At 62.2% G+C, this 57,671-nt stretch carries 51 protein-coding genes (1 of these 51 running past the window's edge); 17 read left to right on the top strand and 34 right to left on the bottom strand.

The features are described from left to right. The 3 genes from htpG to J4E58_RS00245 form a co-directional block, all read right to left on the bottom strand. Positions 1-1,446, bottom strand: the 5' portion of a protein-coding gene (gene htpG / locus J4E58_RS00255) for a molecular chaperone HtpG (protein WP_087089313.1). 459 nt of this gene lie to the left of the window's left edge; only the first 1,446 of its 1,905 coding nucleotides appear in the window; its start codon is at positions 1,444-1,446; its stop codon lies off the left edge, out of view. An 88-nt stretch (positions 1,447-1,534) separates the two neighbouring features. Continuing rightward, positions 1,535-1,987, bottom strand: coding sequence for a PaaI family thioesterase (locus J4E58_RS00250; RefSeq protein WP_053260158.1), 453 nt, complete (start codon positions 1,985-1,987; stop codon positions 1,535-1,537). Continuing rightward, positions 1,984-2,460 carry a PaaI family thioesterase gene (locus tag J4E58_RS00245; protein ID WP_037035982.1) on the bottom strand — a complete coding sequence of 159 codons (477 nt, stop codon included), beginning with the start codon at positions 2,458-2,460 and terminating at the stop codon, positions 1,984-1,986. Before J4E58_RS00245 ends, J4E58_RS00250 begins: the two co-directional genes overlap by 4 nt. A 158-nt stretch (positions 2,461-2,618) precedes the next feature. On the opposite strand from J4E58_RS00245, the gene J4E58_RS00240 reads away from it, so the two are divergent. Beyond that, positions 2,619-2,870 carry a hypothetical protein gene (locus tag J4E58_RS00240; RefSeq protein ID WP_007931529.1) on the top strand — a complete coding sequence of 84 codons (252 nt, stop codon included), beginning with the start codon at positions 2,619-2,621 and terminating at the stop codon, positions 2,868-2,870. Positions 2,871-2,934: 64 nt separating this feature from the next. Here the strand turns inward: J4E58_RS00240 and J4E58_RS00235 are convergent, their stop codons facing one another. From J4E58_RS00235 to sdhC, 12 genes are all read right to left on the bottom strand, one after another. Continuing rightward, positions 2,935-3,336: an MAPEG family protein gene (locus J4E58_RS00235; RefSeq protein WP_087088815.1), complete on the bottom strand. Its 402-nt coding sequence runs from the start codon at positions 3,334-3,336 to the stop codon at positions 2,935-2,937. After that, on the bottom strand, positions 3,336-4,073 hold the full coding sequence (locus J4E58_RS00230) for a DUF599 domain-containing protein (RefSeq protein ID WP_007931525.1): 738 nt from the start codon (positions 4,071-4,073) through the stop codon (positions 3,336-3,338). The genes J4E58_RS00235 and J4E58_RS00230 overlap by 1 nt, the downstream gene beginning before the upstream one ends. A 174-nt stretch (positions 4,074-4,247) precedes the next feature. Beyond that, complete coding sequence (gene brnQ, locus J4E58_RS00225; RefSeq protein WP_007931515.1) at positions 4,248-5,561, bottom strand: branched-chain amino acid transport system II carrier protein; 1,314 nt, start codon at positions 5,559-5,561, stop codon at positions 4,248-4,250. A gap of 358 nt (positions 5,562-5,919) precedes the next feature. Continuing rightward, positions 5,920-6,801 carry a succinate--CoA ligase subunit alpha gene (gene sucD, locus J4E58_RS00220; RefSeq protein WP_007931513.1) on the bottom strand — a complete coding sequence of 294 codons (882 nt, stop codon included), beginning with the start codon at positions 6,799-6,801 and terminating at the stop codon, positions 5,920-5,922. After that, positions 6,801-7,967, bottom strand: a complete 1,167-nt coding sequence (gene sucC / locus J4E58_RS00215) for an ADP-forming succinate--CoA ligase subunit beta (protein WP_007931510.1) — start codon at positions 7,965-7,967, stop codon at positions 6,801-6,803. The genes sucD and sucC overlap by 1 nt, the downstream gene beginning before the upstream one ends. 224 nt (positions 7,968-8,191) lie before the next feature. Continuing rightward, a complete protein-coding gene (gene lpdA, locus J4E58_RS00210) occupies positions 8,192-9,628 on the bottom strand; it encodes a dihydrolipoyl dehydrogenase (RefSeq protein WP_007931507.1) in 1,437 nt (478 codons plus the stop codon). Positions 9,629-9,740: 112 nt separating this feature from the next. Continuing rightward, positions 9,741-10,961, bottom strand: a complete 1,221-nt coding sequence (gene odhB, locus J4E58_RS00205; RefSeq protein ID WP_009042789.1) for a 2-oxoglutarate dehydrogenase complex dihydrolipoyllysine-residue succinyltransferase — start codon at positions 10,959-10,961, stop codon at positions 9,741-9,743. Between the two features lie 42 nt (positions 10,962-11,003). Beyond that, entirely contained in the window at positions 11,004-13,835 is a 2,832-nt protein-coding gene (locus J4E58_RS00200) for a 2-oxoglutarate dehydrogenase E1 component (RefSeq protein ID WP_007931503.1), read from the bottom strand. A gap of 276 nt (positions 13,836-14,111) precedes the next feature. Continuing rightward, positions 14,112-14,816 (bottom strand): succinate dehydrogenase iron-sulfur subunit, encoded by a 705-nt coding sequence (locus J4E58_RS00195; protein WP_007931501.1) that lies wholly within the window; start codon positions 14,814-14,816, stop codon positions 14,112-14,114. Positions 14,817-14,828: 12 nt separating this feature from the next. Then, on the bottom strand, positions 14,829-16,601 hold the full coding sequence (gene sdhA, locus J4E58_RS00190; RefSeq protein WP_009047766.1) for a succinate dehydrogenase flavoprotein subunit: 1,773 nt from the start codon (positions 16,599-16,601) through the stop codon (positions 14,829-14,831). Between the two features lie 3 nt (positions 16,602-16,604). Continuing rightward, positions 16,605-16,973, bottom strand: a complete 369-nt coding sequence (gene sdhD, locus J4E58_RS00185) for a succinate dehydrogenase, hydrophobic membrane anchor protein (protein WP_007931497.1) — start codon at positions 16,971-16,973, stop codon at positions 16,605-16,607. Next, entirely contained in the window at positions 16,967-17,353 is a 387-nt protein-coding gene (gene sdhC / locus J4E58_RS00180; protein ID WP_169915034.1) for a succinate dehydrogenase, cytochrome b556 subunit, read from the bottom strand. The genes sdhD and sdhC overlap by 7 nt, the downstream gene beginning before the upstream one ends. A gap of 351 nt (positions 17,354-17,704) precedes the next feature. Between sdhC and gltA the strand changes: the two genes are divergently transcribed. Next, positions 17,705-18,994 carry a citrate synthase gene (gltA, locus tag J4E58_RS00175; RefSeq protein WP_007931493.1) on the top strand — a complete coding sequence of 430 codons (1,290 nt, stop codon included), beginning with the start codon at positions 17,705-17,707 and terminating at the stop codon, positions 18,992-18,994. 301 nt (positions 18,995-19,295) lie between these two features. On the opposite strand, the gene J4E58_RS00170 is transcribed toward gltA, so the two are convergent. The 3 genes from J4E58_RS00170 to J4E58_RS00160 form a co-directional block, all read right to left on the bottom strand. After that, the gene (locus tag J4E58_RS00170) at positions 19,296-20,954 is read right to left on the bottom strand and encodes a cation acetate symporter (RefSeq protein WP_007931491.1); all 1,659 of its coding nucleotides are present in this window, start codon (positions 20,952-20,954) and stop codon (positions 19,296-19,298) included. Continuing rightward, entirely contained in the window at positions 20,951-21,262 is a 312-nt protein-coding gene (locus J4E58_RS00165; RefSeq protein WP_007931481.1) for a DUF485 domain-containing protein, read from the bottom strand. The genes J4E58_RS00170 and J4E58_RS00165 overlap by 4 nt, the downstream gene beginning before the upstream one ends. 191 nt (positions 21,263-21,453) lie before the next feature. Further along, positions 21,454-22,305, bottom strand: coding sequence for a glycine betaine ABC transporter substrate-binding protein (locus J4E58_RS00160; protein ID WP_007931479.1), 852 nt, complete (start codon positions 22,303-22,305; stop codon positions 21,454-21,456). Positions 22,306-22,646: 341 nt separating this feature from the next. Between J4E58_RS00160 and J4E58_RS00155 the strand changes: the two genes are divergently transcribed. Next, a complete protein-coding gene (locus tag J4E58_RS00155) occupies positions 22,647-24,200 on the top strand; it encodes a beta (1-6) glucans synthase (RefSeq protein ID WP_087089315.1) in 1,554 nt (517 codons plus the stop codon). 52 nt (positions 24,201-24,252) lie between these two features. On the opposite strand, the gene J4E58_RS00150 is transcribed toward J4E58_RS00155, so the two are convergent. After that, a complete protein-coding gene (locus tag J4E58_RS00150) occupies positions 24,253-24,624 on the bottom strand; it encodes a hypothetical protein (RefSeq protein WP_009042785.1) in 372 nt (123 codons plus the stop codon). 241 nt (positions 24,625-24,865) lie between these two features. On the opposite strand from J4E58_RS00150, the gene J4E58_RS00145 reads away from it, so the two are divergent. From J4E58_RS00145 to J4E58_RS00135, 3 genes are all read left to right on the top strand, one after another. Then, on the top strand, positions 24,866-26,164 hold the full coding sequence (locus J4E58_RS00145) for a serine/threonine protein kinase (RefSeq protein ID WP_087088817.1): 1,299 nt from the start codon (positions 24,866-24,868) through the stop codon (positions 26,162-26,164). Continuing rightward, positions 26,157-26,945, top strand: a complete 789-nt coding sequence (locus tag J4E58_RS00140; RefSeq protein WP_087088819.1) for a VacJ family lipoprotein — start codon at positions 26,157-26,159, stop codon at positions 26,943-26,945. Before J4E58_RS00145 ends, J4E58_RS00140 begins: the two co-directional genes overlap by 8 nt. 153 nt (positions 26,946-27,098) lie before the next feature. Further along, positions 27,099-29,129 carry an FUSC family protein gene (locus tag J4E58_RS00135; RefSeq protein ID WP_087088821.1) on the top strand — a complete coding sequence of 677 codons (2,031 nt, stop codon included), beginning with the start codon at positions 27,099-27,101 and terminating at the stop codon, positions 29,127-29,129. A 68-nt stretch (positions 29,130-29,197) separates the two neighbouring features. Here J4E58_RS00135 and J4E58_RS00130 read toward each other — a convergent pair whose 3' ends face one another. The 10 genes from J4E58_RS00130 to J4E58_RS00085 all read right to left on the bottom strand — a co-directional run bounded on the left by J4E58_RS00130 (position 29,198) and on the right by J4E58_RS00085 (position 39,769). Beyond that, the gene (locus tag J4E58_RS00130) at positions 29,198-29,803 is read right to left on the bottom strand and encodes a LysE family translocator (protein WP_007931467.1); all 606 of its coding nucleotides are present in this window, start codon (positions 29,801-29,803) and stop codon (positions 29,198-29,200) included. Positions 29,804-29,892: 89 nt separating this feature from the next. Beyond that, positions 29,893-30,522 carry a LysE family translocator gene (locus tag J4E58_RS00125; RefSeq protein ID WP_007931466.1) on the bottom strand — a complete coding sequence of 210 codons (630 nt, stop codon included), beginning with the start codon at positions 30,520-30,522 and terminating at the stop codon, positions 29,893-29,895. Positions 30,523-30,603: 81 nt separating this feature from the next. Next, positions 30,604-31,206, bottom strand: a complete 603-nt coding sequence (locus tag J4E58_RS00120) for a formyltransferase family protein (protein ID WP_007931465.1) — start codon at positions 31,204-31,206, stop codon at positions 30,604-30,606. 59 nt (positions 31,207-31,265) lie between these two features. Next, positions 31,266-32,588, bottom strand: coding sequence for an aspartate aminotransferase family protein (locus tag J4E58_RS00115; RefSeq protein WP_053260152.1), 1,323 nt, complete (start codon positions 32,586-32,588; stop codon positions 31,266-31,268). A 27-nt stretch (positions 32,589-32,615) separates the two neighbouring features. Then, on the bottom strand, positions 32,616-32,759 hold the full coding sequence (locus J4E58_RS00110; RefSeq protein ID WP_007931463.1) for a hypothetical protein: 144 nt from the start codon (positions 32,757-32,759) through the stop codon (positions 32,616-32,618). Between the two features lie 34 nt (positions 32,760-32,793). Beyond that, positions 32,794-34,635 (bottom strand): carbamoyltransferase, encoded by a 1,842-nt coding sequence (locus J4E58_RS00105; protein WP_087088823.1) that lies wholly within the window; start codon positions 34,633-34,635, stop codon positions 32,794-32,796. Positions 34,636-34,700: 65 nt separating this feature from the next. Beyond that, positions 34,701-35,327 carry a LysE family translocator gene (locus J4E58_RS00100; protein WP_007931461.1) on the bottom strand — a complete coding sequence of 209 codons (627 nt, stop codon included), beginning with the start codon at positions 35,325-35,327 and terminating at the stop codon, positions 34,701-34,703. 14 nt (positions 35,328-35,341) lie between these two features. Next, positions 35,342-36,385: an inosamine-phosphate amidinotransferase gene (locus J4E58_RS00095; RefSeq protein WP_007931460.1), complete on the bottom strand. Its 1,044-nt coding sequence runs from the start codon at positions 36,383-36,385 to the stop codon at positions 35,342-35,344. A 16-nt stretch (positions 36,386-36,401) separates the two neighbouring features. Continuing rightward, on the bottom strand, positions 36,402-38,579 hold the full coding sequence (locus J4E58_RS00090) for an iron-containing redox enzyme family protein (protein ID WP_087088825.1): 2,178 nt from the start codon (positions 38,577-38,579) through the stop codon (positions 36,402-36,404). A gap of 185 nt (positions 38,580-38,764) precedes the next feature. Next, positions 38,765-39,769: a hypothetical protein gene (locus J4E58_RS00085; RefSeq protein WP_007931458.1), complete on the bottom strand. Its 1,005-nt coding sequence runs from the start codon at positions 39,767-39,769 to the stop codon at positions 38,765-38,767. 275 nt (positions 39,770-40,044) lie between these two features. On the opposite strand from J4E58_RS00085, the gene J4E58_RS00080 reads away from it, so the two are divergent. Then, positions 40,045-41,460, top strand: a complete 1,416-nt coding sequence (locus tag J4E58_RS00080) for a PLP-dependent aminotransferase family protein (protein WP_009047750.1) — start codon at positions 40,045-40,047, stop codon at positions 41,458-41,460. A 48-nt stretch (positions 41,461-41,508) separates the two neighbouring features. Here the strand turns inward: J4E58_RS00080 and J4E58_RS00075 are convergent, their stop codons facing one another. Then, a complete protein-coding gene (locus tag J4E58_RS00075) occupies positions 41,509-42,435 on the bottom strand; it encodes a DUF808 domain-containing protein (protein ID WP_087088827.1) in 927 nt (308 codons plus the stop codon). 135 nt (positions 42,436-42,570) lie between these two features. On the opposite strand from J4E58_RS00075, the gene J4E58_RS00070 reads away from it, so the two are divergent. Further along, entirely contained in the window at positions 42,571-43,179 is a 609-nt protein-coding gene (locus J4E58_RS00070; protein WP_007931453.1) for a TetR/AcrR family transcriptional regulator, read from the top strand. Between the two features lie 128 nt (positions 43,180-43,307). Here the strand turns inward: J4E58_RS00070 and J4E58_RS00065 are convergent, their stop codons facing one another. Then, positions 43,308-43,748, bottom strand: coding sequence for a heme-binding protein (locus J4E58_RS00065; protein WP_007922100.1), 441 nt, complete (start codon positions 43,746-43,748; stop codon positions 43,308-43,310). A 264-nt stretch (positions 43,749-44,012) separates the two neighbouring features. Here J4E58_RS00065 and gcl point away from each other — a divergent pair, with 264 nt between their 5' ends. From gcl to J4E58_RS00025, 8 genes are all read left to right on the top strand, one after another. Beyond that, the gene (gene gcl / locus J4E58_RS00060) at positions 44,013-45,788 is read left to right on the top strand and encodes a glyoxylate carboligase (protein WP_087088829.1); all 1,776 of its coding nucleotides are present in this window, start codon (positions 44,013-44,015) and stop codon (positions 45,786-45,788) included. A 134-nt stretch (positions 45,789-45,922) separates the two neighbouring features. Then, a complete protein-coding gene (gene hyi / locus J4E58_RS00055) occupies positions 45,923-46,705 on the top strand; it encodes a hydroxypyruvate isomerase (protein ID WP_053260146.1) in 783 nt (260 codons plus the stop codon). Between the two features lie 162 nt (positions 46,706-46,867). Then, positions 46,868-47,758, top strand: a complete 891-nt coding sequence (locus J4E58_RS00050; RefSeq protein ID WP_087088831.1) for a 2-hydroxy-3-oxopropionate reductase — start codon at positions 46,868-46,870, stop codon at positions 47,756-47,758. A gap of 172 nt (positions 47,759-47,930) precedes the next feature. After that, positions 47,931-49,211 carry a glycerate kinase gene (locus J4E58_RS00045; RefSeq protein WP_087088833.1) on the top strand — a complete coding sequence of 427 codons (1,281 nt, stop codon included), beginning with the start codon at positions 47,931-47,933 and terminating at the stop codon, positions 49,209-49,211. Next, positions 49,201-50,616, top strand: a complete 1,416-nt coding sequence (gene pyk, locus J4E58_RS00040; protein WP_087088835.1) for a pyruvate kinase — start codon at positions 49,201-49,203, stop codon at positions 50,614-50,616. Before J4E58_RS00045 ends, pyk begins: the two co-directional genes overlap by 11 nt. A 109-nt stretch (positions 50,617-50,725) precedes the next feature. Beyond that, entirely contained in the window at positions 50,726-51,649 is a 924-nt protein-coding gene (locus tag J4E58_RS00035; protein WP_087088837.1) for an urea transporter, read from the top strand. 21 nt (positions 51,650-51,670) lie between these two features. Next, a complete protein-coding gene (locus J4E58_RS00030) occupies positions 51,671-52,516 on the top strand; it encodes an ion transporter (protein WP_007922076.1) in 846 nt (281 codons plus the stop codon). Between the two features lie 94 nt (positions 52,517-52,610). Then, entirely contained in the window at positions 52,611-53,609 is a 999-nt protein-coding gene (locus tag J4E58_RS00025; protein WP_007922075.1) for a sulfate ABC transporter substrate-binding protein, read from the top strand. Between the two features lie 54 nt (positions 53,610-53,663). On the opposite strand, the gene J4E58_RS00020 is transcribed toward J4E58_RS00025, so the two are convergent. After that, positions 53,664-54,113 (bottom strand): RidA family protein, encoded by a 450-nt coding sequence (locus J4E58_RS00020; RefSeq protein WP_007922073.1) that lies wholly within the window; start codon positions 54,111-54,113, stop codon positions 53,664-53,666. Positions 54,114-54,218: 105 nt separating this feature from the next. Beyond that, positions 54,219-54,848 carry a DUF5666 domain-containing protein gene (locus J4E58_RS00015; RefSeq protein WP_007922071.1) on the bottom strand — a complete coding sequence of 210 codons (630 nt, stop codon included), beginning with the start codon at positions 54,846-54,848 and terminating at the stop codon, positions 54,219-54,221. Between the two features lie 262 nt (positions 54,849-55,110). Between J4E58_RS00015 and J4E58_RS00010 the strand changes: the two genes are divergently transcribed. Next, a complete protein-coding gene (locus J4E58_RS00010) occupies positions 55,111-56,319 on the top strand; it encodes an MFS transporter (protein WP_087088839.1) in 1,209 nt (402 codons plus the stop codon). 8 nt (positions 56,320-56,327) lie between these two features. On the opposite strand, the gene J4E58_RS00005 is transcribed toward J4E58_RS00010, so the two are convergent. Continuing rightward, a partial coding sequence (locus tag J4E58_RS00005; protein WP_087088841.1) for an MFS transporter occupies positions 56,328-57,671 on the bottom strand: 1,344 nt, incomplete at its 5' end.

Raw genomic sequence — 57,671 nt, 5'->3', positions numbered from 1 at the left:
GTCGAAGTCGCTCAGGTAGCTCATCAGCCACTCGTCGATGCGGTCGGTCAGCAGCAGCACTTCGATGCCTTTCTTGCGGAAGACTTCCAGGTGCGGGCTGTTCTTGACCTGCGCGTAGGTTTCGCCGGTGAGGTAGTAGATCTTGTCCTGGCCTTCCTTGGCGCGTGCCAGGTACTCGGCCAGGGAAACACTCTGCTCGCCGTCGTCACCCTGGGTGGAGGCGAAGCGCAGCAGGCCGGCGATCTTTTCCTTGTTGGCGAAGTCTTCGGCCGGGCCTTCCTTCATCACCTGGCCGAAGTTTTTCCAGAAGCCCTTGTATTGCTCAGGCTCGTTCTTCGCCAGTTTTTCCAGCATGTCCAGCACGCGCTTGGTCAGCGCCGACTTCATGGAGTCGATGATCGGGTCTTTCTGCAGGATTTCCCGCGACACGTTCAGCGACAGGTCGTTGGAGTCGACCACGCCCTTGATGAAGCGCAGGTACAGCGGCAGGAAGGATTCCGCCTGGTCCATCACGAACACGCGCTGCACGTACAGCTTCAGGCCTTTCGGCGCTTCACGCTGGTACAGGTCGAATGGCGCACGGGCCGGCACGTACAGCAGCGAGCTGTATTCCAGCTTGCCTTCGACCTTGTTGTGGCTCCAGCTCAGCGGGTTCTCGAAGTCATGAGCGATGTGCTTGTAGAACTCCTGGTATTCCTCGTCCTTGATTTCGGTACGCGGACGGGTCCACAGGGCACTGGCGCGGTTGACGGTTTCCCATTCCTGCGCAGGCTTCTCCTCGCCCTCAGCGGCAGCGGCCTCTTTCGGCAGCTCGATCGGCAGGGCGATATGGTCGGAGTACTTCTTGATGATGTTGCGCAGGCGCCAGCCGTCGGCGAACTCGTCTTCGCCGGACTTCAGGTGCAGGACGATGCGGGTACCGCGATCGGCCTTGTCGATGGTCGCGACTTCGAACTCACCTTCGCCCTTGGAGGACCAGTGCACGCCTTCGCTGGCGTCAAGGCCGGCGCGGCGGCTGAAGACATCGACCTTGTCGGCGACGATGAAGGCGGAATAGAAGCCCACGCCGAACTGACCGATCAGGTGCGAATCCTTCTTCTGGTCGCCGGTGAGGTTTTTCATGAAATCGGCGGTGCCGGACTTGGCGATGGTCCCCAGGTGGGTGATCACATCGTCCCGGCTCATGCCGATGCCGTTGTCTTCGAGGGTGACGGTCTTGGCGTCCTTGTCGAAGCTCACACGGATTTTCAGCTCCGCGCCACCTTCCAGCAACTCAGGCTTGGACAGGGCTTCGAAGCGCAATTTGTCGACAGCGTCAGAGGCGTTCGAGATCAGTTCGCGAAGGAAGATTTCCTTGTTGGAATACAGCGAATGGATCATGAGGTGCAGCAGTTGCTTTACCTCGGTCTGGAAGCCCAGGGTTTCCTTTTGAGTTTCCACACTCATGGTCATCAAACTCCAATCAGATGGCATAAGCCGCGCCCGGAGGGCTTACGGCGGGATGTCCACAGAGTTGGGGGCTATACCTGAGATTTCAAGGCCCTGGACTTTCTTCGAGCTTGAAATGTGCGCGGGCGGTGGCAATCGGCTCCTCCGCGCTGCTCTGCCAGGCGGTGATGGCCACGTTTGCCACCCGCCGTCCCTGGCGGCAGACCTGGCATTTGGCATAGGTATCGCGAAATTGCCCGGCGCGCAGGTAATCGAGGGAAAAATCGATGATCTTCGGCACGCCCGGCGAGCCGGTGCCAATCAACAGATGCAGGGCCGCGGCCAGCTCCATGAATCCGGCGATCACCCCACCGTGCAGGGCCGGCAGCAACGGGTTGCCGATATTGTCGCGGTTGGCGGGCAGGCGAAACAGCAACTCATCGCCCTGCCGCGAACACTCGATGCCAATCAGTCTGGCGTAGGGAATCAATTGCAGCAGCGCGGCGTAATCGCCTTGCTGGTGGGCATGCAGCACTTGCTTCTGGAAATCGTCGCTCATGGCTGCTCACCCTTGATGGCGCCGGCAAAACCTTTGCTGCCCTTGATGCCCTTGCCCATCCGCATGAAGGTGCCCACCACATGGGCAACAGGGTGCTCGGGGTCGTCCTGATAGGCAAAACCACGGGTGAAAATCACATCGGTGGTCACCCGGTAGCACTGGGCAAAACCATACACGCTCTTGCCCGGCTGCGCCGGGTGCATGTAATCGATGCGCAGGTCCAGGGTCGGGCAGACCTCGAACTCCGGCAGGACGCACAAGGTCGCCATGCCACAGGCGGTGTCCATCAACGAGGTCAGCGCGCCACCGTGGATCACTCCGGTCTCGGGGTTGCCGACTATCTGCGAGCTGTAAGGCAACATCAGGGTGATGCCGTCTTTTGAGGCGCTGTGCACGCTCATGGCCAATACCTGGCAATGGCGCAGCGCCGACAAAAACCGCGTCGCACGCTCAAAAACAGGGTTTTGCTCCATAAGGAAATTCTCTAGTTGGTGTCAAAACCGCTCGGTTAACCCGGCAGGTAAAAGTTCCATATTGCTGGCACTTTATATATCTTTAACTTTCAAGGAACTTAACCTGTAGAGCCATGCTCGAAAGGCCAGAAGATATCTTCAATAAGGAGAAACACCCCATGCGTAAGACTTTAGCTATTGCCCTGATGCTGACCGCTTCCCTCGGTCTCGCTGCCTGCGATAAAAAATCCGAGGACAAAGCTCAAGATGCCAACCAACATGCTGAGCAAGCTCAACAGAAAATGAATGAAGCTCAGGATAAAGTGAACGAAGCTGCAAAAGAAAATGCCGAAGCAGCCAAAGATCAGGTTGAATCGAGCAAAGCAGCGGCTGAAGAAGCTGCCAAGGAAGCCGCTCCTAAAACCAACTAATCCGGTTTTAGTGCAGCAAAAAGAAAGCCCGCCTAGTGCGGGCTTTACTTTGTCTGCAATAACGCTAAGCCAACAGGCTGCGAAAAGTCGGACTAAGCATCAGCAGCAATGAGCAGAGCAGACCGATAAACCAGACCAGACTGCGCTGCCAGGCAAGATCCGCCCAATAGCAAAGCAGATAGATAACCCGCGTAATGACGAAGACAATCGCCAGGCCGTCGATCAGCCAGCCCTGAGTCTGGGTGGTATGGGCCATCAGGACCCCGACCGCGAATAACATGAAGGCTTCGAAACTGTTCTGGTGCGCCGCCACTGCCCGGGCGCCGAACCCTGTGAGTTGTGTCTGTTGCTGGCGTGGCAGGTGATTGTCGTAGCCGCCCTGCTCTTTCATCGCCCTGGCTACCGGTACGCGCGCCACGTAAATCAACAGCGCGCTGATAAACACACACCAAAACGCAATACTCATCAGGCTATCTCCTTGTTCGCCTCGGGCAATGGCGCCTCTGTAGGGGTATAGACCATCACATCCAACACGTCGGAATGAAACTCCCGGCGGTACAGCACCAGCACCACGCCCGCGCTCATCAGCATGAACAGCCAGGGGCTGACGAACCAGGCCAGCATGCTCATGCCGAAGTAATAGGAACGCAGGCCGAAGTTGAACTGGTTGGCGGCCATGGAAATCACCCGCGCGGCCCGCATTGCAAAGGCTTTTCGCTCCTGTTCGGAAACATGCCGCTCACCGATCATCGGTGCCGAGCCCACGAGAATGGCCGCGAAGTTGTACTGGCGCATGCACCAGCTGAAGGTGAAGAAGGCGTAGACGAACACCAGAGCCAGGCACAGCAGCTTGATCTCCGACATGCCCTGGGAGGCCTGCTGCACCATGGGAATGTCGGCCAGCAGCGACACCGCACGCTCGGAAGCGCCAAGCACGGTGAGGATACCAGCGAGGATAATCAGGGTGCTGGAGGCAAAGAACGAGGCATTGCGTTCCAGGTTGCCGATCACGCTGGCGTCGGCAATGCGGTTATCGCGCAGCAGCATGCGGCGCATCCAGTCTTCCCGGTACAAGTGCAGCACGCTGGCCAGGCACGCGGTGTCGCGGCCCTTCCACGTGGCGTAGCGGGTGTAGCCGCCCCAGCAGATGACAAACCAGAGGGCGGCGATGAGATGGATCAGGTTGGCTTCGACGAACGACATGCAGGTTCCCGGATAGGCGTTGGCAGAGTGCGGATACAACTGGCACTGCTTCGACGTTGATCGAGGAAAAAAGACACCATTGGCCGCCCATAAAAAATGCCCCGTATCGCGGGATACGGGGCATTTTCATGGCTACTCGGTGCCCGCTTGTGACAGGCCCCGACAGATAGCGGTTTAGGCCAGCGCTTCGCTGCGCTTGCCCAGCAGGCGGTCGCAGGCTACCGCGACCACCAGGGTCATGACCGAAGGCACCAACCACGCCAAGCCCTGCTCGCTCAGCGGCAGGTGCATCAACTGGGTTGGCATCCAGTCCGCCAGGCCGGCGCCCTTGAGGGCGTCGATCAGGCCGAACAGGAAGGACACCAGCATCACCGGACCGACGATGCGGCCTTGCTCATGCCAGAAGTCCTTGCAGAAGCTCAGGGCCACCAGGGCGATGCACGGTGGGTAGATCGCGGTCAGCACCGGGATGGAGAAGGCGATCAGCTTGGTCAGGCCCAGATTGGACACCAGCAGCGAGAACGCCGCCAGGATGATCACCAGGGTCTTGTACGACAGCGGCAGTACGCGGCTGAAGTACTCCGCGCAAGCGCAGGTCAAACCGACCGCGGTCACCAGGCAGGCCAGGGAAATCAGCACGGCGAGGAAGCCGCTGCCCAGGGAACCGAAGGTGTGTTGCACATAAGCGTGCAGCACCGCCGCGCCATTGGTGGCACCGGCCGCGACTTCATGGCTGCCCGAACCCAGGCGGAACAGGCTGACATACACCAGCGCCAGGCCGATACCGGCAATCAGCCCGGCGATGATCGCGTAACGGGTGATCAGGCGTGGCGACTCGACACCGCGGGAACGGATGGCGTTGACGATGACGATACCGAACACCAGCGCGCCCAGGGTATCCATGGTCAGGTAACCATTGATGAAGCCCTGGGAGAACGGCGCCGCGACGTATTCGGGCGTCGCAACACCGATATCACCGGCCGGCAAGGCGAACGCGGCGATGCCCAGTACGGCCAGGGCGATGATCTTCAGCGGCGCGAGGAAACGCCCAACGGTATCCAGCAGGCGTCCCGGGTAAAGGGAGATGAAAAACACCAGCAGGAAATACACCGAGCTATAGAGGAACAGCGCCAGCGGGCTTTCGCCGGTCAGGGGCGCCAGGCCTACTTCGAAGGACACGGTCGCGGTACGCGGCGTCGCGAACAACGGGCCGACCGCCAGGTAGCAGACCGCCGCCAGCAGGCCACCGGCGATCTTGCCGATCGGGCTGCTCAGCGCGTCCATCGCCCCACCGACCTTGGCCAGCGCAATGACAGTCACCACCGGAAGCCCCACAGCGGTGATCAGAAAGCCCAGCGCCGCGATCCAGACGTTAGGTCCGGACTGCAAGCCGACGATAGGCGGGAAGATGATATTGCCGGCCCCAACGAACAGGGCAAAGGTCATAAAACCCAGTGCCAGAATGTCCTGGCCTTTCAACACTTTCATTAAGGAAATACCACACTACTGAATCGGAATTTAGAGAGGGATTTCCCTTATGGGTGAGGGAAATGCTGTCGGTCCGTATAGGACTGACCCGTTTAGCGCGCGGCTTCCTTGTGGGACGCAGACGCAAAAGAGGCGGCTAGACTACCGAATTTGTAAGACAAACGCACTGTTAGAGGGCGAACTGTCCGATCAGCGACATTTGCGTGTCGCGTTTACGTATCAAAAGCAGCTGCAAGGTACAAGTTTCAAGCGACAAGCTTCTCTTGCAGCTTGTCGCTTGAGGCTTGCAACTGCTCTTAACGAACAAAGGCCACCCGAAGGTGGCCTTTGTTGGTGGAGCGTCAGCTAAGCGCGAGGCTTACTTGACAGCCCAGCCAGTCAGCTCGGCCAAGGCCTTGCCGATATCTGCCAGCGAACGCACGGTTTTCACGCCTGCGTCTTGCAGAGCAGCGAATTTCTCGTCTGCAGTGCCTTTGCCGCCAGAGATGATTGCGCCAGCATGGCCCATGCGCTTGCCCGGAGGAGCAGTCACACCCGCGATGTAGGAAACAACCGGCTTGGTCACGTTAGCCTTGATGTAGGCAGCCGCTTCTTCTTCAGCCGAACCGCCGATCTCACCGATCATCACGATCGCTTCGGTCTTCGGGTCTTCCTGGAACAGCTTCAGGATGTCGATGAAGTTGGAGCCTGGGATCGGGTCACCACCGATGCCGACGCAGGTGGACTGACCGAAACCGGCGTCAGTGGTCTGCTTCACGGCTTCGTAAGTCAGGGTGCCGGAACGGGAAACGATACCGACCTTGCCTGGCAAGTGAATGTGACCTGGCATGATGCCGATCTTGCATTCGCCTGGAGTGATCACGCCTGGGCAGTTAGGGCCGATCAGGGTAACACCCAGCTCGTCGCACTTAACTTTAGCGTCCAGCATGTCCAGGGTAGGAATGCCTTCGGTGATGCAGACGATCAGCTTGATGCCGCCGAAAGCCGCTTCCAGGATGGAGTCCTTGCAGAAAGGAGCTGGAACGTAGATCACGCTGGCGGTGGCGCCAGTGGCAGCTACAGCGTCTTTCACGGTGTTGAAGACAGGCAGGCCCAGGTGCTCGGTGCCGCCTTTGCCCGGAGTTACGCCGCCAACCATCTTGGTGCCGTATTCGATGGCTTGCTGGGTGTGGAAACTACCTTGCGAACCGGTAATACCCTGGCAGATAACTTTGGTGTCTTTATTGATCAGGACGCTCATTATTTGCCCTCCGCAGCTTTGACAACTTGTTGAGCAGCGTCGGTCAGGCTGGTAGCAGCGATGATGTTCAAGCCGCTTTCTGCCAGTACTTTAGCGCCCAGTTCAGCGTTGTTGCCTTCAAGGCGAACAACAACCGGGATTTTCACGCCGACTTCTTTCACTGCACCGATGATGCCTTCGGCAATCATGTCGCAACGAACGATGCCGCCGAAGATGTTGACCAGTACTGCAGCGACGTTGGTGTCGGACAGGATGATCTTGAAGGCTTCGGTCACGCGCTCTTTGGTAGCACCACCACCTACGTCGAGGAAGTTGGCTGGCTTGCCGCCGTGCAGGTTGACGATGTCCATGGTACCCATGGCCAGGCCGGCACCGTTGACCATGCAGCCGATGTTGCCTTCCAGCGCTACGTAGTTCAGTTCGAACTTGGCAGCGTGCGCTTCGCGCGGATCGTCCTGGGACGGATCGTGGAAAGTCTTCAGCTTAGGCTGACGGTACATGGCGTTGGCGTCGATGTTGATCTTCGCGTCCAGGCAGTGCAGATCGCCATCAGCCTTGATCACCAGCGGGTTCACTTCCAGCAGTGCCAGATCGTGGTCCTGGAACAGTTTGGCCAGGCCGACGAAGATCTTGGCGAACTGAGTGACTTGCTTGCCTTCCAGGCCCAGCTGGAAAGCCAGCTCGCGACCCTGGAATGGCTGAGCGCCAACCAGTGGATCGATAGTAGCCTTGAGGATTTTCTCAGGGGTGTCGTGAGCGATTTTCTCGATGTCCACGCCACCTTCGGTGGAAGCCATGAACACGATGCGACGGCTCGAACGGTCGACGACAGCGCCCAGGTACAGCTCTTTAGCGATATCAGTGCACGATTCAACCAGGATCTTGGTGACTGGCTGACCATTGGCGTCAGTCTGGTAAGTCACCAGACGCTTGCCCAACCACTGTTGAGCGAATGCTTTAGCGTCTTCTTTGCTGCGAACCAGCTTTACGCCGCCCGCTTTACCGCGACCACCGGCGTGAACCTGGGCTTTGACAACCCACTCGGAGCCGCCGATCTTGTCGCAAGCTTCTGCTGCTTCTTCCGGGGTGTCTACCGCGTAGCCTTTGGATACTGGCAGGCCGTATTCAGCGAACAGCTGCTTACCCTGATACTCGTGAAGATTCATGCTTTTTACCGTCTTCGTTAGGTACTGCGCATTCGGCGCTGCGCTCTTGATGAGTGCCGCGCCACCTGTGACCGCTCCTCACCGGACTCCCCTGCCCCGCATCCGCAGCCTGGGCTGCGGCACAGCGCATGAAGATTCCCGTGAGGTCGAGTCCAGCGGACGTTCCGCGGTGAGTCTTGCTCGCAAGGCTCACGACGGGCAATCCGCCGTGGTTTCTTATTGTCTTAACGCTTTTTGCGGTTGGCGATGTGGATGGCGCCGCCATTCACTGCCAGTGCTGCTTCGTGCAGGGCTTCGGACAGGGTCGGATGGGAGAAAACCATCATGCCCAGGTCTTCGGCGCTGGTGCCGAACTCCATGCCGATCGCACCTTGCTGAACCAGTTCTGCCGCGCTTGGGCCGATCACGTGAACGCCCAGTACACGGTCAGTCTTGGCATCAGCGATGACTTTTACGAAACCGCCGGTGTCGTTGGCTGCCATGGCACGGCCGCTGGCTGCGAACGGGAAGGTGCCGACGTTAACTTCAACGCCTTCAGCTTTCAAGGCCTGCTCGGTCTTGCCGACCCACGCGATTTCCGGGTGAGTATAAATAACCGAAGGGATCAGGTCATAGTTCATCTGAGCCTTGTGGCCCTTGATGCGCTCGACGACCATGATGCCCTCTTCCGAGGCCTTGTGAGCCAGCATCATGCCGCGAACCACGTCGCCGATCGCGTAAACGCCCGGTACGGTGGTGGCGCAGTGATCGTCAACGTGCACGAAACCGCGCTCGTCGAGGGTCACGCCGCAATCGGCAGCCAGCAGATCAGTGGTCACTGGACGGCGACCAACGGCTACGATCAGCTTGTCGAAAGTGATGTTCTGTTCGCCGTTGGCATCGGTGTAGGTCACGACCACTTCTTCGCCGTTGACCTTGGAGCCGGTGACGCGAGCGCCCAGCTTGATGTCCAGGCCCTGTTTGGTCAGGGTTTTCAGCGCTTCCTTGGAGACGGCGGTGTCGGCAGCCATCAGGAAGGTGTCCAGGGCTTCCAGGACGGTCACTTCAGCGCCCAGACGGGACCATACCGAACCCAGTTCCAGGCCGATCACGCCAGCGCCGATCACGCCCAGGCGTTTTGGTACGGATTGGAATTCCAGGGCGCCGGTGGAGTCGACGATCACTTTCTGATCGACCGGAGCCGGTGGAATGTCGATTGGACGGGAGCCCGGCGCCAGGATGACGTTCTCGGCTTCGATCACTTCCACCGAGCCGTCAGGCTTGGTGACTTCGACTTTCTTGCCGGCCAGCAGTTTGCCGTGGCCCTGGATGGAGGTCACGCCGTTGGCCTTGAACAGGGTGGCAACACCGCTGGTCAGGTTTTTCACGATATTGGCCTTGCGGCCGACCATCGCAGGCACGTCCATGGACACGCCAGCGTGGCTGATACCGTGGATCGCGAAACCGTCTTGGGCTTCGTGGAATTTCCAGGAGCTGTCCAGCAGCGCCTTGGAAGGGATGCAGCCGACGTTCAGGCAAGTACCGCCGAGGGCCAGCTTGCCCTCCTTGTCGGTATATTTCTCGATGCAGGCAGTCGTGAGGCCGAGTTGCGCAGCTTTAATGGCAGCTACATAGCCGCCAGGGCCTGCGCCAATCACTACCACGTCGAATTTCTGAGTCATGTGTCATTCCTTCTCGAATCAAACCGGACGGCCTCTTGTGGAGGCCGTCGTGGGACGAAGCTGTTCGTTTCGGCGAAAGGCCGATCATCGCTGATCGGCCCATGCTACGAAATCAGATATCCAGCAGCAGACGAGCCGGGTCTTCCAGCAGGTTCTTGATGGTAACCAGGAAGGTCACTGCTTCTTTGCCGTCGATCAAACGGTGATCGTAGGACAGAGCCAGGTACATCATCGGACGGATAACCACCTGACCGTTGATCGCCATAGGGCGCTGCAGAATGTTGTGCATGCCCAGGATCGCCGCTTGTGGCGGGTTGACGATCGGAGTCGACATCATCGAACCGAAAGTACCACCGTTGGTGATGGTGAAAGTACCGCCGGTCATTTCTTCCATCGACAGTTTGCCGTCACGGGCTTTCTTGCCGAAGGTGGCGATGCCGCCTTCGATTTCAGCCAGGCTCATCAGTTCGGCGTTACGCAGAACCGGAACCACCAGGCCGCGGTCGCTGGACACGGCAACACCGATGTCGGCGTAACCGTGGTAAACGATGTCGGAGCCGTCGATCGAGGCGTTGACCGCAGGGAAACGCTTCAGCGCTTCGGTAGCAGCCTTGACGAAGAACGACATGAAGCCCAGGCGTACGCCGTTGTGGGACTTCTCGAACAGATCCTTGTACTTCGAACGCAGGGCCATGACTTCGGTCATGTCGACTTCGTTGAAAGTGGTCAGCATCGCCATGTTCGACTGGGCTTCGACCAGACGCTCGGCAACCTTGGCACGCAGGCGGGTCATCGGAACGCGCTTCTCGACGCGGTCGCCAGCAGCGAATACCGGAGCAGCGGCGGCAGGAGCAGCGGCCTTGGCAGGCGCGGCAGCCGGAGCGGCTTTCTTGGCGGCAACGGCTGCAACCACGTCTTCCTTGGTCACGCGACCGCCTTTGCCGGTACCGGCAACGGAAGCGATGTTGATGCCGTTCTCTTCAGCCAGCTTGCGCGCGGCAGGAGCAGCGATTGGATCGTCTTCGCCTTCGGCGGCAGGCGCTGCGGCCTGGGCGGCAGCCGGTGCGGCAGCGGCTGGAGCAGCAGCGGCGGCAGCGCCTTCGGCGATGGAGCCCAGGACTTCGTCGGACAGAACGGTGTCGCCTTCGTTCTTGACGATAGCGCCCAGCACGCCGTCAGCGGTGGCCAGAACTTCCAGCACGACCTTGTCGGTTTCGATGTCGACGATCAGCTCGTCGCGCTTGACGGCGTCGCCCGGTTTTTTGTGCCAGGTGGCAACGGTGCCATCGGCAACCGATTCCGGGAAAGTGGGGGCTTTGATCTCGATAGCCATTATCTGTGGTTCCTTAAATTCGGTTTCAGGTGCGCGAAGGCGTTAAACAGTGAAAGCATCTTGCAGCAGTTTTTCCTGCTGCTCGGCGTGCATCGACGCGTAACCGCATGCAGGTGCAGCAGAGGCTTCACGGCCCGCGTACTCGAGTACGAGCGACTTGTCGTGATTGCCAACGATGCGGCGCATGTGGTGCTGGCTGCAGTACCAGGCACCCTGGTTCATCGGCTCTTCCTGACACCAAACGACATGCTTGAGGTTGGTGTACGGAGCCAGGACTTCGTTCAAGTCGTCCTCAGGGAATGGGTACAGCTGCTCGATACGCACGACGGCGATGTCGTCGCGGCCTTCGGCACGGCGTTTTTCCAGCAGGTCGTAGTAGACCTTGCCGCTGCACAGAATCAGACGATTCACGTCTTTTGGATCCTGGGCATCGATTTCCGGAATAACGGTCTGGAACGAACCTTCCGCCAGATCTTCCAGGGTCGAGATGGCCAGTTTGTGACGCAGCAGCGACTTCGGAGTCAGGACCACCAGCGGTTTGCGCAGCGGGCGAATCACCTGACGACGCAGCAGGTGGTAGATCTGGGCCGGGGTGGTCGGCATGCAGACCTGGATGTTGTGCTCGGCGCACAGCTGCAGGTAACGCTCCAGGCGAGCCGAAGAGTGCTCCGGACCCTGACCTTCATAACCGTGCGGCAGCAGCATGGTCAGACCGCAGAGACGGCCCCACTTGTGCTCGCCACTGGTGATGAACTGGTCGATCACCACCTGGGCACCGTTGGCGAAGTCGCCGAACTGGGCTTCCCAGATCACCAGCGCGTTTGGCGTGGTGGTCGAGTAACCGTATTCGAACGCCAGTACGGCTTCTTCGGACAGGAACGAATCGTACAGATCGAAACGTGGCTGGCCGTCGTACAGGTGCTGCAGCGGAATGTAGGTGCTGGCGTCTTTCTGGTTGTGCAGGACCGCATGACGGTGCGAGAACGTACCGCGGCCGATGTCCTGGCCGGTCATGCGGATCGGGTGACCTTCGAACGCCAGGGTCGCGTATGCCATGGTTTCGGCATAACCCCAGTTGATCGGCAGGCCGCCGGCTTGCATCTTCTGACGGTCTTCGTAGATCTTCGCGACCTGGCGCTGGACCACGAAGCCTTCCGGCAGCTCCAGCAGCTTGGCGGACAGTTCCTGCAGGGTCTTCAGATCGAAGGTGGTGTCGTGACGTGCAGTCCAGGCGTGGCCCAGATATGGACGCCAGTCCACGAACAGCTCTTTGTTCGGCTCTTTGACCAGGCTCTTCACGACGTGCAGGCCGTTGTCCAGCGCGTTGCGGTATTCGTCGACTTTCGCCTGAACACGCTCGGCGTCGAGCACGCTTGCCTGGACCAGACGATCGGCATACAGCTCACGGGTGGTGCGCTGCTTGGCGATCTGCTGGTACATCAGAGGCTGGGTGCCGCTTGGCTCGTCCGCTTCGTTGTGGCCGCGACGACGGTAGCAGACCAGGTCGATCACCACATCGCGCTTGTACTGCATGCGGTAGTCGATGGCCAGCTGGGTCACGAACAGTACGGCTTCCGGATCGTCACCATTCACATGGAGGATCGGCGCCTGGATCATTTTCGCGACGTCGGTGGCGTACTCGGTGGAACGCGAGTCCAGCGGGTTGCTGATGGTGAAACCGACCTGGTTGTTGATCACGATGTGCACGGTGCCGCCGGTCTTGAAACCGCGGGTCTGCGACATCTGGAAGGTTTCCATCACCACGCCCTGGCCTGCGAAAGCAGCGTCACCGTGGATCGAGATTGGCAGAACCTTGTCACCGGTCTGGTCGTTGCGGCGATCCTGACGGGCGCGCACCGAACCCTCGACCACTGGCGAAACGATCTCCAGGTGGGACGGGTTGAAAGCCATGGCCAGGTGAACTTCACCGCCGGTGGTCATCACGTTGGACGAGAAGCCCTGGTGGTATTTCACGTCACCGGAGCCCAGTTCGACCTTCTTCTTGCCTTCGAACTCGTCGAATAGCTCGCGCGGGTTCTTGCCGAAGGTGTTGACCAGGACGTTGAGGCGACCACGGTGGGCCATGCCGATCACGACTTCCTTGGTCCCGTAGGAACCGGAACGCTGGATCAGCTCGTCGAGCATCGGGATCAGGCTTTCGCCGCCTTCCAGGCCGAAACGCTTGGTGCCCGGGTACTTGGTGCCCAGGTATTTTTCGAGGCCTTCAGCTGCGGTGACGCGCTCGAGCAGATGACCCTTGATATCCGTGGAATAGGTCGGACGGCCGCGTACGCTTTCCAGACGCTGCTGGAACCACTGGCGCTGCTCGGAATCGGTGATATGCGTAAATTCAGCGCCGATGGTGCGGCAATATGTCTGCTGCAACGCTTCGTGAATTTCGCGTAGGCTCGCTTCCTCTTTGCCGATGAACAGGTCGCCGGCACGGAAGGTCGTATCAAGATCGGCATTGGTCAAGCCGTAATGATTGATTGACAGGTCTGCAGGTGCAGGACGCTGCCACAGCCCCAGCGGGTCCAGCTGGGCTGCCTGGTGGCCACGCATACGGTAGGCCTGGATCAATCGCAGCACTTCAACTTGCTTCTTCTCGTGCTCGCTGCTCACGCTACCGGCGGATACCGGCTGGGCGCGGCGCTGGTTCTTTGCCAGCAACACGAAATGATCGCGGATTGTCGAGTGCGAAACATCGATGGCAGTGCTGCCGTCGGTAGGCAACTTCTGGAAGTAAGTGCGCCACTCTTCTGGCACAGCGTTAGGGTCGTGCAGGTAGAGCTCGTAGAGCTCTTCCACATAGGCAGCGTTACTACCGGATAGGTAGGCGCTGTTCCACATGCGCTGCATCACGCTTTCTTGCATGCTTGGTCACCCTCGGTTAGGGGAACACCACCGGCGAAGACACCGAGCAAACTTGCAAAAGTCCGAGTGCAGCGACCAAAACAAGCCACTTAGGATCACGCTGATAGTCCGGGTACCAGCCCGGATGCCCCTGCTTGTCTCATTTCTTCAAAATACGAGCGGCAACTTTGTGAGCTGCTGCTCAGCTTAAAACTACGGCGCCGGTTGAAGCCTGCGCCGTAGCCTCTACGGGTACAGCGGTCCTGCCTTTACAACAACTGGGTTACAGCAGCTGAATCACACACCGCTCGAGAGCAGCATGTTACGTATGTGACCGATGGCCTTAGTCGGGTTCAGGCCTTTCGGACAAACGTTGACGCAGTTCATGATGCCGCGGCAGCGGAATACGCTGAACGGATCATCCAGCGAAGCCAGTCGCTCGGACGTCTTGGTGTCGCGGCTGTCTGCCAGGAAGCGATAGGCTTGCAGCAGGGCAGCTGGACCCAGGAACTTGTCCGGGTTCCACCAGAAGGACGGGCAGGAAGTCGAGCAGCAAGCGCACAGGATGCACTCGTACAGACCATCGAGCTTTTCGCGCTCTTCAGGGGACTGCAGACGTTCGATGGCCGGAGCCGGCGTGTCGTTCTGCAGGAATGGCTTCACCTTCTCGTATTGCTTGTAGAAGATGCTCATATCGACGACCAGGTCACGGATAACCGGCAAACCTGGCAGCGGACGAACAACCAGCTTGTTGTTCTTCACCACGGCAGACAGCGGCGTGATGCAGGCCAGACCGTTCTTGCCGTTGATGTTCATGCCGTCGGAACCGCAAACGCCTTCACGGCAGGAGCGACGATAGGAGAAACCTTCGTCCTGCTCTTTGATCAGCGCCAGTACGTCCAGCACCATCAGATCCTTGCCACCGGTGTCGACCTGGAAAACCTGGGTTTTCGGCGCGGAGTCGGTGTCAGGGTTGTAACGATAAACTTCGACTTGCAACATATCGATCACCCTTTAGTAAGTCCGGACTTTTGGTTCAAAAGTCGGAACAGTCTTCGGCGAGAAGTTAACGGCACGCTTGGCAACGCGCTTCTCACCCGGGAAGTACAGGGTGTGGCACAGCCAGTTTTCGTCGTCGCGGTCTTCGAAGTCTTCACGGGCGTGGGCGCCGCGGGACTCTTTACGCACTTCGGCAGCGATGGCAGTGGCTTCGGCCACTTCCAGCAGGTTCTGCAGTTCCAGTGCTTCGATACGTGCAGTGTTGAACGCCTGCGACTTGTCGTTGATCTTGACGTTGGCGATACGGGTACGCAGTTCGGCCAGCTGGGCGATGCCCTTCTGCATGTATTCGCCGGTACGGAATACGCCGAAGTAGTTCTGCATGCAGCTTTGCAGCTCGCGACGCAGGGTAGCCACATCTTCGCCATCAGTACGCTCGTTCAGAGCGTTCAGGCGTGCCAGGGCAGCCTCGATGTTGGCGTCGGTCGCGTCATCGTATTCGATGCCGTCGGTCAGGGCTTTTTCCAGGTGCAGGCCGGCAGCGCGGCCGAATACCACCAGGTCGAGCAGCGAGTTGCCGCCCAGGCGGTTGGCACCGTGAACCGATACACAAGCCACTTCGCCCACAGCGAACAGACCATGGATGATCTCATCCACGCCTTCGGCGTTCTGGGTGATTGCCTGGCCATGAATGTTGGTCGGCACGCCGCCCATCATATAGTGGCAAGTCGGAACAACCGGAACCGGAGCAACCACCGGGTCAACGTGTGCGAAAGTCTTGGACAGTTCGCAGATGCCTGGCAGACGGCTGTGCAGCACTTCCTCGCCCAGGTGGTCGAGCTTGAGCATCACGTGGTCGCCATTCGGACCGCAACCGTTGCCAGCGATGATTTCTTTAACCATCGAACGGGCAACAACGTCACGACCGGCAAGGTCCTTGGCGTTCGGAGCATAACGCTCCATGAAACGCTCGCCGTGCTTGTTGATCAGGTAACCACCTTCACCACGGCAGCCTTCGGTAACCAGTACACCGGCGCCGGCGATGCCGGTCGGGTGGAACTGCCACATTTCGATGTCTTGTACCGGCACGCCGGCACGCAGCGCCATGCCTACACCGTCACCGGTGTTGATCAGGGCGTTGGTGGTGGATGCGTAGATACGACCTGCACCGCCGGTCGCCAATACGGTGGCTTTCGCGCGGATGTAGGTGGTTTCGCCAGTTTCGATGCAGATCGCGATCACACCGACGAACGCGCCTTCCTGGTTCTTCACCAGGTCAACAGCGTAGTACTCGTTAAGGAAGGTGGTGCCGGCTTTCAGGTTGCCCTGATAAAGGGTGTGCAGCAGCGCGTGACCGGTACGGTCGGAAGCTGCGCAGGTACGGGCAGCCTGGCCGCCTTTACCGTAGTCCTTGGACTGGCCGCCGAAAGGACGCTGGTAGATACGACCGGTTTCGGTGCGGGAGAACGGCAGCCCCATGTGGTCCAGCTCGAAAACCGCGGCCGGGCCTTCCTGACACATGTATTCGATAGCGTCCTGGTCACCGATATAGTCGGAACCCTTGACGGTATCGTACATGTGCCAGCGCCAGTCATCGTTCGGGTCGGCCGACGCGATGGCGCAGGTGATGCCGCCCTGGGCCGACACAGTGTGCGAGCGGGTCGGGAACACCTTGGTGATCACTGCAGTCTTGTGGCCGCCCTGGGCCAGCTGCAATGCGGCACGCATGCCGGCACCGCCGCCACCAATGATGATGGCGTCGAAAGAAATCGTTGGAATGTTAGCCATGAATCAGATACCCCAGAGAATCTGCACACCCCAGACGAAGTAGGCGAACATTGCAACGCCGCATACTGCCTGGAAAAGGAAACGTACTGCAGTCGCCGACTTGCCCAGCGCCATCGGCGTCAGGTAGTCGGTCGAAATGGTCCACATGCCGACCCAGGCGTGAGCGCCCAGAGCAACCATGGCCAGCAGGCTGAAGATACGCATCCAGTTGTTGGAGAACAGTGCGTGCCATTGCTCGTAGCCAAGGCCCGGGTTCGCAACGAGGTATCCGATCAGGAAGATGAAATAAGCCGCGAGAACGACCGCAGACACACGTTGTGCCATCCAGTCATAGAGGCCCGAACGCGACAGGTTCGTGACGTTAGTTACCATATCCAAACTCCTGCCAGAACGATTACCACCACGGATACGGCGATAACGATTTTAGAGCCCAGCTTGCCGCCTTCCAGCGTCTCACCGATGCCCATGTCCATGATCAAATGGCGCACACCGGCAACCAAGTGATACAGCAAGGCGGACAGGATGCCCCAAATCACTAGCTTGGCTAGCGGACTGGTCAGACACGCTTTCACCTCGCCGAAGCCTTCCTCGGAGCTGAGCGACTTGTCCAATGCATAAAGCATGATGGCAAGGCTCACAAAGAGGATGACACCGGAAATACGGTGAAGGATGGACGTGTAAGCAGTGACTGGGAGTTTGATGGTCCTTAGGTCTAGGTTTACAGGTCGTTGGCTATTCACGGCTTTTTTCACACTGAAGAGCCCCTAACAATCAGGGCAAAGTTGTTGGGGAGTGCACTGGTCAGGTACCCACCACCCAGGGAGTGACGACCCCCATCAAACCGGGCCCGAAAGCCCATGGCGGTCGGTGGCCGAGTATAGACAGTTAGGCTACTAATGACAACGCAATCCCCTTCCCCTAATAGCTCATTGCGTTAGGCGGATAAAAGGCGTAAATGGCGGGGAATTTCGAGGAAAAAGTCCGGTTAAAGCCTTCTGGGGCAAGACTTTAGGCAAATTGACATTCGGATTTATCTCACTATAGTGGTGCGGGCCCTGCGTGGGGGGTCTGTCTGATGATTTCAAGCATAAATAGGAGGCCACATGGCTGACAAAAAAGCGCAGTTGATCATCGAGGGCGCAGCCCCCGTCGAGCTGCCCATTTTAACCGGCACCGTTGGTCCCGATGTAATCGATGTTCGGGGCTTGACGGCCACGGGCCGCTTCACCTTTGACCCGGGTTTCATGTCGACCGCCTCCTGCGAGTCGAAAATCACCTATATCGACGGCGACAACGGCATTCTGTTGCACCGCGGCTACCCGATCGAACAGCTGGCTGAAAAGTCGGACTACCTGGAAACCTGCTACCTGCTGCTCAACGGCGAATTGCCGACCGCAGAACAGAAGGCCCAGTTCGTCGGTAACGTGAAGAACCACACCATGGTTCACGAGCAGTTGAAGACCTTCTTCAACGGCTTCCGTCGCGACGCCCACCCGATGGCGGTCATGTGCGGCGTAGTCGGCGCCCTCTCGGCCTTCTACCACGACTCCCTGGACATCAATAACCCGCAGCATCGCGAAATCTCCGCGATCCGCCTGGTTGCCAAGATGCCGACCCTGGCCGCGATGGTTTACAAGTACTCCATGGGCCAACCCATGATGTACCCGCGCAACGACCTGTCGTACGCGGAAAACTTCCTGCACATGATGTTCAACACCCCGTGCGAGATCAAACCGATCAGCCCGGTGCTGGCCAAGGCAATGGATCGGATCTTCATCCTCCATGCCGACCACGAGCAGAACGCATCGACCTCCACCGTACGCCTGGCAGGCTCCTCGGGCGCCAACCCGTTCGCCTGTATCGCTGCCGGTATCGCTGCACTCTGGGGCCCGGCTCACGGCGGCGCCAACGAAGCCGTACTGACCATGCTCGACGAAATTGGCGATGTCTCGAACATCGACAAGTTCATCGCCAAGGCCAAGGACAAGAACGATCCGTTCAAGCTGATGGGCTTCGGTCACCGCGTCTACAAGAACCGCGACCCGCGCGCCACCGTCATGAAGCAGACCTGCGACGAAGTGCTGAAGGAACTGGGCATCACCAACGATCCGCAACTCGAACTGGCCATGCGCCTGGAAGAGATCGCCCTGACCGACCCGTACTTCATCGAGCGCTCGCTGTACCCGAACGTCGACTTCTACTCGGGGATCATCCTCAAGGCCATCGGCATTCCGACCAGCATGTTCACCGTGATCTTCGCCCTGGCGCGTACCGTCGGCTGGATCTCGCACTGGAAAGAAATGCTCTCCAGCCCTTACAAGATCGGCCGTCCTCGCCAGCTGTACACCGGCTACGAGTCGCGCGACATCACCAAGCTGGAAGACCGCAAGTAAGACCTGTTGCCTTGCGCTAACGTCTTGACTGCAGCGGATACGGCCTCTTTATAGAGGCCGTATTTGTTTGTGCTCCCCTCCCCCGCCATTTCCCTGTAGCTACCTGCATTCGGCCGCACAGCGGATGTGGAATGCCAACTCCACATCACTCTCACGCTGAACGAGCTTGCGAGCGCTGTGCACTCGATCGCAGGCTGCGCCAGCGGCTACAAAGGGCGACGCCAATAAAAATGCCCCTGTCTCTCGACAGGGGCACTGGTTTGCAACTCAGCTTATATATAGAAGCCGATACACAGGGGCCTTAGTGCGATACCGCCCCGCTGGCTCCCAGGCCGGTCTGCGAGCGCACGAACTGCGGGAAGAACAGCGCCCGCTCATTGTCAGCCGCAGTGGACTTGTCGGTGATGGAGAAGAACCAGATCCCGATAAAGGCAATGATCATCGAGAACAGCGCCGGGTACTCGTAAGGGAAGATGGCTTTTTCATGCCCCATGATCTGCACCCAGATGGTCGGGCCAAGGACCATCAGGCCAACGGCGCTGACCAGGCCCAGCCAGCCGCCAATCATGGCGCCACGCGTGGTGAGCTTCTTCCAGTACATGGAAAGCAGCAGCACCGGGAAGTTGCAGCTCGCCGCGATGGAGAACGCCAGGCCGACCATGAACGCGATGTTCTGGCTCTCGAACAGGATGCCCAGGGCAATCGCCAGCACACCCAGGCACACGGTGGTGATCTTCGAGACGCGGATCTCATCCTTCTCGTTGGCCTTGCCCTTCTTGATCACGCTGGCGTACAGATCGTGGGAAACCGCCGAGGCCCCGGCCAGGGTCAGGCCAGCCACCACCGCCAGGATAGTGGCGAAGGCCACCGCCGAGATGAAGCCGAGGAACACGCTGCCGCCCACGGCATTGGCCAGATGCACCGCCGCCATGTTGTTGCCGCCGAGCAGAGCGCCCGCCGCGTCCTTGAACGCCGGGTTGGTGCTGACCAGGAGGATCGCGCCAAAACCGATGATGAAGGTCAGGATGTAGAAGTAGCCGATGAAGCCGGTGGCATACAGCACACTCTTGCGCGCTTCCTTGGCGTCGCTCACGGTGAAGAAGCGCATCAGGATATGCGGCAGGCCCGCGGTACCGAACATCAGCGCCAGGCCCAGGGAGAACGCCGAGATCGGATCCTTCACCAGACCGCCCGGGCTCATGATCGCTTCACCTTTGGGGTGAACCTTGGTGGCTTCGGAGAACAGCATGTTGAAGTCGAAGTTGACATGCTTCATGACCATCAACGCCATGAACGAGGCACCGGACAGCAGCAGGACCGCCTTGATGATCTGTACCCAGGTGGTCGCCAGCATGCCGCCGAACAGCACGTACAGCACCATCAGGATACCCACCAGGATCACCGCCACATGGTAATCGAGGCCGAACAGCAGCTGGATCAGCTTGCCGGCACCGACCATTTGCGCGATCAGGTAGAACGCCACCACCACCAGCGAGCCGCAGGCCGACAGCGAGCGGATCTGGGTCTGCCCCAGGCGATAGGACGCCACGTCGGCAAAGGTGTACTTGCCCAGGTTGCGCAGGCGCTCAGCGATCAGGAACAGAATGATCGGCCAGCCCACCAGGAAGCCGATCGAATAGATCAAGCCATCGTAGCCGGAGGTGAACACCAGGGCGGAAATCCCCAGGAAGGATGCTGCCGACATGTAGTCGCCGGCAATCGCCAGGCCATTCTGGAAACCGGTGATCTTGCCGCCCGCGGCATAGTAGTCGGCCGCCGACTTGTTGCGCTTGGAGGCCCAGTAGGTGATGCACAGGGTGGCCCCGACGAACAGCACGAACATGATGATCGCAGAGACATTGAGGGGTTGTTTATGCACTTCGCCGGTCAGGGCATCGGCCGCCCAGAGACTGGGAGCAAAGGCCGCGACGCTAAAAAAAGCCAATAGACGCCGGATCATTGCTGAGCCTCCTTGAGAATCGCATTGTTCAGGTCGTCGAATTCGCCGTTGGCGCGTCGCACGTAGATACCGGTCAGGACAAAGGCCGCGACAATCAACCCGACACCAATGGGGATACCCCAGGTGATGGATGATTCAGGACTGAGTTTTGCCCCCAGCACATGGGGTCCGTAGGCAATCAGCAAGATGAAGCCCGAATAGAGCCCGAGCATGACCGCCGACAGTATCCAGGCGAATCGTTCGCGCTTGCTGACCAGCTCCTTGAAACGCGAGCTGTTTTGAATCGAGAGGTAAATGCTGTCGTTCATTGTTTTTATCCTCGCAGCACAGATTTTAGTTGGAACGTAGTCCACTCTATGCAGCTCTGGAGCCGGTTCCAGACGACCTTAGTATTAGAACGACAGTACCCCCGACACAGGCTTTTGCACCGGGCAAAACAAAAGGCCGCCGGGTGCGAACACCCGGCGGCCTCGAGACCTGTGAGCTAGACGCTTCCCGGTCAGTTAGCGGTCCACTCGGCAACGCGCTCAGGGTGCTTGGCCACCCAGTCCTTGGCCGCCGCTTCCGGCTTGGCGCCCTCTTGAATCGCCAGCATCACCTCACCGATTTCATCCTTGGAGGCCCACTGGAACTTCTTCAGGAAAGCCGCAACCTCCGGCGCCTTCTTCTCCAGGCCTTTGCTACCGATGCTGTTGACGGTTTCAGCGGCGCCGTAAACGCCTTTCGGATCGTCCAGGAAGCGCAGCTTCCACTTGGCGAACATCCAGTGCGGCACCCAGCCGGTGACCGCGATGGATTCGTTCTTCTCTTCGGCGCGGGTCAACTCGGCAATCATTGCTGCGCCCGAGCTGGCTTGCAGTTTGTAGTCCAGACCGTAGTCCTTGATGGCCTGGTCGGTCTTGAGCATCACGCCCGAGCCGGCATCGATACCGACGATCTTGTTCTTGAAGGTGGTGTCACCCTTCAGGTCGGCAATGCTCTTGGCCTTGACGTACTCCGGCACGATCAGGCCGATTTTCGCGTCCTTGAAGTTGGGACCGTAGTCGACCACCTTGTCCTTGTTCTTGGTCCAGTACTCGCCGTGGGTCACCGGCAGCCAGGCCGACAGCATGGCGTCCAGCTTGCCGGTGGCCACGCCCTGCCACATGATCCCGGTCGCCACGGCCTGCAACTTCACGTCATAACCGAGTTTCTGCTTGATCACCTCAGACGCTACATAGGTGGTCGCCACACTGTCCGACCAACCGTCGACATAGCCGATGCTCAGGGTTTTGCTATCGGCGCTGGCCAGGGTTGAACTGATCGCAAGTACCAGACCGGCACCTGCGCCTAAGAGTCGTCGCATCTTCATCGTTACTTCCCCGAAAGTGCTGCGCCCGACGGATGCCGAGCCGCGTCAACCTGTTGTTATGGTGCACAGCGCCCTCATCACGCCCCACCAACTTGCTCGAACATCAGCGCGATTGCCCTATGAGAGCTCTGACGCGTCGATCATCAACCTGACGCCAAAGGCGACCTGCTCTGACTGCGACCTCAAAACATTCAGCAACGACACCAGTTCGCCAGTAATCAGGGCATGCCCAAAACAGTCGCCCAATCCCGCCCGAACTTTGCATGTCAAAATCATGCAGGCCACCTGGGCAGCGGCAAATCCGGGTAAGATGCCCGGCTTTGTTTCCTGACGGCCTGACCATGCCCTCGATTGCCCGCTTCCCGCTCCTGCCCTATCTATTCGCCTGCCTGCTGGGAGTCTTCGCGCTCTGCGGTTTCTGGTACGGCCTCGGCCAGCCGGTGGTGCTGCCGGATGTCGCCAGCGCCAGCCACAAGCTGCAATGCGCGTCCTACACGCCGTTCGACAAAGACCAGTCGCCCTTCGACCAACCGTTCAAACTGCGCCCGGAGCGCATGGACGCCGACCTGGCGCTGCTGGCGACCCGCTTCGAGTGCATCCGCACCTACTCCATGACCGGCCTCGAAGCCCTGCCGGACCTGGCGCGCAAGCACGGCCTGAAACTGATGATCGGCGCCTGGGTCAACAGCAACCCGGTGGACAGCGAAAAAGAGGTCGACCTGCTGATCGCCTCGGCCAATGCCAACCCGGACGTGGTGAGCTCGGTGATCGTCGGCAACGAAGCCCTGTTGCGCAAGGAAGTCACCGGCCCGCAACTGGCCAGGCTGATCAACAAGGTCAAGGCCCACGTCAAGCAGCCGGTCACTTACGCGGACGTCTGGGAGTTCTGGCTCAAGCACCCGGAAATCGCGCCGGCGGTGGACTTCCTGACCATCCACCTGCTGCCCTACTGGGAAGACGATCCGTCCAACATCGATGCCGCGCTGAACCATGTGGCGCAGGTGCGCCAGGTGTTCGGCAACAAGTTCGCGCCCAAGGACGTGATGATTGGCGAAACAGGTTGGCCCAGCGAAGGCCGCCAGCGCGAAACCGCCCTGCCGAGCCGGGTCAACGAGGCCAAGTTCATCCGTGGTTTTGTGGTCATGGCCGAACAGAATGGCTGGCACTACAACCTGATCGAAGCCTTCGACCAGCCGTGGAAGCGCGCCAGCGAAGGTGCGGTCGGCGGTTACTGGGGGCTGTTCGATGCCGATCGCCAGGACAAGGGCGTACTCGCCGGGCCGGTGTCGAACCTGCCTTACTGGCCATTGTGGCTGGGCGTGGGCGGGGTGATCTTCGTTGCCACGCTGATCCTCGGTGGCCGGGTCCGCGGTACTCGCGCGGCGCTGACCCTGCCACTGCTCGGCGCCCTGGCCGCCTGCTCCATCGGCGCCTGGGGCGAGCTGGCGCGGGTCACCAGCCGCTTTACCGGGGAATGGTTCTGGGCGGGCCTGCTGCTGGCCCTGAACCTGCTGGTGCTGGCACACGCGGCACTGAGCCTGAGCACCCGCGCCGGCTGGCGCCAACGTATGTTCAATCGCCTGGAAAAGCATGCCGGCTGGCTGCTCGCCGGCGCCGGTTTCGCCGCCGCGGTGATGATGCTGGAGCTGGTGTTCGACCCGCGTTATCGCAGCTTCCCCAGCGCCGCCCTGCTCCTGCCGGCCCTGGTCTACCTGTGCCGCCCGGTGCGGGTGCCGCGTCGCGAAATCGCCCTGCTGACCTTTATCGTCGGTGCCGGCATCGCTCCCCAGCTGTATCGCGAAGGCCTGGAAAACCAGCAGGCCTGGGGTTGGGCCCTGGTCAGCGTGCTGATGGTCGCCGCCCTGTGGCGCAGCTTGCGGGCTCGCAAAGCCTGACAGAAAAAAGGGATGACCATGGTCATCCCTTTTTTATTACCGGCGATTCGCCTCACGCCACCGCGCGAGGCGCTCGCACCAGCCGCAAGGCGCCGATCACGATGGCAAACACCGCCAGGCTGGTGTTGTAAAGCGCCAGCGCCGGAAAGCCGAACAGCAGCGCCAGCACCGCCAGGCCCCAGCCGGAACGGCCCGGCACCACGAAGGCGATCAGGGACGCCGCCAACGCCGCCCAGCCCATGACCTTGAAGTGGATCAGCAACCCCAGGCTGGAACGCGCCTGGCACTCCCAGCGGCTGGCCTCGTCGACACAGACGCCGACCCATCGAGCGTCCTCCATGAAGCCGTAGCGCACGCCATAACTGGCGGCCAGCCACAACGGCAGGACAACAAGCAGCAGAATCAGGGGAAGACGGCGGGACATGAAGCACTCCGATAAGCGAAAACGGCGCCCAGCATAATCGCCCGAGGCTGGTAAGCAAGCTTGTTACACAGATAACTGTTGAGCAAACAGCGGCAAAGTGTATCGTCTGGCGACTATTACCGCCGATCCGGCTTTGCCCTGCCTTGATCGTTTTTTGTGCCGTGCCATGGCACTTCGGCAGCAACCCGGTGGTCATAGCCTGCGAACTTTACCCGGCACCTTCCTCTACAGGGATTTAGTCATGCTCCGTTCCTTGCGCTTCGCTGCCCTGTTTGGCGGCCTTATTTCGAGTGCGTCCGCGCTCGCGGTCGACATCGATGCCGCCAGCTATGGCTATCCCTTGACCAATCCGTTCGAGGCGACCATTGCCACCACTCCGCCGGACCTGCGTCCGAAGCTGCCGAGTGACGACGACATCAATCAGGCGGACCGCAGCCTGACCCTGCGCCCCGAGCGCGAGTTCATCCTGCCGGACAACTTCTGGGCCGTGAAGAAGCTCACCTACCGCATCGCCGAGCAGGACCATGCCGCGCCGCTGATCTTCCTCATCGCCGGCACCGGCGCGCGCTATGACAGCAGTCTCAACGAGTACCTGAAAAAGCTCTATTACCAGGCCGGCTACCACGTGGTGCAGCTGTCCTCGCCCACCAGCTTCGACTTCATCAGCGCCGCCTCGCGGTTCGCCACCCCCGGCGTGACCAAGGAAGACGCCGAAGACCTCTACCGCGTGATGCAGGCAGTGCGCGCGCAGAACCCGAAACTGCCGGTCACCGACTTCTACCTCACCGGCTACAGCCTCGGCGCCCTGGATGCGGCCTTCGTCAGCAAGCTGGACGAAACCCGACGCAGCTTCAACTTCAAGAAAGTCCTGCTGCTCAACCCGCCGGTCAACCTCTATACCTCCATCACCAACCTCGACAAGCTGGTGCAGACCGAGGTCAAGGGCATCAATAACACCACCACCTTCTACGAGCTGGTACTGAACAAGCTGACCCGCTACTTCCAGCAGAAGGGCTACATCGACCTCAACGATGCCCTGCTCTACGACTTCCAGCAGTCCAAGCAGCACCTGAGCAACGAGCAGATGGCGATGCTGATCGGCACCTCGTTCCGCTTCTCCGCCGCCGATATAGCGTTCACCTCGGACCTGATCAACCGCCGCGGCCTGATCACCCCGCCCAAGTACCCGATCAGCGAAGGTACCAACCTCACGCCGTTCCTCAAGCGCGCCCTGCAATGCGACTTCGACTGCTACATCACCGAGCAGGTGATTCCGATGTGGCGCGCCCGCACCGACGGCGGTAGCGTGCTGCAACTGATCGACCAGGTGAGCCTGTACGCGCTCAAGGATTACCTGCAGGACAGCCCGAAAATCGCCGTGATGCACAACGCCGACGACGTGATCCTCGGCCCGGGCGACCTGGGGTTCCTGCGCAAGACCTTTGGCGACCGGCTGACGGTCTACCCCCATGGCGGCCATTGCGGCAACCTCAACTACCGCGTCAACAGCGACGCCATGCTGGAGTTCTTCCGTGGCTAAACATCTCCTGCTCATCGCTGCGTTGTTCTGCGCAGGCTATGCCAATGCCGACGACGGCCAGACCGCAACACCCGTGGTCGCAGACGGAGACGGCTTCACCCAACCGCTCAAGCGGCTCAAGTTCAACCCGGGCCTGGACCAGCGCGAGTTCGAGCGCTCGACCCTCAACGCGCTGAACGTCTACGACCCGCTGGAGTCGTGGAACCGCCGGGTGTACCACTTCAACTACCGCTTCGATCAGTGGGTGTTCCTGCCGGTGGTCGACGGTTACCGCTACATCACCCCGAGCTTCCTGCGCACCGGTGTGAGCAACTTCTTCAACAACCTGGGCGACGTGCCGAACCTGGTCAACAGCCTGCTGCAGTTCAAGGGCCAGCGCTCGCTGAACACCACCGCCCGCCTGCTGGTCAACACCACCCTCGGTATCGGCGGTCTCTGGGACCCCGCCACCCGCATGGGCCTGCCACGCCAGAGCGAAGACTTCGGCCAGACCCTGGGCTTCTACGGCGTGCCGGGCGGCGCCTATTTCGTCCTGCCGATCCTCGGGCCCTCGAACCTTCGCGACACCGCCGGATTGGCCGTGGATTACACCACCGAGTCGGCGATCAACTTCCTCAACGTGTCCGAGGTCAGCTCGAATCACCCGGAACTCTGGGTCCTGCGCGCTATCGACAAGCGCTATCAGACCAGCTTCCGCTATGGCCAGCTGGACTCGCCGTTCGAATACGAGAAAGTCCGCTACGTCTACACCGAATCGCGCAAGCTGCAAATCGCCGAGTGATCCCTCCAGGGCCCTGCCATCCGCGCAGGGCCCTTTTCTTCGCCCTCCCCTCACCACCTGTACCTTCTCCGGCCCCGGAAAAATCCTCATTGGAATTTTCCAGGCAAGTAGATACGATGCTAATCATTAGCTAGCTATCTATGTGCCTTGCCAATGAAAAGCCTCGCCCTGCGAATCCCCGATTTCTGGCTGGCCGTCCTGGCTCCCAGCCGCAACGACCTGCTGTTCGCCATCAGGAACATGATCGCCGGGTTCATTGCCTTGTACCTGGCCTTTCGCTTCAACCTCGAGCAGCCGCAATGGGCCCTGACCACGGTATTCATCGTCAGCCAGCCCAGCAGCGGCATGGTCCTGGCCAAGGGCGCCTTCCGCCTGCTCGGCACCTTTAGCGGGGCCGTGGCCTCGATCGTGCTGATCGGCCTGTTCGGCCAGGCGCCCCTGCTGTTTCTGCTGGCGATGGCGCTGTGGCTGGCCTTCTGCACCACCGGTGCCTCGCTGCTGCGCAATCACGCCTCCTACGGCTTCGTACTGGCCGGCTACACCGCAGCGATCGTCGCCCTGCCCGCCACCGCACATCCGCTGCTGGTGTTCGATCAGGCCGTGGCCCGCTGTTCGGAAATCAGCCTGGGGATCATCTGCGCGGCGATCGCCAGCACCGTGCTCTGGCCACGCCGGGTCGAACAGGCGTTGGCCACCCAGGGCAAGCTCGCGTGGCAAGCCGGCATGCGCGCCGCGGCCTCCGAACTGATCGGCCAGGACCAGCGCAAGGGGCTGCTGGAAGCCCTCGGCAAGCTGGTGGCGGTCGATGCCCAGCGCGATCACGCCTGGTTCGAAGGCCCCCAGGGACGGCGTCGTTCACAGGCCCTGCGAGTGCTCAGTCGCGACTTGCTGAGCCTGCTGCGCGCCGCCCGTGGCGTGGCCCGCCAGCGGCTGATGCTCGACAGCGCGGCGAATGCCAGCGTGGCTCCCCTGATCGAACAGCTGGCCACGGCCCTGGAACACAGCCACGAGCAAGACATCGCCCAACTGTCCTCACGCCTTCAAGAGGCGCTGCAGGACCGCAGCCTGTCGCAGGACGCGCATCTGTGCCTGATGCAACTGGCACAAGTGCCGGTGCTGCTCGAACGCAGTGCGCAAACCCTGCAGGCCGTCGAGCAAGCCCGAGTGCCCGATGGCGCGCCTGGCGCCCTGTCCTGGCACCGCGATATCGAGCAAGGCATTCTCGGTGGCCTGCGCAGCGCCCTGGCGTTTCTCGCCGTGGCCGGCTTCTGGGTGCTCTCGGCCTGGCCCTCAGGCCTGGGCGCGGTATCGATCTGCGGGGTGGTGCTGAGCCTGTTCGCCGGCCGGGAAAACCCTTCCGCCTCCAGCCTCAACTTTTTCAAGGGCATCGCCCTGTCGGTGCCGGTCGCCGGCTTCGTCGGCCTGGGATTGCTGCCCGGCTGGGACGGTTTCCCGCTGCTGTGCGTGGGCCTGGGGGTGCCGCTGTTTTGCGCCTCGCTGTGCATGAGCAAGCCGCGGATGGCGCCGATCGCCTCGGCGTTCTGCATCTTTTTCATCAACAACGTCGGCCCCGGCAACCTGATGACCTACGACCTGGCCAACTTCCTCAACAAGGCCATGGCTACCCTGGTCGGCGTCGGCATCGCGGTCCTGGTGTTCCGCCTGGTCAGCCTCAACCCCGGCGAACATCACTATCGGCGGATGTTCCGCGCCTCGCTGTTCGACCTGGCGCAACTCACCTCGCGCCCGCTGGAGCAAGCCGAGAGCTGGTTCGGCGGGCGCATGGCCGACCGCCTGATCCGCCTGGCGCGCTATTCCGAAAGCCTGCCCCAGGAACGCCGCCAGCACTGGGACAACGGCCTGCTCGGGCTCGACCTGGGCGACGAACTGCTGCAACTGCGCGCCAGCCTGGCTGCGGTGACCGGCGCCCTGGCCGTGGAACGCGGGCACTACCTGCTGAGCATCGCCACGCTGCTCAAATCAGGCGGTCCGGCGCCACACCGCAGCGATCGACTCGACGCTCCGACCGTCGCCCTGCTCAAGGCCCTGGAACAGGCGCCGCAACTGCCAGAACAGGATCTGGAAATGGCCAGGGCGGCGCTGCTGCAACTGCAATTCACCTGGCACAAATGGTGCCGCCTGACTCGCCACGAACCCGGCGTGGCGGCTGTCGCCCAGGGGTAATGAGCGGGCAAAAAAACCGCCACGCGCCGGTGGCGGCGGGTGGCGGCATAACGCCCTGCAAAAGCCCCTCAGGCTTGCAGCAGCGGGAACAGCGAAATCACCAGCAGCAACGCCATGCCGTAGTTGAACAGGCGCAGCCAGCGCGGGTCGCGCAGGACATTGCGCAGGACGCTGCCGAACCCGGCCCAGACCCCGACGCTCGGGGCGTTGATCAAGGCAAACAGGCTGGCGATCACCACCACGTTGAAAAAGTAGCCCTGCAACGGCGTGTAGGTGCTGATGGCCCCCAGCGCCATGACCCAGGCCTTGGGGTTGACCCACTGGAACGCCGCGGCGCCCCAGAACCCCAGCGGCCGGCCCTTGCCGTCGACTTCCTGGGACACCGGCCCGGAACGGGCGATGTTCCAGGCCAGGTACAGCAGATAGGCCGCACCGACGTAGCGCAGCACCTTGTACAGCACCGGGTAGGCCTCGAACACCGCGCCCAGGCCCAGGCCCACGGCCAGCACCAGCACCAGGAACCCCGAACTGATCCCGAGGATATGCGGCACCGTGCGGCGGAATCCGAAATTCACGCCCGAGGCCAGCAGCATGGCGTTATTCGGTCCGGGGGTTACCGAGGTGACAAAGGCAAACAAGGCGAAAGCCAACAACAAGTCGATCGACAACGGCATACAGTCATCCTGAGAAGTACATGCTCCGAACAGAGCCCTGAGTCATTGTTTTCGCCCCGGCGATCGCCACGGGCGAGGCTTATCCACGCTTACAGCAAGGACCCGATGAAACCCGCGGCGACCATCGCGTAGAACGCGCCGCAGACCAGGCCGAAAGCCTTGCGCGTGCGGACGAAAAACGGCTCCGCCGAACGCGCGGAAAAGGCCAGGGCATAGGCGCAGAAAATCACGAAACCAGCGACCGCACAGCTGCCCACCAGCACGAAGCTGGCCCAGGATGGCGCCGTGGCGCTGAGGCCGACGGTGGTCACGGTGAACCAGGTCAGGGCCGCCTTGGGGTTGGTCAGGTGGATGCCCAGCCCTTGCAGGTAGAACCCCAGCGTGCGGCTCTGTTTGGCCCGGGCGCGGTTGAGGTTGACCGCGCTCGAGCTCAGGGCACCGCGGATGGATTTGTAGGCCAGCCACAACAGATAGCAGGCGCCGAGGATCTTCAGCCAGACCAGCACCTGGGTGTTGGACATCAGCAAGGCCGAGACGCCCGCGGCCGTCATCGCGCCCCAGCACAACGAACCGGAAATGACCCCGGCCGCCAGCGCCAACCCCGGGGTACGCCCGTAGCTGAGCGAGGTGTTGGCAATCGCCAGGTTACCCGGGCCAGGGCTGGCGGTTCCGATGACATAAACGGCCATAGCAGCACCAAAGCTCGATAAATCAAACATTTGACGGTCTCTCGTAGAAGTCGCGGGAGCAGGGTTTACCAACCGGGGATGCCGCCCCGCGCGGGCCGGCATCCCTCCTCGTTACTTGAAGCAGCGATGATCGGGTTCTTCGGCCCGGATCTTTTCCATCCAGGGCTTGAGTTCGGATTGCTTGTACAGCCGCTCGCCCCAGCGCTCGGGCGAAACCGGCAGCGGACGGCCTTGCAGGATGTAGTCGGTCAACAGGTGGATGAACTGCTGCAGGCAATAGGCGCCGACATGCAGGCGCAGCGAAGACGCGGTTTCCGCCGGGGCGATGTTGAAACGCGCAACATGGATGATGTCGCCGCTGTCCACCGAGGGCGCCAGGTGATGGCAGGTCGAGCCGTAGGTTTCGTCCTGGTAGTAGATCGCGTAGTGCTGGCTGCCCAGGCCGCGGTACTTGGGCGGCGCCGGGTGCAGGTTGATTGCGCCCTTGCGGGCCCGCTGATAGATGCTCGGCGGGAAGATGAAGTCGCCACGATAGGAAATGATCCAGTCGCCTTCCCAGTCTTCCAGGTGATACGGATAGGGGTCGCCCGGGTCCCAACAGAACACTTCCAGGTTGGAAAAAACCGTCTTGGCGAATTCAACGCCGTGATCGCACCAGTCCATGGTGCACACCGACAATAGAACTTTGTCCTTGCATGGTTCGATGGTCTGCATAGTCTTTTCCACTATTGGCTGTTGGTACATTTCGAAAACACCCCCGGTCCGCCCTACCGCTAACCCTGCTGGCAGGCCTCGACCACCGCCGTGAAGCGCTCGACCATTTCGGCGATTTCCGCTTCGCTGGAGATGAACGGCGGCGCGAACAGCACGTGGTTACCGTGAACACCGTCGGCGGTTCCGCTGCCCGGATAAATCAGCAGCCCTTGTTCCAGCGCCTGCGCCTTGAGGCTCGCGGCGTAACGGCCGCCACCGTGATAGGGCTCGCGGGTGTCGCGGTCCTGAACAAACTCGACGCCGACGAACAGCCCGCGTCCGCGCACATCGCCGACATGCTCGAAGCGCGCCAGGCACTCGCGCAGGCCGTGGCGCAGTTGCTCGCCGCGCAGGCGCACGGCCTGCAGCAGGTTCTCGTCCTCGATGACCCGCTGCACCTCCAGCGCAACGGCGCAGGCCAGCGGATGGTTGACGTGGGTCTGGCCGTTGCCCAGTACCCCGGAGTTGCCCGCCATCGCCTCATGCACCTGGCTGCTGACCAGCAACGCCGAGATCGGCTGGTAACCAGCCGCCAGGCCTTTGCCGACCGCGACCATGTCCGGCACGATGCCGTCGTCCTCGTAGGCGAAGAACCTGCCGGTACGGCCCATGCCGGCCATCACCTCGTCGAGGATCAGCAACACGTCGTGACGCTCGCACACCGCCTTGATCTTGCGGAAGTAACCCGGCACCGGCGGCACCGCGCCGTTGGTGGAGCCGACCACGGTCTCGGCGAAAAACGCCGCGACCCTGTCGCTGCCCAGTGCCCGGATTTTTTCGTCCAGTTCCAGCGCCAGGCGCGTCCCGTACTGCTCGTCGCTTTCATCGGCGCCCTGATGGCGATAGGCATAACAGGGCGAGACGAATTCGGCGGCCCCCAGCAACGGCTCGAATACCCCGCGACGCTGCAGGTTGCCGGATATCGACAAGGTCCCCAGGGTGCTGCCGTGGTAGCTCTGCTGCCGCGAGATAAAGATCGATTTGCCCGGCAGCCCGCGCTCGCACTGATACTGGTAGGCAATTTTCATCGCCAGCTCCATGACCTCGGAGCCGCCGGAGAGAAACTGCGCCTTGGCCAACCCGCCGGAGGCCCCCACCAGCAGGTCCGCCAATTCCTCGGCGGCGGCCGTGGTGAAGCTGCCGGCATGGGCCCAACTGAGCTTTTTCGCCTGCTGCTCGATGGCCGCGGCGATCCGTGGGTGTCCATGTCCCAGGCTGGAAACGGCTACCCCGCCGCACGTGTCGAGGTAGCGTTTGCCCGAGGCATCCTCAAGCCAGACCCCAGCGCCATTGACGGCGAGAATCGGTGAGGCATTCAAGTTCTTGTAGATGACCGTTGACATGGATCCGAGCCCTTGCAGTTATGCGGCCTAACGGGTGTTTTCCGGGTGGTCCCACGCCGTCGAGCCTTGATGGAAACGCTGGCTGAAGCGCGAGGAATTGAATATCCGGCGCGCCCAACCGATCGGTAGCAACACCACAGCGAACATCAACAACGAAAGCAACCTGAGCATGGCCTTGTCTCCTGAATAAAAAGTGAGTGAGCGATCAGTCCAGCGGGATCTCGTTGCGCCAGTCGACCTCTTCGACGAACTCCGGCTGGGTCGTGCGCTCGAGAATGAAGTTGCCTAGTACCAACACGTCCATCTCGGTGCGCATGAAGCAGGCGTAGGCTTCTTCCGGCTTGCACACGATCGGCTCGCCGCGCACGTTGAACGAGGTGTTGACCAGCACCGAGCAGCCGGTGCGCTTCTTGAAACTGCGCAGCAGATGGGTGAACGGCGCGTTGTTTTCTTCGGTCACTGTCTGCACCCGCGCCGACAGGTCGACGTGGGTCACCGCCGGCAGCTGCGAACGGATCGAGTTGATACTGCCCAGGCCACGCTCGGGGCCACCCGGCCTGCGCGATTCCTCGGTCTTGATCGAGTCGGTGACCTGCGAAACCATCAACATGTACGGGCTCTTCTCGCAGATGTCGAAGTAGACCTGGGCGTCCTCGTCCAGCACCGCCGGGGCAAAGGGCCGGAAGGATTCGCGGTACTTGATCTTCAGGTTCATGGTGCGCTGCATCTCGGGATTGCGTGGATCGCCGAGGATCGAGCGCGCGCCCAGGGCTCGCGGGCCGAACTCCATGCGCCCCTGGAACCAGCCGACCACGGCGCCGTCGGCCAGGTGCCGCGCGGTTTCGTCATACAGCTCGGCACCCTCGAAGCGCCGGTATGGATACTGGTTGGCGTCGAGAAACGCCTGGATCTCTTCATCGCCAAAGCCCGGCCCCAACAGGCTGCCGCTCATGGCGTCGAGCTTTTTGCTGCCCAGGTGCGGGCGCCCGGTGCGCTTGACCGAATAATCCATGGCCGCCCCCAGGGCACAACCGGCGTCGCCGGCCGCGGGTTGAATCCAGATCGCGTCGAAACGTCCGGAACGGCTGAGCACGCCGTTGGCCACGCAGTTGAGCGCCACGCCACCGGCCAGGCACAGGTTGCGGTAACCGGTCTGCCGCACGGCCGCGGTGGCCAGCCCCAGCACCACTTCCTCGGTCACCTGCTGTACCGAGGCCGCCAGGTCGCATTCGCGCTGGGTGATCGGGCTCTCCGGCTTGCGCACCGGACCGCCGAACAGCTCCTCGAATGCCTCGCCGACCATGCGCTCGCCACGCAGGTACTCGAAGTACTTCATGTTCAGGGTGAAGGAGCCGTCGGCGCGGATGTTGATCAGTTCCTTGCGGATCTTGTCGGCATAGATCGGCCGGCCGTAAGGCGCCAGGCCCATGAGTTTGTACTCGCCGGAGTCGACCTTGAAGCCACAGTAATAGGTGAACGCCGAGTAGAACAGGCCGACCGAGTGCGGATAGGAAATCGAGTTCATCAGGTCGAGCTTGGAACCGTCGCCCTTCCAGATCGTGGTCGAATGCCATTCGCCGATGCCGTCGATGCACAGCACCGCCGCCTGCTCGAACGGCGACGGGAAAAACGCCGCCGCGGCATGGGAACGGTGGTGCTGCGAGGCGATGGTGAGCGGGCCGGTACCACGCCCCAGTTCCTCGAGCTTCTCGTCGATGAACTTGAGCACATTGAGCTTCCAGCGGATCCATTCCGGCATGGTGCTGATGAAGGTGCGCGCGCCGCTGATGCCGCCACTGGCGAAGGAGGAAATCATCCGCGAGAACTTTTCCTGCGGGTCTTCGTAGTAGACCACCGCGGTCAGCTCATCGAGGCCGATACCCTCGGCGTCCAGGCAGTACTTTATGGCATTGGCCGGAAACGCCGCGTCGTGCCGCACCCGCGTGAAGCGCTCTTCCTGGGCCGCCGCCACCGGCACCCCGTCCTTCACCAACGCTGCTGCGCTGTCGTGATAGAACGCCGAAATCCCTAATACGTAAGTAGCCATTTAAACGCTCATCCTCATAGCTTCATGCCAATCCATGGAAATTCCCTGTGTCTGTGCACAGTCCGTCATCCGTGCAACCAACTTGAGACCGGCAGGCTTTTTAATGCCGGAATCAACGACACCACCAACAACACACTCATTGAAATATTGAACAGCCGCAGCCGGTTCGGCTCGCTGAGAAAGCGCCGCAAATAACGTCCGAACAGCACCCAGACCATCGAGCAGGGCGAGCCGAAGAGAAAGAAGATCAAGGCGATCAGCAGGATCTGCGCACTGTAGGAACCGACCGGAGTGGTGTAGGCCAGGACCGCGCCCACCGCCATGATCCAGGCCTTGGGGTTGACCCACTGGAACAGCGCCGCGCCGGTGAAGCCCAGCGGGCGCCCGCCCTGGTCGTCGAGATCGACCGTGGGCGCCGTGGCGATCCGATAGGCCAGGTACAGCATGTACAGGGCACCGACCACCTGCAGGATGTCGTGCAGGCTGGGATAACGATGGAATACCGCGCCGGCGCCGAGCCCCACCGCGATCAGCATCAGTGGAAAGCCGATGTTGATTCCCGCGACGTGGCGTAGGGTGCGGCTGATGCCGAAGTTGACCCCGGAGGACATCAGCATCACGTTGTTCGGCCCCGGCGTCACGCAGGTGGAAATCGCGAACAGGATGACGGCGTAGTAGTCCAGATTCTGCATGCCCCAGGCTCCGCTCAACGATAGTCTTCAAGGGTGCCGCGACGACGAATGTCGACCGATACGCAATGGAAGCCGCCACTGAGGCTGCGGGCATGGCGCATTTTCAGCGGCGCCACATCGATACCGTGTTTTTCCAGGGCGCGAATCAGCGGCACCTGCTGGTCGTTGATCACCGCCAGCGCCGGGTTGACCATGATGAAGTTCATGCCCTGCCAGATCGATGCGCGCGGGTAGGACCAGCAATAGCCGGTGTCGACCATTTCCGGCGCCCAGATGATGTCCCAGTTCTTGAACAGCGCCGGCACCTGGTCCTTGCGGATCCGCTCCGGACACAGCACCACCAGCCCCGGGCGGACCACGGTGATGGTGGTATCCAGGTGCGTGCCGTCGTACACGCCGCTCACCGGGTGCACCCGGTAACGCTCGCCCAGCACCCGCTGCAACCACTGGCAGCCCAGTTCGTTGCCGCTGCGGGAAACCAGATAGAGGATGTCCTCGCCGATGCGGATTACGTTGGCGGCGTCGAAGATCGGCTCGTCATTGGCAATGATCGAGCCGTCCTTGGGGTTGATCCGGTAGGTGCTGTCCAGCAGCTGCGGCTTGGGCGCGGAGATCCAGTTGGAGCCGCTGGCAAAGTATTCGGCCAGGTGGCGACGATAGGCGAACGGTTCCAGGTAACGGCTGCGCAGCGCCATCGGCGCCTCGATGATGGTCTGGCCGATGGGCAACAGCACATCCCGCGGGCAATAGTTGTATTCGCCGTCGGTTTTCCAGGCTGGGGTGCCGAATACCGCGCGATGGTCAGTGACGTCCGGGCGCCGCACTATGACCCCGTGGGAACGCAGAAAGGCGGCAAAGGCGTCCAGGTCCTCGCTGGCCTCCTCGATGACCTGCTGCGGATAGGGGCCGGATGGAATCTCCTCGATGTAATCGTGCTGCTCGCTGTAGTCCAGGGCGAACAGCCCGCGATCAGGTCGCGGCACCTGTGCGCCCTGGGCGACGCCGACGATCATTTCTTCCAGCGGATCCCACTCGTTGTGCACATTGACCAGAGACATAAACACTCCTTGATGTTCAGGCCGTTACGCCCAGCGGCGCGGCAGGGACAATAGGTTCGTGATGGAGCAGCGCCTGATCCTCGCCCCGCGTCTTGCTCCGGGGCAGCACCGCGCCCGCAGAGCCGATGCCCAGGCGTTGCAACCAGGACGTCAGGCGGTCCGGCTGCGGTGCCAGGGACTCGTAGCCGACGCGGACCCGCTGCCAGTGCTCTGCCAGTTCCGCCGGCTTCGAGGCGGCGACCTGGCGCATGTAGGCATCGATGGCGTCCACCGCCCAGGCCGAATGCCCGGTGGAGACGTTATCGATGGTGTTGTGCAGGTCGACGAAGGCGGTGCTGAAGCCGTAGTGCCTGAGGAAGCGCCGGGCCGAGCGATAGCTGCCGCCCACCCCCGACAGCTCCATCGCCAGGTTCATGCCGAGGATTTCCGGCATGAAGGTCACCGGCAACTTGCCCAGGCACAGCCAGTAGACCGGCAAGCGGAACGACGCCTCGCGCAGCCGCTCATCCTCGGCGAACTCGCGGGCACCGGTGGGCGCCAGCTCCAGGCCCATCTGGCGCAGGCCGTCGCGGTAGATTTTCGGATGGTTCAACGCATAGGAGCCGTTACCCAGCTCATCCCAATAGGTCTGGAACAGCGCGTAACCGACATGGGACGAGGCCAGCGTCAGGTCGGTGAAACCCTGGAGCCAGGCGCCGTCGATCAGGGTCAGCGGTGCCAGTTGCAGGGTGGAGTCGACGATTTCTTCGCGCGACGGCATGGCCGCCGGGTCGCTTTCTTCGAACTCCTGGCCGTGGCGGTCGTGCTTGTCCAGCAACCATTCGCGCAAGACGCCGACATTCCAGACTTCAGGCAAAGTGCGTTCGGAACTTTGCAGCGAGCGCCGCGACTGTTCCAGCCAACGGGTCACATAAGCCTGGGCAAAAGCCTGGGTGCGCGGCGCCAGCGCCCTGCCCTGCAAGACGAAATAGGCCTCGCGCAAGCTCTTGGGCCACAGGCCCTGCTCTGCAATGTCCTCGCCCAGCACCTGCCGAACCACTGCATTGCAAGGGGTTGGCGCTGGTACTTCGACTGCTTCCGCACGCTGGATCGGGCCGGACAGGCCATCGATCCACTTGCGGATGACACTCAGGTCGGCCTCGCTGAAAATCCGGAACATGCGCCCGTTCGGCGCGACCAGTGTATTGACCAGCAGGCTCTTCTCGGCATTGCCCGGCACGATCAGGCGGCTGCGCGAAAGCATTTCCAGCAGCGGCACGGGGTCGACCTGGGCCTCACGCAGCCACTGCGCCAGGCTGCGGCCTTCCATCTTGTAATCCTGGTGATAGACCGCGCCGGCCCGGGCCATGCGCTGGATCATCTTGCCCATCAGGCGCTCGGGCGATACCGCGGCCCGGCAGTGCGCCAGCAATCGTTCGTTGAAGGTTTTCAGGGCCGCGAACAACCATTGGGCGCCCGCCTCCAGTTGCAGGCGGCGAAGGCTGCCCTGGCTGGCGACCTGCTCGCAGACCCACTGGGAGATTTCCAGCGCCGAACTGTCTTCCGCGGTTTCATCCAGCTGGTTCAGGTCGAGCCGGCGGACGTCCAGCTGCTGCGCATCCAGCACCGACCACCATGGGCTCAGCCCCAGGGCACGCCAGGCATAATCGATGCCGCACAGGGTGTCGCCAAAGGCATCGCTGCGGCGGCTGACCGCTTGCAGCAATGCAGGTAATTCGAACAGTTCGTCAGGCAGGTCGGGGAGCGTGGAAAGTTCGAACGGCGAAACCGCATAGGCGGTCAGCCCCGACTGTACCAACAGCGATTTGAAGTGATCGGCGCGCGATGCCAGGGGCCGCCCGACGCCCACGTCGTGGGCCAGCAGCTCCATGAGCTTGAGCTGCGCGCTGTCCTCGAAGACACCGGGGGCGCTCATGCCTTGCAACCAGCAGCCCAATACCGAGGCCAGTGGCGCCGAGTGCGCCAGCAGCGCCTCGGCGAATTCCCGTTGGTTGCCCAGCTCCGCGGCCTGGCTGGCCAGTTCGCGGTAAGCCCGGGCCTGCTCGTCACGCCAGTGCTCGATCTGTACCCGCAACCCGGCCAGGCCACCCGCATCGGCTTCACCCGGTGCGGCCAGGCCCATCAGGCGCCGAATACTGACATCCCCCAGAAAGCTCTCGGGATTGCTGACTGATCGATAAAACTGGCGCCACATACTGTTTACTTCCCTTCCAGGTTGGAGACCAAGGCAATCCATTGCCGGCCCTCAGTCATCGGCAAGCAATGACGTCGGGTGTCGAGATCAGAACATCGGGTAGATCGAAGAGTCCGGCTTCTTCTTTTTCTTCTTGCCGAACAGGCGTTGGAACAAGCTCTTGATGTAACTCATGGCAGACTCCTTTAAAGAACATCGAGGATGATTTTCGAGACGAAATCGTTCCCCTGGTCGGTGAAGTGAATACGGTCGACGAACAACCACTGTTCAGGCCGCAGGGCCTCGGACAGCAGCGGTGTAATGTTCACGAAACGCACGCCCATCTTCTGTGCGCCTTCGCGCAGGCGGGCGGCATAGGCCTCGCAGACGCTGGGCTGCAGGATGTCGCCATAGACCTCGCTGAAACTGCCGGCGCGATCCAACTCGGCGAACAGCTGTTCTTCCTCGTCGCAACCCTTTTCCCGGACCCAGCCGGCCAGCGGCTGCAGAATGAAGGTCAGCTTGGCGCCCATGTCGGCCGCCAGTGCGCGCCAGGTATCCAGGTGACGCAGGGTCAGGTCGGCGGCGTAGTCGATCTGCTCTTCCATGGTCGGTGGCGGCTCGGGCGTCGGCTCTTCCTGTTCCTTGCCGAGCAAGGCGCGGAACATGCCGCGCTTGGGGGCCTGAGTCTCCGGACGCATGGCGTCGAAGAACTGATTGCAGTTGAAGAAAGCGCCGTGTTCGCCACGGCTGCTGTGTGGCTGGCGGGCCAGCCCCAGGTTGTTGAACCCGGAAAACAGCACGATCTCGTCGACCTTGGGCAGCAAATGACGATAAAGGGTGAAGAGCGTCAGTTCCTGGGTCGAGTTGAAGCTGCGTCCGCCGAAGTTGATCCAGGGTTTGCTGTCCGGATCGTTCTCGGCCAGGCGCGAAGGCAGTGTCCAGGCATCCGAGCTGGCACCGATGCCAAACACGGTCGAGCTGCCGGCCAGCACCCGCACGCTCTTGGCGTGGCGGCTGTTGACCACCGAATACTGTATGCCCAGCAACTCCGAATAGCGGAAGCCCGAGGCATCTGTATTGACCACCTCCGAACGGTGGTCGGTAGGATGGAAATACATCAAATAAGGAAGCCAGCGAACCTCACCACCGTCGGTGAATTTCTGCTCGTACTCAGCCATCTGCGGAGTCAGTTTGATCCTTGCCGTCATTACCCTGCTCTTCCTTGAGAAGTCATCGTCTAAAGTAGCCTGAGGGGGAAGCCCGTAACACGTTGCCCGGGGGGACTCTGAATTGCGCCGCAACTGTATTTAAGAACAACCAGTACAGTGCGATGCGGGCCATCTTCCCAAAGGCAACCACTGTCTTATAGGTACACGACGGATGATTTTTCTCAGTACAGATTGCCTTTTCGCCCTAAAAAATTTTCAAAAAAAGTGAAATCTGTAACTTTTTATACGACAGATGAGTCGCTACAGTCCCCCGCATGACTCGATACCTGAATCTCGCCGAATACATCAGCAGCCGCATTGAGCAGGGGTTATACGGACCGGGGGAGCGTCTGCCTTCGGTGCGGGCCCTGAGCCTCGAGCACGGCGTCAGCCTCACCACCGTGCAACAGGCCTATCGGGTTCTGGAAAGCTCGGGACTGGCTATCCCCAAGCCCAAGTCGGGCTATTTCGTCCCGGCCGGCCGGCGCTTGCCGGAGCTGCCGAAGATGGGACGGCCGTCGTTGCGGCCTGTGGATATCTCCCAGTGGGACCTGGTGCAGGACCTGATGCGCCAGGAGCAGAACGCCAATGCCATTCAACTGGGTTGCGGCATGCCCGACACCACCGCGCCGACCCTCAAGCCGCTGCTGACCGCCCTGGCGCGGATCAGCCGGCGCAGCGACAGCCCTAGCCTGCAATACAACCACCTGCAAGGTGTGCTGAGCCTGCGCGAGCAGATTGCCCGCCTCGGCGTCGATTCCGGTTGCCGCCTGACGCCCGCGGAAATCGTCGTCACCAGCGGCTGCCAGGAAGCCCTGTCCATCGCCATCCGCGCCCTGTGCGAACCCGGCGACATCGTGGCCATCGCCTCCCCCTGCTTCCACGGCATCATCCAGCTGCTCAAGGCCGCCGGCCTCAAGGCCCTGGAGATTCCCACCGACCCGGTCACCGGCATCAGCCTGGAAGCCATGGAAATGGCCCTGGAACAATGGCCGATCAAGGCCATCCAGCTCACGCCCAATTGCAACAATCCGCTGGGCTACATCATGCCGGACGACCGCAAGCGCGCGATGATCCGCCTGGCCCAGCGCTATGACGTGCCGATCATCGAAGACGATATCTATGGCGACCTGGCGTTCCGCTACCCGCGGCCGCGCACCCTGAAGTCATTCGACGACGACGGGCGCGTGTTGCTGTGCAGTTCGTTCTCGAAAACCCTGGCGCCAGGACTGAGGATCGGCTGGATCGCCCCGGGACGTTACCTGCCGCAAGTGCTGCACATGAAATACGTCGGCTCCGGCACCACCGCGACCCAGCCGCAGCTGGCGGTGGCCGAATTCATTGCCAAGGGTCACTACCTGCCGCACCTGCGGCGGATGCGCAAACAGTACCAGCGCCATCGCGACCTGATGACCGAGTGGGTCAGCCGCTATCTGCCGGAAGGCACCCGGGTCAGCAAACCCCAGGGCGGGTTCACCTTGTGGGTGGAGCTGCCGGACGAGTTCGACACCTACACCCTGAACCGGCTGTTGGAAGCCGAGGACATCCAGATCGCCAACGGCAATATCTTTTCCGCGGCCGGCAAGTACCGCAATTGCCTCAGGCTGAACTTTGCCGGCGTGCCCAACCGCAAGATCGAACAGGCGATCAACAAGATCGGCCTGGCGGTCGCACAACTGCTCCCCGCCTGACCCCCCTCGCACCTGCCCCTCGCCACTGCGGCGAGGGGCATCAGTAAATCAGGCCCTGGCCGCGCGCCACAGCTTGCCGCCCAGCGACACCACGACCAGTACCGCGGCGCCGGCGATGATGCCGGCCACGGCATTGAGCAGCATCGGCATGATCAGCGAAAACCCGCCAACCGCCTCGGCCGTGTGCGCGGTGACAGTCTCGATCCAGTGATGCGCCGCCGGCACGCCATGGGTCAGGATGCCGCCGCCGACCATGAACATGGCCGCGGTGCCGATCACCGAGAGGCTTTTCATCATGTAGGGCGCCGCGCGCAGGATCGCGCCACCGATGCTTTTCGCCACCTGGCCCGGCTTCTGCGTCAGCCACAGGCCAAGGTCGTCGAGCTTGACGATGCCGCCCACCAGGCCATACACGCCGACGGTCATGACGATGGCGATGCCCGAAAGCACCACCACCTGCTGCATCAACGGTGCGTCGGCGACGGTGCCCAGGGTAATGGCGATGATCTCGGCCGAGAGAATGAAGTCGGTGCGGATCGCGCCCTTGATCTTGGTCTTCTCGAAGGCCACCAGATCGGTGGCCGGGTCCGCCACGGCTTCGATCAGTTGCTGGTGCTCGGCCTGATCCTCGGCCTTGCTGTGGAGAAACTTGTGGGCGAGCTTTTCAAAGCCCTCGAAGCACAGATAGGCGCCGCCGAGCATCAGCAGCGGTATCACCAGCCAGGGCGCGAAGGCACTGATGGCCAGCGCCGCGGGTACCAGGATCAGCTTGTTCAGGAACGAGCCCTTGGCCACCGCCCAGACCACCGGCAACTCACGCTCGGCGCGCACCCCGGAAACCTGCTGGGCATTGAGCGCGAGGTCGTCCCCCAGCACCCCGGCGGTCTTCTTCGCCGCCATCTTGGTCATCAGCGCCACGTCGTCGAGTACCGCGGCAATATCGTCGATCAGCACCAGCAAACTGCTTCCGGCCATGGATCAGGGTTCCTTGAGGTGATAAATGCTGCGAAGCATAACGCGCAACGAGGGCCGCCGGGGCATTCTTGAGCCTCGCGCAAGGCCGGTGCTACCATGCGCAACCGCCCGAACAGGCAAGGAATCACCTGGTTTATGAGCACCATCCGCGAGCGCAACAAAGAACTGATCCTGCGTGCCGCCAGTGAAGAGTTTGCCGACAAAGGCTTCGCTGCGACCAAAACCAGCGATATCGCGGCCAAGGCAGGATTGCCCAAACCCAACGTCTACTACTACTTCAAATCCAAGGAAAACCTCTACCGCGAGGTCCTGGAAAGCATCATCGAGCCGATCCTCCAGGCTTCGACCCCGTTCAACGCCGACGGCGTGCCCAGTGAAGTACTGAGCGGCTACATCCGCTCGAAGATCCGCATCTCCCGCGACCTGCCCTTCGCCTCCAAGGTGTTCGCCAGCGAGATCATGCACGGCGCTCCGCACCTGAGCCCGGACCAGGTCGAACAGCTCAACGCCCAGGCCAAGCACAATATCGATTGCATCCAGACCTGGATCGATCGTGGCCAGATCGCGCCCATCGACCCACACCACCTGATGTTCAGCATCTGGGCCGCGACCCAGACCTACGCCGACTTCGACTGGCAGATCTCGGTGGTGACCGGCAAGGCCAAGCTGGACGAGTCCGATTACGAAGCCGCCGCCCAGACCATCATCCGCCTGGTGCTCAAGGGCTGCGAAACGGACAAGTAACCCAGCCCCTGTAGCCGCTGCCGCAGGCTGCGATAAGGCCGAAGGCCTTCAGCAATCTTCAGATCTTGCGCACACGTTGTGTGCGATCGCAGCCTGCGGCAGCGGCTACACGGCTACACGGCTACAGATCAGGCACTCACACCCGCATCCGCCTGCAAGCCCTGCGCCTCGATGGCGCTGATCGCGCATTGCTCGTCGATGTCCGAGGTGTCGCCGCTGATGCCGATCGCCCCCACCACCGCCCCCTGCTGATCACGAATCAATACCCCACCCGGTGCCGGCACCACGCTGCCCTGCCCCAGGCTGTTGAGCGCGGCAATGAACGCCGGCCGCTGCTGCGCATCCAGCGCCAGCAGGCGCGAGCCCTTGCCCAGGGCGATCGCGCCCCAGGCCTTGCCGATGGCGATCTGTGGCCGCAGCAGGCTGGCCCCGTCTTCGCGCTGCAAGGTCACCAGATGCCCGCCGGCGTCGAGTACCGCAATGGTCAAGGGTGCCGCGCTGATCTCGCGGCCGAAGGCCAGGGCCTTGCCGGCCAGGCTGACTGCAACGTTCAAGGTTAAAGCGCTCATGGGTGCCGTCCTTATTTTGTTATTGGGAAAAATCTGGGTGTTCCGATAAGAAGATCGATACAACAAATAGAACACAACAAATTTTGTTTTTGTATACAATAATTTTCGCAAATCCCTGCTTCCGACGAAAAGCCGCCTGTTTACCGGCACCGGACGAACGCACCCAAGCGCTAGAGAAAATGGATTGACCTGCGACGCTCGCCGTGAATACACTCTGCGCAAAGCCACTTGTATACAATTACAAAACGTAAGAGGCACAAAACCATGAGCAAAATGAGAGCAATCGAAGCCGCCGTTCTGGTGATGCGCCGTGAAGGGGTCGATACCGCCTTTGGCATCCCGGGTGCCGCCATCAACCCGCTGTACTCCGCCCTGCAAAAGGTCGGCGGCATCGATCACGTCCTCGCTCGCCACGTCGAAGGCGCCTCGCACATGGCCGAGGGCTACACCCGCACCAAGGCCGGCAATATCGGCGTGTGCATCGGTACTTCCGGCCCTGCCGGCACCGACATGGTCACCGGCCTGTACAGCGCCTCGGCCGACTCGATCCCGATTCTCTGCATCACCGGCCAGGCCCCGCGTGCCCGCCTGCACAAGGAAGACTTCCAGGCCGTCGACATCACCAGCATCGTCAAGCCGGTGACCAAGTGGGCGACCACCGTCCTGGAACCCGGCCAGGTGCCCTACGCCTTCCAGAAAGCCTTTTATGAAATGCGCTCCGGCCGCCCCGGCCCGGTGCTGATCGACCTGCCGTTCGACGTGCAGATGGCCGAGATCGAATTCGACATCGACGCCTACCAGCCGCTGCCGCGGGCCTTGCCGTCGGCGACCCGGGTCCAGGTCGAAAAGGCCCTGGCCCTGCTGGATCAGGCCGAGCGTCCGTTGCTGGTCGCCGGTGGCGGCATCATCAATGCCGATGCCAGTGAGCTGCTGGTGGAGTTCGCCGAACTGACCGGCATCCCGGTCATCCCGACCCTGATGGGCTGGGGCAGCATTCCCGACGATCACCCGCTCATGGTCGGCATGGTCGGCCTGCAGACTTCCCACCGCTACGGCAACGCCACCCTGCTCAAGTCTGATGTGGTCCTGGGCATCGGTAACCGCTGGGCCAACCGCCACACCGGTTCGGTGGACGTCTACACCGAGGGCCGCAAGTTCATCCACGTGGACATCGAGCCGACCCAGATCGGCCGGGTGTTCACCCCGGACCTGGGCATCGTCTCCGACGCCAGCTCGGCGCTGACCGTATTCATCGAAGTCGCTCGCGAATGGCAGGCCGCCGGCAAGCTGAAGAACCGCAGCGCCTGGCTGCAGGATTGCCAGCAGCGCAAATCGAGCCTGCAACGCAAGACCCACTTCGACAACGTGCCGGTCAAGCCACAGCGCGTGTATGAAGAGATGAACCAGGTGTTCGGCAAGGACACCTGCTACGTCAGCACCATCGGCCTGTCGCAGATTGCCGGCGCGCAGTTCCTGCACGTGTACAAGCCACGCCACTGGATCAACTGCGGCCAGGCCGGCCCGCTGGGCTGGACCATTCCGGCGGCGCTGGGGGTGGTCAAGGCCGATCCATCGCGCAAAGTAGTGGCGCTGTCCGGCGACTACGACTTCCAGTTCATGATCGAAGAGCTGGCCGTGGGCGCGCAGTTCAAGCTGCCGTACATCCATGTGGTGGTGAACAACTCCTACCTGGGCCTGATCCGCCAGGCACAGCGCGGTTTCGACATGGACTACTGCGTGCAGCTGTCCTTCGACAACCTCAACGCCCCGGAACTCAACGGCTACGGCGTGGACCACGTCGCGGTCGCCGAGGGCCTGGGCTGCAAGGCGCTGCGGGTATTCGAGCCGTCGGGCATCCAGCCGGCCCTGCGCCAGGCCCAGGAAATGCTCGAACAGTTCAAGGTGCCGGTGATCGTCGAGATCATCCTGGAGCGTGTCACCAACATCTCCATGGGCACCGAGATCAACGCGGTCAACGAATTCGAAGACCTGGCGCTGGTCGGCAACGACGCCCCGACCGCGATTTCCCTGCTCGACTGACCCCCTATGTAGCCGCTGCCGAAGGCTGCGATCGCATCCGCAGGATGCGCAAGATCTCAGGATCGTCGAAGGCCTTCGGCCTTATCGCAGCCTGCGGCAGCGGCTACAGAGCCCCCTTTTCACAGGAGACCACCATGCCGCGTTTTGCCGCCAACCTGTCCATGCTGTTCACCGAACAGGACTTCCTCGCCCGCTTCAAGGCCGCCGCCGAGGCTGGCTTCAGTGGTGTCGAATACCTGTTCCCCTACGAATTCAGCTCCGCCGAGATCAAGGCGCAACTCGACGCCCACGGCCTGACCCAAGTGCTGTTCAACCTGCCTGCGGGCGATTGGGTGAAAGGCGAGCGCGGTATCGCCTGCCTGCCGGACCGGGTCGAAGAGTTCCGCGCCGGGGTCGACCTGGCCATCGCCTACGCCCAGGTGCTGGGCAACACCCAGATCAACTGCCTGGCCGGCATCCGTCCGCAGGGCGTCGACGATGCCACGGTGGAAAAGACCTTCGTCGCCAACCTCAAGTACGCCGCCGAAAAACTCCAGGCCGCGGGCATCAAGCTGGTGATGGAAGCGATCAACACCCGCGACATCCCGGGCTTCTACCTAAACAACACGGCCCAGGCCCTGTCGATTCGCGAACAGGTCGGCAGCAGCAACCTGTACCTGCAATACGACATCTACCACATGCAAATCATGGAGGGCGATCTGGCCCGCACCCTGTCCGGCCACCTGGACGCGATCAACCATGTCCAGCTGGCGGACAACCCGGGGCGTCACGAACCGGGAACCGGCGAGATCAACTACCGCTTCCTGTTCGGGCACCTGGACAAGATCGGCTACCAGGGCTGGGTCGGCTGCGAATACAAGCCGCTGACCACCACCGAGGCTGGCCTGGGCTGGCTCAAGAGCCACAACGCAATCTGATCGGGCAGCGCGTCATCGTTTATCGCTGTAGGAGCGAGCTTGCTCGCGAAGATCGTCAACGATGACGCAGGCATCCTGAATGAACACGGCGCCCTAGCCGTTTTTCGCGAGCAAGCTCGCTCCTACAGAGGGCGTGCTACCTAACAAAAAGAGGATTTTCTCATGGCTAAAATCGGATTCATCGGCACCGGCATCATGGGCCACCCAATGGCCTCCAACCTGCAGAAAGCCGGTCACAGTCTGTTCCTGTCCCAGCACCACGACGCGGCCCCGGCCGACCTGGTCGCCGCCGGCGCAGTCGCCCTGGCCAGCCCCAGGGAAGTGGCCCAGGAAGCCGAATTCATCATCGTCATGGTCCCGGATACCCCGCAGGTCGACGACGTGCTGTTTCGCGCCGACGGCGTGGCCGCGGGCGTCGGCCCGGGCAAGGTGGTGATCGACATGAGCTCGATCTCGCCGACCGCGACCAAGGCTTTCGCCGCCAGGATCAACGAGAAAGGCGCGCAGTACCTGGATGCCCCGGTATCCGGCGGTGAAGTCGGCGCCAAGGCGGCGACCCTGAGCATCATGGTCGGCGGCGACAGCCAGGCCTTCGAGCGCGCCCTGCCGCTGTTCCAGGCCATGGGCAAGAACATCACCCTGGTCGGCGGCAACGGCGACGGCCAGACCGCCAAGGTGGCGAACCAGATCATCGTCGCCCTGAACATCCAGGCGGTGGCCGAGGCCCTGCTGTTCGCCGCGAAAAACGGCGCCGATCCGGCCAAGGTGCGCGAGGCGCTGATGGGTGGCTTCGCCTCCTCGAAGATCCTCGAGGTGCATGGCGAGCGCATGATCAAGGGCACCTTCGACCCGGGCTTCCGTATCAGCCTGCACCAGAAGGACCTGAACCTGGCCCTGCAAGGCGCCAAGGAGCTGAACATCAACCTGCCGAACACCGCCAACGCCCAGCAAGTGTTCAGCACCTGCGCGGCCATCGGCGGCAGCAACTGGGACCACTCGGCGCTGATCAAGGGCCTGGAACACATGGCCAACTTCTCGATCCGCGACAAGTAAGAGAACGCCAGGAAATCCCCTGTAGCCGCTGCCGAAGGCTGCGATAGCCTGCGCAGCAGGCGTGCACTTGCACATCGCAGGAAGGTTCTTCGAACCTTATCGCAGCCTTCGGCAGCGGCTACAGGCTGCGTTACAGCCACACCTCGAATAACAAGAAATCCGGGAGCCCGCCATGTCGGTCGATCCGCAACAATTCCTCCGTGAGCTGTTCGCCACAGCCATCGACGCCGCCCACCCGCAGCACGTCCTCGAAGCCCATTTGCCCAGCGACCGCAGCGGCCGGGTGATCGTCATCGGTGCCGGCAAGGCCGCCGCGGCCATGGCCCAGGTGGTCGAACGCTGCTGGTTGGGTGAAGTCAGCGGGCTGGTCGTCACCCGCTACGGCCACGGCGCCCCCTGCGAAAAAATCGAAGTGGTCGAAGCCGCCCATCCGGTGCCCGATGCCGCCGGCCTGGCCGTCGCCAAGCGCGTGCTGGAGCTGGTCAGCGACCTGTCGGAACAGGACCGGGTGATCTTCCTCCTGTCCGGCGGCGGTTCCGCCCTGCTGGCCCTGCCCGCCGCGGGCATCAGCCTGGCGGACAAGCAGTCGATCAACAAAGCCCTGCTCAAGTCCGGCGCCACCATCGGCGAGATGAACTGCGTGCGCAAACACCTCTCGGCGATCAAGGGCGGCCGCCTGGCCAAGGCCTGCTGGCCGGCCACCGTCTACACCTACGCGATTTCCGATGTACCGGGCGACCTGGCCACGGTCATCGCTTCCGGCCCCACCGTGGCCGACCCCAGCACCTCGGCCGAGGCCCTGGCGATCCTCAAGCGCTATGCCATCGAGGTCCCGGCGGCGGTGCGCACCTGGCTGCAAAGCCCGGAGTCGGAAACCGTCAAGCCCGGCGACCCGAGCCTGGCCCGCAGTCACTTCCAACTGATCGCCCGGCCGCAGCAGTCGCTGGAGGCCGCCGCGGTGAAGGCCCGCCAGGCCGGCTTCAGCCCGCTGATCCTCGGCGACCTGGAAGGCGAGTCCCGCGAGGTGGCCAAGGTCCACGCCGGCATCGCCCGCCAGGTGGTGCTGCATGGCCAACCGCTGGCGGCTCCCTGCGTGATCCTCTCCGGCGGTGAGACCACGGTCACCGTGCGCGGCAATGGCCGTGGCGGGCGCAATGCCGAGTTCCTCCTGAGCCTCACCGACAGCCTCAAGGGCCTGCCCGGCGTCTACGCCCTGGCGGGCGATACCGACGGCATCGACGGCTCCGAAGACAACGCCGGCGCCATCATGGCCCCGGACAGCTACGCCCGCGCCGCCGCCCTGGGCCTGAGTGCCAGCGACGAGCTGGACAACAACAACGGCTATGGCTATTTCGCGGCCCTGGATGGGTTGATCGTCACCGAGCCGACCCGCACCAACGTCAATGACTTCCGCGCCATCCTGATCCTCGAGAGCCCCCAACATGACGCCTGACAAAAAGGTCAAAATCCTCGCCACCCTCGGCCCGGCCATCGACGGCATCGACGATATCCGCGAGCTGGTGCAGGCCGGGGTGAATATCTTTCGCCTCAACTTCAGCCACGGTGACCACGCCGATCACGCCCAGCGTTACCAGTGGATCCGCGAAGTCGAAAAGCAGCTGAACTACCCGCTGGGCATCCTCATGGACCTGCAAGGCCCGAAACTGCGGGTCGGCACGTTCGCCGAAGGCAAGGTCCAACTGCACCGTGGCCAGGCCCTGCGCCTGGACCTGGACAGCACCCCGGGCGACCAGCGCCGGGTCAACCTGCCCCACCCGGAAATCCTCAAAGCCCTGGAGCCGGGCATGGACCTGCTGCTGGACGATGGCAAGCTACGCCTGCGGGTCACCGCCAAACACGCCGACGCCATCGACACCACAGTGCTCAACGGCGGCGAGCTGTCGGACCGCAAAGGCGTCAACGTCCCGCAGGCGCTGCTCGACCTCAGCCCGCTGACCGCCAAGGATCGCCGCGACCTGGACTTCGGCCTGGAACTGGGGGTGGACTGGGTCGCCCTGTCGTTCGTGCAGCGCCCCGAGGACATTCGCGAAGCCCGCGCGCTGATCGGCGACAAGGCGTTCCTGATGACCAAGATCGAGAAACCCTCGGCGGTCACCCAACTGCGCGAGATCGCCGAATTGAGCGACGCGATCATGGTGGCCCGTGGCGACCTGGGCGTCGAAGTGCCGGCCGAAAGCGTGCCGCAGATCCAGAAGAACATCATCGGCACCTGCCGCCAGCTGGGCAAACCGGTGGTGGTGGCCACGCAGATGCTCGAATCCATGCGCTTCTCCCCCGCCCCGACCCGGGCCGAGGTCACGGATGTGGCCAACGCGGTGGCCGAAGGCGCCGACGCGGTGATGCTCTCGGCGGAAACCGCCTCCGGCGAATACCCGCTGGAAGCGGTGCAGATGATGAGCAAGATCATCCGCCAGGTGGAAAGCGGCCCGGACTACCAGGCCCAGCTCGACGTCAGCCGGCCCCAGGCCGAAGCCACGGTGTCCGATGCCATCAGCTGCGCGATCCGCCGTATCAGCAGCATCCTGCCGGTGGCGGTGCTGGTGAACTACAGCGAGTCCGGCAGCTCCAGCCTGCGCGCGGCCCGGGAACGGCCGACGGTGCCGATCCTCAACCTGACGCCGAACCTGTCCACCGCGCGGCGCCTGACGGTGGCCTGGGGTGTGCACTCGGTGGTCAACGACCGCCTGCGTCAGGTCGACGAGGTCTGCTCCACCGCCCTGGAAATCGCCCAGGCGCAAGGCATGGCCAAACGTGGCGACACGCTGTTGATCACCGCCGGCGTGCCGTTCGGCCAGCCGGGCTCGACCAACTCGCTGCGCATCGAAACCCTGATCTGAGCCCCATCGCGAGCAAGCTCGCTCCTACAGGAACGATGCACACCCTGTAGGAGCGAGCTTGCTCGCGATGACCGCACAGCGGTCAAGACTTCCTCATCCCGACACCCTCATGTCCACACATCCATTCCATCAACACTGCCCCGACTGGGCCACCGCCCTGCTCAACGGCTTCAGCCAGATCTTCCTCCAGCGCCATCCGCTGTGCGGCCTGTTGTGCATGCTGGCCATCCTGCTGAGCGCTCCGGCACCGCTCGGTGGCGCGCTGCTGGGTGGCGTGGCCGGGCTGCTCACCGCGCAGCGCCGGGGCTATGCCAAGGCCGACCGGCAAGCCGGGCTGTTCAGCTACAACGGGGTCTTGCTTGGCCTGCTCCTGAGCCTGCGCTTCGACTGGTCGGTGCTGCTGCCACCGCTGATCATCGCCTGCGGCGGCGTCAGTGCGATCCTCACCCGGCAATGGCTCAAACGCGCCCGCGATCAATATTGCCTGCCGGCCTACACCGCGCCCTTCGTCGGCCTCGGCTGGCTGCTGCTGGGCCTGGCCGCGCCGCTGCCCGCCAGTGCCGCCGCGCCCTGGGTCGAGCCCGATGCGCTGGCGCTGCTGCAGGCACTGATCCAGGGGCTCGGCCAGGTGATGTTCCTCGAACATCCGCTGGCCGGGGTGCTGATTGCCCTGGGGTTGCTGCTGGCTGATCGCCGGGCGGCTGCCTGGGCGCTGTTCGGTTCAGCGGTGGGCCTGGGCTTCGCCCTGCTGCAACAGGACCACGCCGGCGCCCTGCCGGGCCTTGGCGGCTACAACTGTGCCCTGGTCGCCCTGGCCCTGAGCCAGGACCGCCGCCGATCCTGGTTGGCCCTGCCGGGAATGCTCCTGGCGCTGCTGCTCGCCCCGGGCTTCGCCGCGCTGGGCCTGCCCGTGCTCACCGCACCCTTTATCCTCGCCTGCTGGCTGGTTCGCGCCGCGCTGCGGGTGCTGCGCCAGGCCGCCGTGGACAGCACGCCTTGCGCTACCGGGGCCAATCCCCCTAGGCTTCGCTGACCTTCGATTCAGGCGAACAACATGGACAGCAACACGGACAACAACCGGCACTGGCGCGAGCGTCTCTACGTCATGATTTTCCAGACCGACACCGTGGCCGGTCGACGCTTCGACAGCACCCTGTTGCTGATCATCCTCGCCAGCCTGGTGATCGTGATCCTCGACAGCATCGACGAGGTGCATCAGAACTACGCCAATGTGCTGGCCTATATCGAATGGGGGTTTACCCTGATCTTCGCCATCGAATACGGCCTGCGCCTGTACTGCTCGCCCAAGCCGTTGCGCTACGCCTTCAGTTTCTACGGCTTGGTGGACCTGCTGGCCATCGTGCCGGGGATCCTCGCCCTGTATTACAGCGACGCCCAGTACCTGCTGATCATCCGGGTGATCCGCATGCTGCGCATCTTCCGCGTGCTCAAGCTCAGCCCGTATCTCAAGCAGGCCAACTACCTGATGTCGGCGCTGCGCGGCAGCAAGCAGAAAATCATCGTGTTCCTGCTCAGCGTATCGACCCTGGTCACGGTGTTCGGCACCCTGATGTATGTGGTCGAGGGGCCGGAGCACGGGTTCACCAGCATCCCCAAAGGCATCTACTGGGCCATCGTCACCCTGACCACCGTGGGTTTTGGCGACATCGTGCCGAAGACGCCACTGGGCCAGGTGATTTCATCGATGGTGATGATCACCGGTTACTCGATCATCGCCGTGCCCACCGGGATCTTCACCGCGGAACTGGCCAATGCCCTGCGCGGCGAACAGCTCAAGCACGACTGCCCGGTGTGCAGGAAGAACGACCATGAGCACGGCGCCGCGTTCTGCTCGCGGTGTGGCAACGCGCTGTTCCCGAAAGTGGTCCAGGAAAACTGAATAAGCAAAGCACTTTTTAATCTTTAATGAGATATACCGCCCCGGCTATAGTCGGCGGCAAATTGCCTTCACTCTCTAATAAAAGGAATGTGCAGTGAAAAAACTCGTTAGCGCCTCTCTCCTGGCCGCCGGCCTGGCACTGGGCAGCGCCGCCCAGGCCGCTCCGACCCTGCTCAACGTTTCCTATGACGTGATGCGAGACTTCTACAAGGACTACAACACTGCCTTCCAGAAGCACTGGCAGGCCGAGCACAACGAGAACATCACCCTGCAGATGTCCTTCGGCGGTTCCAGCAAACAGGCGCGCTCGGTGATCGACGGCCTGCCGGCCGACGTCATCACCATGAACATGGCCACCGACATCAACGCCCTGGCGGACAATGGCAAGCTGGTGCCGGACAACTGGGTGACCCGCCTGCCGAACAACAGCGCGCCCTTCACCTCGGCCACCGTGTTCATCGTGCGCAAGGGCAACCCCAAGGCCCTGAAAGACTGGCCGGACCTGCTCAAGGATGGCGTGCAGGTGATAGTGCCGAACCCCAAGACTTCGGGTAACGGCCGCTACACCTACCTGTCGGCCTGGGGTTATGTGCTGAAGAACGGCGGCGACGAGAACAAGGCCAAGGACTTCGTCGGCAAGCTGTTCAAGCAGGCACCGGTGCTCGACACCGGTGGCCGCGCCGCGACGACCACCTTCATGACCAACCAGATCGGCGACGTGCTGGTGACCTTCGAGAACGAAGCGGAAATGATCGCCCGCGAATTCGGCCGCGATCAGTTCGAAGTCATCTACCCGAGCGTCTCCGCCGAAGCCGAGCCACCGGTGTCGGTGGTCGACAAGGTGGTCGACAAGAAAGGCTCGCGTGCCGCGGCCGAGGAGTACCTGAAGTACCTGTGGTCGCCGGAAGGCCAGGAAATCGCCGCCAACAACTACCTGCGCCCACGGGACCCGAAAGTCCTGGCCAAGTACACCGACCGTTTCCCGAAAGTCGACTTCCTCTCGGTGGAGAAAACCTTTGGCGACTGGCGCACCGTGCAGAAGACCCACTTCAACGATGGCGGGGTTTTCGACCAGATCTACGGCGGCAAATAACGCCCCCGGCCCATGAAAAAAGCGACCCTCGGGTCGCTTTTTTATTGCTCGCGCCTAAAGCCCGGCGGCTACATCGACCAGGGCGGCGCCCCGAACCTCGTGCAGCTCAGGCAACATCGCCTCCGCCTCGATCTCGATCAGCCACTCGGGCAAGGACAGGCCGCTGACGATGATCCACGAGGACGCCGGCGGCTGCTGGGGGAAACGCTGCAACAGCACCTGGCTGATCTGTTCCTGCTGGTCGCGGGCTGCCTCGGCAATGTAGATCCGCAGCATGACCACGTGACTCAGGTCGCCGCCCGCCGCCGCCAGGACCCGGGCGATATTGTCGAAACTCTGCTCGGTCTGCTCGCGCAGCCCCGGGCCGACGCAGACCTCGCGCTCATCGACACCCACCTGGCCGGACAGCAGCAGGCGCCGCCCACCGCGCACCTCCACGGCCTGGCTGAAACCGTACTGCAGGGAATTGAAGACACTGGGCGGATTGAAGACTGATGTGTGCATGGGACCTCCGCTGCGATAGACGACCGCAAACCCTAAACCAAGCCCCTGCACAAGGCCATCCGAAACCAGGCCGTTGAAATACCTGGCAACGTAACCGCCAGCCAGCTACATCGGCGGCGTCACCCCATCCTTGCCGGCGGAGATCGATTGCGCGGTGAGCGTGCCGTCCGCGCTCTGGGAGACGAACATCACCACCTTGACCCCGGCCTTGAGCAGGCTGCGGTCACCCGGCACCAGGTTGACGATGGGCACATCGTCCGGCACCAGGATCGTCTGCTGGCCGCCCTTGTAGTTGACGGTCAGGGTCCGGCCGTTGCTCACCACCAGGTCGCCGACGCGGCCATTGGTCATGCTGCTGCCCTTGACCAGATCGAAAGGCCGATGACCGTCGCCGGTGCCGGCCATCTGCGGTGGAAACACATGGACCTCCAGCGCCTTGAGGCTGCCATCGGCCTGCGGCACGGCGGCCGAACCTATGTAGCTGCCGGGCTTGATGTCCTCGATATTGGCCAGGGTCACGGCGCGGACCTGGGTCTGCGGCGTGAGGTTGATGGTGACGTTCTCGCCACTGTTGACGTGCACCCGCACCGCGTCGCCGGCGATGCTGGTGATTTCCCCGCGCACGCCGATGCGCATGCCCGGTGCGTCCTGGGCCTGGGCCAGGCCGGCCAGCAGCAGTGCGCCGAGGGTGATCGCTTGGGCGCCGCCGAGCAGGCGGCGAAGGCACAGATTCATGGGACGGGCTTCCTGTGATGAAAGGTGGCACAGAGGTCTAAACGAAAGCACTCCAGCATCCACGGAACAATGAGCGAGCTATGGAACTGAATGTAAGTAAATGTATCATCGCAACGCGATCCCGGTCGTCTGCCGCTCTCGGCCGGCCCCGCCAGGCATTTATTCCTCCCGGGCATGAATGCTATCGCTCGTCAGCTTCTACCGCGTCACGGGCCAGCCCCTTAGCCTCGCCCGCATCCCTTTCGCTGCAACGAGAATCGCCATGACTTCCACGACCCAGGGGCTGCCCGCCGCCACCACGACCATGACCCGCGGCATGGTGCTGCTGTTCGCCTTCTGCTGCGGCGCCATCGTCGCCAACATCTACTATGCCCAGCCGATCATCGAGCTGATCGCCCCGGACATCGGCCTGAGCAGCACCATGGCCAGCCTGATCGTGTCCCTGACCCAGATCGGCTACGCCCTGGGCCTGTTCTTCCTGGTGCCCCTGGGCGACCTGCTGGAAAACCGCCGGCTGATGATCCTCACCAGCCTGGTGGCCATCGCCAGCCTGCTGGGCGCCGGGTTCACCGAGCAACCCAACGCCTTTCTGCTGGTCTCGCTGCTGATCGGCTTCAGCTCAGTGTCGGTACAGATCCTGATTCCCCTGGCCGCGCACCTGACGCCGGAAGAGTCCCGCGGCCGGGTGGTCGGCGGCATCATGGGCGGCCTGCTGCTGGGCATCCTGCTGGCACGCCCGGTGTCCAGTGTGGTGGCCGACCTGTTCGGCTGGCGCGCGATGTTTATCGCCGCCGCCGTGCTGATGGCCGCCATCAGCCTGGTCCTGCTGCTGACCGTGCCCAAGCGCCAGCCTGCCCACAGCGCCACCTACGGCCAGTTGCTGGGTTCGTTGGGCACCCTGCTGCGCCAGCAACCGGTGCTGCGCCAGCGGGCGTTTTACCAGGCCTGTATGTTCGCCACCTTCAGCCTGTTCTGGACCGCGGTGCCGCTGGAGCTGGCGCGCAACCACGGCCTGTCGCAAAGCCAGATCGCCCTGTTCGCCCTGGTCGGAGCCATCGGCGCCATCGCCGCGCCCATCAGCGGACGCCTGGCGGATGCCGGCCACACCCGTGTCGCCTCGTTGCTGGCCATGCTGTTCGCCGCCTTGAGCTTCCTGCCGGCCTTTGTCCACCCGGCCTACAGCGTCATCGGCCTGGCAGTGACCGGCGTGGTCCTGGATTTCTGCGTGCAGATGAACATGGTCCTCGGCCAGCGCGCGGTCTACGCGCTGGATGCCCATAGCCGTGGCCGCCTCAACGCGCTGTACATGACCAGCATCTTCATCGGCGGCGCGGTCGGCTCGTCGATTGCCAGCGCGGTGTACGAACACGCCGGCTGGCTGGGCATAGTCGGCGTCGGCAGCGCCTTGCCGTTGCTGGCCCTGCTGCGTTTCCTGGGCACTTCGCAGAAGGCGCTGCCTGTCACGGCCTGAGCCCGGGCTCAAGCCACAGCCTGATCGATGTCCTCACCGGTGCGGTCGCGAATCCACAGCAACACCAGGGTGGACAAGGCGACCGTCGCCATCATGTACCAGGCCGGCGCCAGCGCCTGCTCAGTCACCTGCAGCAGCCAGGTGACAAAAAACTGGGCGAAGCCGCCAAACACCGAGACCCCGATACCGTAGGCCGCCGCCATGCCGGTGGTGCGCACCGACTTGGGGAACATCTCCGGCAACATGGTGATGCCCGGCACCGTCTGCAGGGTCAGCAACACCGAGAGCAGGCCGATGATCAGCAGCAGGTTGAACAGGCTGGGGGCGGCGATCAGCCACTGGAAACACGGCACTATCACCAGCAGAGTCAGCAGGCGCGAGCAGAAAATCACCCGCTTGCGCCCACAGCGATCGGCCAGCCAGCCCACCAGCGGCGACAACACAAAACAGACCGCCCCCACCACCACGCTGGCCAGCAGGCTGGAGGTGGTCGGCAGGCCCAGCACCCTGGCGGCATAGGCCGGCATGTAAAAGGCGATGATCTGGGTCGAGACCATGGCCCCGAGCATCAGCAGCACGCTTTTGCCCAATGCCCGCTTGTGCTGGCCGAACAGCTCGCGCAGCGGACTGCTGCGGGCCGCATGTTCCCTGGCCTGCTGGCTGTGGGCAGTCGACAGCCCGAGCACCAGGGTGTCTTCCAGGTGGCGACGGATGTACCAGCCCACCGGGGCGGTGAGCATGCCGATGAAAAACGGCACCCGCCAACCCCACTCGCTCATCGCCTGTTGATCCAGCCCCGCCACCAGCGCCGCAACCATGATCGCGCCGAGGAAGATCCCCAGCGACTGGCTGCCGAACTGCCAGCTGGCATAAAAACCCCGTTGCGATGCGGGGGCGTGTTCCACCAGCAGGGTGGTCGCCGCCCCCACTTCGCCACCGGCGGCAAAACCCTGGATCAGCCGCGCCAGCGCCATGATCAGGGGTGCGGCCATGCCGATCTGGCCATAGGTCGGGGTCAAGGCCATCAGGCCGCAGCCCAGGCCCATCAGGAACAGGGTCAGGGTCATCGCCGAGCGACGGCCGAAGCGGTCGGAGTAGGAACCGATCAGCAGCGCGCCGACCGGGCGCATCAGGAAACCCACGCCAAAGGTCGCGGTGGTCAGCAGCAACTGCCCGTAAGCGGACGCCGCAGGGAAAAACAGCGGCCCGATAAACAGCATCAGAAAGCTGAACACCGTGAAATCGAAAAACTCCAGGGCATTACCGATAGTGGTACCGACAATCACCCGCCGACGGGAAACACTCAGATTCGTCGCCGCAACCGGCGCGAAGGATTCGGAAACAACGGCCAT

It is taken from the genome of Pseudomonas sp. FW305-25, assembly GCF_017351415.1.
GTDB classification, from domain to species: Bacteria; Pseudomonadota; Gammaproteobacteria; order Pseudomonadales; family Pseudomonadaceae; genus Aquipseudomonas; species Aquipseudomonas chlororaphis.
This window is presented reverse-complemented; position numbering and strand designations above follow the sequence as displayed.

Coding starts and splice junctions, on each gene's coding strand:
- J4E58_RS00020 (WP_007922073.1), bottom strand. CDS start 54,113: ATGCACACATCAGTCTTCAATCCGCCCAGTGTCTTCAATTCCCTGCAG.
- J4E58_RS00235 (WP_087088815.1), bottom strand. CDS start 3,336: ATGAGTATTGCGTTTTGGTGTGTGTTTATCAGCGCGCTGTTGATTTAC.
- J4E58_RS00035 (WP_087088837.1), top strand. CDS start 50,726: ATGTCCACACATCCATTCCATCAACACTGCCCCGACTGGGCCACCGCC.
- J4E58_RS00195 (WP_007931501.1), bottom strand. CDS start 14,816: ATGTTGCAAGTCGAAGTTTATCGTTACAACCCTGACACCGACTCCGCG.
- lpdA (WP_007931507.1), bottom strand. CDS start 9,628: ATGACTCAGAAATTCGACGTGGTAGTGATTGGCGCAGGCCCTGGCGGC.
- J4E58_RS00230 (WP_007931525.1), bottom strand. CDS start 4,073: ATGTCGTTCGTCGAAGCCAACCTGATCCATCTCATCGCCGCCCTCTGG.
- J4E58_RS00090 (WP_087088825.1), bottom strand. CDS start 38,579: ATGTGGCGCCAGTTTTATCGATCAGTCAGCAATCCCGAGAGCTTTCTG.
- J4E58_RS00050 (WP_087088831.1), top strand. CDS start 46,868: ATGGCTAAAATCGGATTCATCGGCACCGGCATCATGGGCCACCCAATG.
- J4E58_RS00250 (WP_053260158.1), bottom strand. CDS start 1,987: ATGAGCGACGATTTCCAGAAGCAAGTGCTGCATGCCCACCAGCAAGGC.
- J4E58_RS00070 (WP_007931453.1), top strand. CDS start 42,571: ATGAGCACCATCCGCGAGCGCAACAAAGAACTGATCCTGCGTGCCGCC.
- sdhD (WP_007931497.1), bottom strand. CDS start 16,973: ATGGTAACTAACGTCACGAACCTGTCGCGTTCGGGCCTCTATGACTGG.
- sucC (WP_007931510.1), bottom strand. CDS start 7,967: ATGAATCTTCACGAGTATCAGGGTAAGCAGCTGTTCGCTGAATACGGC.
- J4E58_RS00080 (WP_009047750.1), top strand. CDS start 40,045: ATGACTCGATACCTGAATCTCGCCGAATACATCAGCAGCCGCATTGAG.
- J4E58_RS00160 (WP_007931479.1), bottom strand. CDS start 22,305: ATGAAGATGCGACGACTCTTAGGCGCAGGTGCCGGTCTGGTACTTGCG.
- J4E58_RS00115 (WP_053260152.1), bottom strand. CDS start 32,588: ATGTCAACGGTCATCTACAAGAACTTGAATGCCTCACCGATTCTCGCC.
- J4E58_RS00170 (WP_007931491.1), bottom strand. CDS start 20,954: ATGATCCGGCGTCTATTGGCTTTTTTTAGCGTCGCGGCCTTTGCTCCC.
- J4E58_RS00135 (WP_087088821.1), top strand. CDS start 27,099: ATGAAAAGCCTCGCCCTGCGAATCCCCGATTTCTGGCTGGCCGTCCTG.
- J4E58_RS00165 (WP_007931481.1), bottom strand. CDS start 21,262: ATGAACGACAGCATTTACCTCTCGATTCAAAACAGCTCGCGTTTCAAG.
- J4E58_RS00130 (WP_007931467.1), bottom strand. CDS start 29,803: ATGCCGTTGTCGATCGACTTGTTGTTGGCTTTCGCCTTGTTTGCCTTT.
- J4E58_RS00075 (WP_087088827.1), bottom strand. CDS start 42,435: ATGGCCGGAAGCAGTTTGCTGGTGCTGATCGACGATATTGCCGCGGTA.
- gltA (WP_007931493.1), top strand. CDS start 17,705: ATGGCTGACAAAAAAGCGCAGTTGATCATCGAGGGCGCAGCCCCCGTC.
- brnQ (WP_007931515.1), bottom strand. CDS start 5,561: ATGAAAGTGTTGAAAGGCCAGGACATTCTGGCACTGGGTTTTATGACC.
- pyk (WP_087088835.1), top strand. CDS start 49,201: ATGACGCCTGACAAAAAGGTCAAAATCCTCGCCACCCTCGGCCCGGCC.
- J4E58_RS00145 (WP_087088817.1), top strand. CDS start 24,866: ATGCTCCGTTCCTTGCGCTTCGCTGCCCTGTTTGGCGGCCTTATTTCG.
- J4E58_RS00155 (WP_087089315.1), top strand. CDS start 22,647: ATGCCCTCGATTGCCCGCTTCCCGCTCCTGCCCTATCTATTCGCCTGC.
- J4E58_RS00245 (WP_037035982.1), bottom strand. CDS start 2,460: ATGGAGCAAAACCCTGTTTTTGAGCGTGCGACGCGGTTTTTGTCGGCG.
- sdhA (WP_009047766.1), bottom strand. CDS start 16,601: ATGGCTAACATTCCAACGATTTCTTTCGACGCCATCATCATTGGTGGC.
- J4E58_RS00150 (WP_009042785.1), bottom strand. CDS start 24,624: ATGTCCCGCCGTCTTCCCCTGATTCTGCTGCTTGTTGTCCTGCCGTTG.
- J4E58_RS00100 (WP_007931461.1), bottom strand. CDS start 35,327: ATGCAGAATCTGGACTACTACGCCGTCATCCTGTTCGCGATTTCCACC.
- J4E58_RS00085 (WP_007931458.1), bottom strand. CDS start 39,769: ATGACGGCAAGGATCAAACTGACTCCGCAGATGGCTGAGTACGAGCAG.
- J4E58_RS00240 (WP_007931529.1), top strand. CDS start 2,619: ATGCGTAAGACTTTAGCTATTGCCCTGATGCTGACCGCTTCCCTCGGT.
- J4E58_RS00105 (WP_087088823.1), bottom strand. CDS start 34,635: ATGGCTACTTACGTATTAGGGATTTCGGCGTTCTATCACGACAGCGCA.
- odhB (WP_009042789.1), bottom strand. CDS start 10,961: ATGGCTATCGAGATCAAAGCCCCCACTTTCCCGGAATCGGTTGCCGAT.
- J4E58_RS00120 (WP_007931465.1), bottom strand. CDS start 31,206: ATGCAGACCATCGAACCATGCAAGGACAAAGTTCTATTGTCGGTGTGC.
- J4E58_RS00010 (WP_087088839.1), top strand. CDS start 55,111: ATGACTTCCACGACCCAGGGGCTGCCCGCCGCCACCACGACCATGACC.
- hyi (WP_053260146.1), top strand. CDS start 45,923: ATGCCGCGTTTTGCCGCCAACCTGTCCATGCTGTTCACCGAACAGGAC.
- gcl (WP_087088829.1), top strand. CDS start 44,013: ATGAGCAAAATGAGAGCAATCGAAGCCGCCGTTCTGGTGATGCGCCGT.
- J4E58_RS00125 (WP_007931466.1), bottom strand. CDS start 30,522: ATGTTTGATTTATCGAGCTTTGGTGCTGCTATGGCCGTTTATGTCATC.
- J4E58_RS00110 (WP_007931463.1), bottom strand. CDS start 32,759: ATGCTCAGGTTGCTTTCGTTGTTGATGTTCGCTGTGGTGTTGCTACCG.
- sucD (WP_007931513.1), bottom strand. CDS start 6,801: ATGAGCGTCCTGATCAATAAAGACACCAAAGTTATCTGCCAGGGTATT.
- J4E58_RS00065 (WP_007922100.1), bottom strand. CDS start 43,748: ATGAGCGCTTTAACCTTGAACGTTGCAGTCAGCCTGGCCGGCAAGGCC.
- J4E58_RS00045 (WP_087088833.1), top strand. CDS start 47,931: ATGTCGGTCGATCCGCAACAATTCCTCCGTGAGCTGTTCGCCACAGCC.
- J4E58_RS00015 (WP_007922071.1), bottom strand. CDS start 54,848: ATGAATCTGTGCCTTCGCCGCCTGCTCGGCGGCGCCCAAGCGATCACC.
- J4E58_RS00200 (WP_007931503.1), bottom strand. CDS start 13,835: ATGCAAGAAAGCGTGATGCAGCGCATGTGGAACAGCGCCTACCTATCC.
- J4E58_RS00030 (WP_007922076.1), top strand. CDS start 51,671: ATGGACAGCAACACGGACAACAACCGGCACTGGCGCGAGCGTCTCTAC.
- J4E58_RS00095 (WP_007931460.1), bottom strand. CDS start 36,385: ATGTCTCTGGTCAATGTGCACAACGAGTGGGATCCGCTGGAAGAAATG.